Source organism: Flavobacterium hauense (assembly GCF_054457175.1).
In genome coordinates, this window is the sequence record NZ_JBTKVX010000028.1 from 1 (window position 1) to 44,357 (window position 44,357).

41 protein-coding genes and 1 pseudogene are annotated in these 44,357 nt (G+C 40.4%); 15 read left to right on the plus strand and 27 right to left on the minus strand.

Features of this window, described 5'->3' with window-relative positions; translation table 11 throughout:
• The 8 genes from ACX0HA_RS16035 to ACX0HA_RS16070 form a co-directional block, all read left to right on the plus strand.
• Positions 1-572: DUF3109 family protein (locus ACX0HA_RS16035; protein WP_458846317.1), on the plus strand; the 572-nt coding region annotated here is incomplete at its 5' end.
• A gap of 246 nt (positions 573-818) precedes the next feature.
• Positions 819-1,796 (plus strand): ribonucleotide-diphosphate reductase subunit beta, encoded by a 978-nt coding sequence (locus ACX0HA_RS16040; protein WP_458846318.1) that lies wholly within the window; start codon positions 819-821, stop codon positions 1,794-1,796.
• A gap of 81 nt (positions 1,797-1,877) precedes the next feature.
• Positions 1,878-4,307, plus strand: a complete 2,430-nt coding sequence (locus ACX0HA_RS16045; RefSeq protein WP_458846319.1) for a ribonucleoside-diphosphate reductase subunit alpha — start codon at positions 1,878-1,880, stop codon at positions 4,305-4,307.
• 76 nt (positions 4,308-4,383) lie between these two features.
• Complete coding sequence (locus ACX0HA_RS16050; protein ID WP_458846320.1) at positions 4,384-4,884, plus strand: RDD family protein; 501 nt, start codon at positions 4,384-4,386, stop codon at positions 4,882-4,884.
• A 1-nt stretch (position 4,885) separates the two neighbouring features.
• Entirely contained in the window at positions 4,886-5,398 is a 513-nt protein-coding gene (locus tag ACX0HA_RS16055) for an RDD family protein (RefSeq protein ID WP_458846321.1), read from the plus strand.
• Positions 5,391-5,615 carry a hypothetical protein gene (locus ACX0HA_RS16060; protein WP_458846322.1) on the plus strand — a complete coding sequence of 75 codons (225 nt, stop codon included), beginning with the start codon at positions 5,391-5,393 and terminating at the stop codon, positions 5,613-5,615. The genes ACX0HA_RS16055 and ACX0HA_RS16060 overlap by 8 nt, the downstream gene beginning before the upstream one ends.
• Positions 5,616-5,635: 20 nt before the next feature.
• Positions 5,636-6,346: an AAA family ATPase gene (locus tag ACX0HA_RS16065; protein WP_458846323.1), complete on the plus strand. Its 711-nt coding sequence runs from the start codon at positions 5,636-5,638 to the stop codon at positions 6,344-6,346.
• Between the two features lie 47 nt (positions 6,347-6,393).
• Positions 6,394-7,734, plus strand: coding sequence for a deoxyguanosinetriphosphate triphosphohydrolase (locus ACX0HA_RS16070; protein WP_458846357.1), 1,341 nt, complete (start codon positions 6,394-6,396; stop codon positions 7,732-7,734).
• A gap of 50 nt (positions 7,735-7,784) precedes the next feature.
• On the opposite strand, the gene ACX0HA_RS16075 is transcribed toward ACX0HA_RS16070, so the two are convergent.
• Positions 7,785-8,345, minus strand: a complete 561-nt coding sequence (locus ACX0HA_RS16075; protein ID WP_458846324.1) for a heavy-metal-associated domain-containing protein — start codon at positions 8,343-8,345, stop codon at positions 7,785-7,787.
• Positions 8,346-8,457: 112 nt separating this feature from the next.
• Here ACX0HA_RS16075 and ACX0HA_RS16080 point away from each other — a divergent pair, with 112 nt between their 5' ends.
• The gene (locus ACX0HA_RS16080) at positions 8,458-9,324 is read left to right on the plus strand and encodes a DMT family transporter (RefSeq protein ID WP_458846325.1); all 867 of its coding nucleotides are present in this window, start codon (positions 8,458-8,460) and stop codon (positions 9,322-9,324) included.
• Between the two features lie 83 nt (positions 9,325-9,407).
• On the opposite strand, the gene ACX0HA_RS16085 is transcribed toward ACX0HA_RS16080, so the two are convergent.
• Positions 9,408-11,450 (minus strand): M16 family metallopeptidase, encoded by a 2,043-nt coding sequence (locus ACX0HA_RS16085; RefSeq protein ID WP_458846326.1) that lies wholly within the window; start codon positions 11,448-11,450, stop codon positions 9,408-9,410.
• Between the two features lie 15 nt (positions 11,451-11,465).
• Complete coding sequence (locus ACX0HA_RS16090) at positions 11,466-12,791, minus strand: M16 family metallopeptidase (protein WP_458846327.1); 1,326 nt, start codon at positions 12,789-12,791, stop codon at positions 11,466-11,468.
• Positions 12,792-12,992: 201 nt separating this feature from the next.
• Here ACX0HA_RS16090 and rplU point away from each other — a divergent pair, with 201 nt between their 5' ends.
• On the plus strand, positions 12,993-13,361 hold the full coding sequence (gene rplU, locus ACX0HA_RS16095) for a 50S ribosomal protein L21 (RefSeq protein ID WP_458846328.1): 369 nt from the start codon (positions 12,993-12,995) through the stop codon (positions 13,359-13,361).
• A gap of 26 nt (positions 13,362-13,387) precedes the next feature.
• Positions 13,388-13,648: a 50S ribosomal protein L27 gene (gene rpmA / locus ACX0HA_RS16100; protein ID WP_458846329.1), complete on the plus strand. Its 261-nt coding sequence runs from the start codon at positions 13,388-13,390 to the stop codon at positions 13,646-13,648.
• A gap of 155 nt (positions 13,649-13,803) precedes the next feature.
• Here rpmA and aat read toward each other — a convergent pair whose 3' ends face one another.
• The 3 genes from aat to ACX0HA_RS16115 all read right to left on the minus strand — a co-directional run bounded on the left by aat (position 13,804) and on the right by ACX0HA_RS16115 (position 16,122).
• A complete protein-coding gene (gene aat, locus ACX0HA_RS16105) occupies positions 13,804-14,439 on the minus strand; it encodes a leucyl/phenylalanyl-tRNA--protein transferase (RefSeq protein WP_458846330.1) in 636 nt (211 codons plus the stop codon).
• 331 nt (positions 14,440-14,770) lie between these two features.
• A complete protein-coding gene (locus ACX0HA_RS16110; RefSeq protein WP_458846331.1) occupies positions 14,771-15,193 on the minus strand; it encodes a DUF3127 domain-containing protein in 423 nt (140 codons plus the stop codon).
• A 56-nt stretch (positions 15,194-15,249) separates the two neighbouring features.
• Positions 15,250-16,122 carry a flavin reductase family protein gene (locus ACX0HA_RS16115; protein WP_458846332.1) on the minus strand — a complete coding sequence of 291 codons (873 nt, stop codon included), beginning with the start codon at positions 16,120-16,122 and terminating at the stop codon, positions 15,250-15,252.
• A 148-nt stretch (positions 16,123-16,270) separates the two neighbouring features.
• Here ACX0HA_RS16115 and ACX0HA_RS16120 point away from each other — a divergent pair, with 148 nt between their 5' ends.
• Entirely contained in the window at positions 16,271-17,419 is a 1,149-nt protein-coding gene (locus ACX0HA_RS16120; RefSeq protein ID WP_458846333.1) for a sensor histidine kinase, read from the plus strand.
• Between the two features lie 38 nt (positions 17,420-17,457).
• Here ACX0HA_RS16120 and ACX0HA_RS16125 read toward each other — a convergent pair whose 3' ends face one another.
• The 3 genes from ACX0HA_RS16125 to greA form a co-directional block, all read right to left on the minus strand.
• Positions 17,458-17,874 (minus strand): hypothetical protein, encoded by a 417-nt coding sequence (locus ACX0HA_RS16125; RefSeq protein ID WP_458846334.1) that lies wholly within the window; start codon positions 17,872-17,874, stop codon positions 17,458-17,460.
• Positions 17,875-17,993: 119 nt separating this feature from the next.
• A complete protein-coding gene (locus ACX0HA_RS16130; RefSeq protein WP_458846335.1) occupies positions 17,994-18,383 on the minus strand; it encodes an HIT family protein in 390 nt (129 codons plus the stop codon).
• 11 nt (positions 18,384-18,394) lie between these two features.
• The gene (gene greA / locus ACX0HA_RS16135; RefSeq protein ID WP_458846336.1) at positions 18,395-18,877 is read right to left on the minus strand and encodes a transcription elongation factor GreA; all 483 of its coding nucleotides are present in this window, start codon (positions 18,875-18,877) and stop codon (positions 18,395-18,397) included.
• Between the two features lie 164 nt (positions 18,878-19,041).
• On the opposite strand from greA, the gene ACX0HA_RS16140 reads away from it, so the two are divergent.
• A complete protein-coding gene (locus ACX0HA_RS16140) occupies positions 19,042-19,479 on the plus strand; it encodes a Rieske (2Fe-2S) protein (RefSeq protein WP_458846337.1) in 438 nt (145 codons plus the stop codon).
• A gap of 12 nt (positions 19,480-19,491) precedes the next feature.
• On the opposite strand, the gene ACX0HA_RS16145 is transcribed toward ACX0HA_RS16140, so the two are convergent.
• From ACX0HA_RS16145 to ACX0HA_RS16170, 6 genes are all read right to left on the minus strand, one after another.
• Complete coding sequence (locus ACX0HA_RS16145; RefSeq protein ID WP_458846338.1) at positions 19,492-21,786, minus strand: GH92 family glycosyl hydrolase; 2,295 nt, start codon at positions 21,784-21,786, stop codon at positions 19,492-19,494.
• Between the two features lie 103 nt (positions 21,787-21,889).
• Positions 21,890-24,070, minus strand: coding sequence for a TonB-dependent receptor (locus ACX0HA_RS16150; RefSeq protein ID WP_458846339.1), 2,181 nt, complete (start codon positions 24,068-24,070; stop codon positions 21,890-21,892).
• A gap of 280 nt (positions 24,071-24,350) precedes the next feature.
• Positions 24,351-24,752: an alternative ribosome rescue aminoacyl-tRNA hydrolase ArfB gene (gene arfB / locus ACX0HA_RS16155; RefSeq protein ID WP_458846340.1), complete on the minus strand. Its 402-nt coding sequence runs from the start codon at positions 24,750-24,752 to the stop codon at positions 24,351-24,353.
• Position 24,753: 1 nt separating this feature from the next.
• Complete coding sequence (locus ACX0HA_RS16160; RefSeq protein ID WP_458846341.1) at positions 24,754-26,652, minus strand: DUF4301 family protein; 1,899 nt, start codon at positions 26,650-26,652, stop codon at positions 24,754-24,756.
• The gene (gene pnuC / locus ACX0HA_RS16165) at positions 26,613-27,248 is read right to left on the minus strand and encodes a nicotinamide riboside transporter PnuC (RefSeq protein WP_458846342.1); all 636 of its coding nucleotides are present in this window, start codon (positions 27,246-27,248) and stop codon (positions 26,613-26,615) included. Before pnuC ends, ACX0HA_RS16160 begins: the two co-directional genes overlap by 40 nt.
• On the minus strand, positions 27,248-27,892 hold the full coding sequence (locus tag ACX0HA_RS16170) for a 4'-phosphopantetheinyl transferase family protein (RefSeq protein WP_458846343.1): 645 nt from the start codon (positions 27,890-27,892) through the stop codon (positions 27,248-27,250). The genes pnuC and ACX0HA_RS16170 overlap by 1 nt, the downstream gene beginning before the upstream one ends.
• Before the next feature lie 150 nt (positions 27,893-28,042).
• Between ACX0HA_RS16170 and ahcY the strand changes: the two genes are divergently transcribed.
• Positions 28,043-29,359, plus strand: coding sequence for an adenosylhomocysteinase (gene ahcY, locus ACX0HA_RS16175; RefSeq protein WP_458846344.1), 1,317 nt, complete (start codon positions 28,043-28,045; stop codon positions 29,357-29,359).
• 165 nt (positions 29,360-29,524) lie between these two features.
• Here the strand turns inward: ahcY and ACX0HA_RS16180 are convergent, their stop codons facing one another.
• The 7 genes from ACX0HA_RS16180 to ACX0HA_RS16210 all read right to left on the minus strand — a co-directional run bounded on the left by ACX0HA_RS16180 (position 29,525) and on the right by ACX0HA_RS16210 (position 35,297).
• Positions 29,525-30,082, minus strand: a complete 558-nt coding sequence (locus ACX0HA_RS16180) for a DNA-3-methyladenine glycosylase I (RefSeq protein WP_458846345.1) — start codon at positions 30,080-30,082, stop codon at positions 29,525-29,527.
• Positions 30,063-30,737, minus strand: a complete 675-nt coding sequence (locus tag ACX0HA_RS16185; protein WP_458846346.1) for a queuosine precursor transporter — start codon at positions 30,735-30,737, stop codon at positions 30,063-30,065. The genes ACX0HA_RS16180 and ACX0HA_RS16185 overlap by 20 nt, the downstream gene beginning before the upstream one ends.
• A gap of 107 nt (positions 30,738-30,844) precedes the next feature.
• Positions 30,845-31,669: a translation elongation factor Ts gene (tsf, locus tag ACX0HA_RS16190; RefSeq protein WP_458846347.1), complete on the minus strand. Its 825-nt coding sequence runs from the start codon at positions 31,667-31,669 to the stop codon at positions 30,845-30,847.
• Between the two features lie 103 nt (positions 31,670-31,772).
• Entirely contained in the window at positions 31,773-32,597 is an 825-nt protein-coding gene (gene rpsB / locus ACX0HA_RS16195; RefSeq protein ID WP_458846348.1) for a 30S ribosomal protein S2, read from the minus strand.
• Positions 32,598-32,770: 173 nt separating this feature from the next.
• Positions 32,771-33,157 (minus strand): 30S ribosomal protein S9, encoded by a 387-nt coding sequence (gene rpsI / locus ACX0HA_RS16200; RefSeq protein ID WP_458846349.1) that lies wholly within the window; start codon positions 33,155-33,157, stop codon positions 32,771-32,773.
• Positions 33,158-33,160: 3 nt separating this feature from the next.
• Complete coding sequence (rplM, locus tag ACX0HA_RS16205) at positions 33,161-33,616, minus strand: 50S ribosomal protein L13 (RefSeq protein WP_458846350.1); 456 nt, start codon at positions 33,614-33,616, stop codon at positions 33,161-33,163.
• Between the two features lie 217 nt (positions 33,617-33,833).
• Positions 33,834-35,297: a serine hydrolase gene (locus tag ACX0HA_RS16210; RefSeq protein ID WP_458846351.1), complete on the minus strand. Its 1,464-nt coding sequence runs from the start codon at positions 35,295-35,297 to the stop codon at positions 33,834-33,836.
• Between the two features lie 115 nt (positions 35,298-35,412).
• Here ACX0HA_RS16210 and ACX0HA_RS16215 point away from each other — a divergent pair, with 115 nt between their 5' ends.
• Positions 35,413-37,452, plus strand: coding sequence for a M13 family metallopeptidase (locus ACX0HA_RS16215; RefSeq protein WP_458846352.1), 2,040 nt, complete (start codon positions 35,413-35,415; stop codon positions 37,450-37,452).
• Between the two features lie 51 nt (positions 37,453-37,503).
• Here the strand turns inward: ACX0HA_RS16215 and ACX0HA_RS16220 are convergent, their stop codons facing one another.
• The 5 genes and pseudogenes from ACX0HA_RS16220 to ACX0HA_RS16240 form a co-directional block, all read right to left on the minus strand.
• On the minus strand, positions 37,504-37,974 hold the full coding sequence (locus ACX0HA_RS16220; RefSeq protein ID WP_458846353.1) for a hypothetical protein: 471 nt from the start codon (positions 37,972-37,974) through the stop codon (positions 37,504-37,506).
• A 145-nt stretch (positions 37,975-38,119) separates the two neighbouring features.
• Positions 38,120-40,954, minus strand: coding sequence for an alpha-amylase family glycosyl hydrolase (locus ACX0HA_RS16225; RefSeq protein WP_458846354.1), 2,835 nt, complete (start codon positions 40,952-40,954; stop codon positions 38,120-38,122).
• A gap of 53 nt (positions 40,955-41,007) precedes the next feature.
• A complete protein-coding gene (locus ACX0HA_RS16230) occupies positions 41,008-42,093 on the minus strand; it encodes a SusE domain-containing protein (protein WP_458846355.1) in 1,086 nt (361 codons plus the stop codon).
• A 21-nt stretch (positions 42,094-42,114) separates the two neighbouring features.
• A complete protein-coding gene (locus tag ACX0HA_RS16235; RefSeq protein WP_458846356.1) occupies positions 42,115-43,713 on the minus strand; it encodes a RagB/SusD family nutrient uptake outer membrane protein in 1,599 nt (532 codons plus the stop codon).
• Between the two features lie 15 nt (positions 43,714-43,728).
• Positions 43,729-44,357: pseudogene (locus tag ACX0HA_RS16240) on the minus strand (SusC/RagA family TonB-linked outer membrane protein); the annotation flags it as partial.

Below are 44,357 nucleotides of genomic sequence, written 5' to 3' on the forward strand. Positions count from 1 at the left end.
AAACAATAGTGTCTGAAGACATACTGGAAAAGGAGTTTGTTTGCAATCTTTCGGCTTGCAAAGGGGCTTGCTGTGTAGATGGAGATGCGGGTGCACCGCTTAATGAAGAGGAAACCAGGATTCTGGAAGCCATATATCCTAAAGTAAAACCTTTTTTGAGAAAAGAGGGTGTTGCTGCAATTGAAGCTCAGGGAACATGGGTAACAGGGACTGATGGCGAACTTGAAACGCCTCTTATCGATAATAAAGATTGTGCTTACGTAATTTTTGACGGAAAAACTGCGCTTTGCGGTATCGAACAAGCCTATAATCAGGGTCTTGTTGATTGGAAAAAACCGGTTTCATGCCATTTATATCCTATACGTGTTAAAGACTTTACAGAATTTGCTGCTGTTAACTACGACAAGTGGGATATATGCAGTGATGCCTGCTCGCTTGGAAAAGAACTTGAGGTGCCGGTATACAAATTCGTAAAAGAAGCACTTGTAAGAAGGTTTGGTGCCGACTGGTACACAGAGCTTGAAAAGGTGGCTGAAGAGCTAAAGGAAAATCCGGTGCAAAAACGCCGTTAAACCCTTTAAAAACACCTGTTTTTAGACTATTTCTAAATAATTTTTCTGTATATTTATAATTGCCAATGTGTTATTAATCAATGCGTTGTGTTAAATTATTGTCTTTGTAGGAAAAAGAGCGGTTGTTAAAAACTATGTCCAATTGTGAATAAGTTTGACTTTCATTTTTTGTTTCAAATGCCAATCTTTGTACTACTTCTTACAGTAAGAATATCTATTTTATAATACCATAAAAGTCAAAGCAATATGTCTGCAATCGAACCGATACTACAGGAAAATAAAAACCGTTTTGTGATCTTCCCTATAAAGCACCACGATATATGGGATTGGTACAAAAAAATGGAGGCTAGTTTCTGGACGGCGGAAGAAATCGACCTTCACCAGGATCTTAACGACTGGAATACGAAGCTTAGTGAAGATGAGAAATATTTTATCAAGCACATTCTTGCGTTTTTTGCTGCATCTGACGGTATTGTAAACGAAAATCTTGCTGAAAACTTCGTGAATGAAGTGCAGTACGCCGAAGCTAAGTTTTTCTATGGTTTCCAGATCATGATGGAGAACATTCATAGTGAGACCTATTCGCTTCTTATCGATACGTATGTAAAGGATGAGACAGAGAAAGATCAGCTTTTCCGTGCACTTGAAGTTTTTCCTGCCATTAAGAAAAAAGCAGACTGGGCACTTAAATGGATAGAGTCGGATTCATTTGCCGAAAGGCTTATCGCTTTTGCAGCGGTAGAGGGGATCTTCTTTTCGGGAGCGTTCTGTTCTATATACTGGCTAAAAAAACGTGGTCTTATGCCGGGGCTTACCTTCTCTAACGAATTAATTTCGCGTGATGAAGGTGTTCACTGTGATTTTGCTGTGCATTTGCATAACCACCACCTTGTAAATAAGGTGCCTAAAGACAGAATAAAAGAAATTCTTATTGATGCACTTTCTATCGAAAGGGAGTTTATTACCGAGTCGCTTCCGGTGAGCCTTATAGGTATGAATGCTGTGTTGATGACGCAATACCTGGAGTTTGTGACGGACAGGCTTCTTGTTGAATTGGGTTGTGAGAGACAATATAACGTGGGTAACCCGTTTGATTTTATGGATATGATCTCACTTCAGGGTAAAACGAACTTCTTTGAAAAAAGGGTTTCAGAATATCAAAAAGCCGGAGTAATCAAAAATGAAGGTGATTCTCAGGAAATTACTTTTGATGCTGACTTTTAATAAATAACAAAAAAAAACAACCATCTATACCGAATGAGTACGCTACGGCGTGCTGATTATTAACCTAAAATTTATTGCCATATGTATGTAGTTAAAAGAGACGGAAGAAAAGAGCCGGTAATGTTTGACAAAATTACCGATCGCGTAAGGAAACTGTGCTATGAACTGAATGAACTGGTAGATCCTGTTAAGGTGGCAATGCGTGTTATTGAAGGACTGTATGATGGTGTAACCACATCAGAACTTGATAACCTTGCGGCAGAAACTGCTGCGTCTATGACAATTACTCACCCTGATTATGCGCAGCTTGCTGCCCGTATCGCGGTGTCGAACCTGCATAAGAATACTAAAAAGTCGTTCTCTGAAACGATGAACGATATGTACCACTATGTAAACCCAAGAACAGGGCAGGAGTCTCCTCTTTTGTCTGATGAGGTTTATGAGGCTATTATGGCTAATGCCGAGGTGCTTGATTCGACGATCATATATAACAGGGATTTTAATTATGATTACTTTGGGTTCAAGACCCTTGAGCGATCTTACCTGTTGAAAATTAACGGGCAAATAGTGGAAAGGCCACAGCACATGCTTATGCGTGTATCTGTTGGTATCCACCTAAACGATATTGCTTCGGCCATAGAGACCTATGAGCTGATGTCTAAAAAATTCTTTACCCACGCCACACCTACGTTGTTCAACGCGGGTACGCCTAAGCCACAAATGTCGTCGTGTTTCCTTCTTTCTATGAAAGATGACAGTATCGATGGTATTTATGATACGCTGAGAAGCACTGCTAAGATATCGCAGTCTGCCGGAGGTATCGGGCTATCTATTCACAATGTAAGGGCTACAGGTTCTTACATCCGCGGAACGAACGGAACATCTAACGGTATCGTGCCTATGCTTCGTGTATTTAACGATACTGCGCGCTATGTAGACCAGGGTGGAGGTAAACGTAAAGGAAGCTTTGCGGTTTACATCGAGCCATGGCATGCTGATATTTTTGATTTCCTTGACCTGAGAAAAAACCATGGTAAAGAGGAAATGAGAGCTCGTGACTTGTTCCTTGCTATGTGGATTCCAGATCTTTTCATGAAGCGTGTTCAGGAAAACAGCACATGGACACTGATGTGTCCTAACGAATGCCCGGGTCTTTATGACGTGCATAGTGATGAGTTCGACACAATGTACCTTAAGTATGAGGCGGAAGATAAAGGAAGAAAAACAATCAAAGCACGTGATCTTTGGGAGAAGATACTTGAATCTCAAATTGAGACAGGGCTTCCGTACATGCTTTACAAAGACGCGGCTAACAGAAAATCAAACCAGAAGAACCTTGGTACTATCCGCTCTTCAAACCTTTGTACTGAGATCATGGAGTATACATCGGCAGATGAGATTGCTGTATGTAACCTTGCTTCGATATCACTACCAATGTTTGTGGAGAACGGTAAGTTTAACCACGAGTTCTTACACCAGGTTACTAAGCGTATAACACGCAACCTTAATAAAGTTATTGACAGGAATTATTATCCTGTTCAGGAAGCAGAGAACTCTAACATGCGCCACCGTCCGGTAGGATTGGGTGTTCAGGGTCTTGCAGATGCATTTATCCTGCTACGTATGCCATTTACAAGCGATGAGGCTAAAGCGCTTAACCAGGAGATATTCGAGACAATCTACTTTGCTGCTGTTACTGCTTCTATGGAACTGGCAAAAGAAGAAGGTCCATACTCAAGCTTCCAGGGATCGCCAATTTCTCAGGGTGAATTCCAGTACAACCTTTGGGGTCTAAACGATGGCGACCTTAGCGGACGTTGGGATTGGGCTTCGCTTCGTAAAGAAGTTATGGAGCACGGTGTAAGGAACTCCCTATTGATGGCTCCAATGCCTACGGCATCTACATCGCAGATATTAGGTAACAACGAAGCGTTTGAGCCTTATACATCTAACATATACACAAGAAGGGTACTTTCAGGCGAGTTTATCGTTGTGAACAAACATCTTCTTGAAGATCTTGTAAACCTTGGCTTATGGAATGAGAACCTTAAACAGGAGATTATGAGAGCTAATGGATCTGTACAGGATATTGATATTATTCCTCAGGACATCAAAGAGCTGTACAAAACGGTTTGGGAGATGAGTATGAAAGACATTATTGACATGTCACGCCAAAGGGGTTATTTTGTAGACCAGTCACAATCGCTTAACCTGTTTATGGAAGGTGCTACCTTTTCTAAACTTACGTCAATGCACTTCTATGCATGGCAGAGCGGCCTGAAAACAGGTATGTACTACCTAAGAACGAAGAGTGCAGTTGATGCTATCAAGTTTACACTTAACAACGATAAAAAAGTTGAAGAACTTCCGACTGAAGCAGCTGCTCCAAAATCTGCTGCAATAGCAGTAGCTGCTGAAGATGTTCAGCCAATTGCAGTGAGCGAATTCCAGGCTATGCTTGAGCGCTCAAGGACTGCTGATCCTGAAGATTGCGAGATGTGCGGATCTTAATAGAAAATATTTATTACAAAAATAGGATAAGGAGCAAATTGCTCCTTATTTTTGTTTTCTAACCAATCTAACTTTTATGGAGTCAGTAACATTAACTCAGGATATGTTTGTGCCAAGGTACAAGAGGTTTTTTAATGTTGTTATAGATTTTTGTGCAGTTATAATATTAGCTGTTTTGTTCATGGTTTTTATACTGATTCTTTCTGCGCTTGGTTTTAGCGGGTTAGGGGAATGGATGGCAAATTTTACGGATGGAGATTATAATGTACTTTGGCTGGCATTTATGATGGCTTACTATATGGTAATGGAAATTACGATGCAGAGAACATTAGGTAAATTCATCACTGGTACAATTGTAGTTAGTGAAAATGGGATCAAGCCCGCTGTTAAAAGTATAATAGGCCGCTCACTTTGCCGTATTTTCTGGATTGAAGCTTTTAGTTTTTTAGGGACATACCCAAGAGGCTGGCATGATAGTGCATCTAATACTTATGTAGTAGATATTAAAAAATATAAACAAGCGTTGAATGTGCAAAATTCATTTGACCAGATAGGAATAGAGATTGAACAGGCTTAATATGCAAAAACCAGTTGAAATAACGCAAGACATGCTTGCGGCCGGAAACAAGCGGTTTATAAATTTTATCATAGACAGTATAGTAACAACACTTTTGCAGATGGCTATTGCTAAAGGCGGTGATTTTTTACATGGGGTCTATGGTAACGAGGGCTTTTTGGTAGGTCCACCTGTGTTAGGTAATATTAAATATACGCTGCTCGGGCTGGGAATAAATATTGCATACTATGGGCTTTTTGAAACATTGAGCATGCGTACATTAGGTAAGTATGTAACCAATACCATGGTGGTTAACAGGGATGGTACGCGTCCGGAGAGTAACCGGATATTTATAAGGACATTATGCAGGCTGATACCCCTGGAATTTATAACGTTTTTTGGAAGACGCCCCATAGGTTTGCATGACGGGCTCTCTAAAACATTGGTTGTGGATATAGCGCAATATAGAGATGCCAAACCGGCAAAAGATTTAAATGATATAGGAAATAACGAAGAAAATAATAGCAATGAGTAAAGATAAAAAAGGAGTTCATTCAGGACTGATAGAAAAAGACGAAAACGGTAATTACTTTTGCGGCGAATACCTGCTGGATTATCAGCATGTAGAAAAAAGCTTTAAGATTGGAGACAAGATAACGATCAAGTCGGTTATTGATAATCCAAGCGATAAGAGCTATGAACAATACCCTAAGAAGTCGCGCGATTTCTTTTTGTTCAACCTGAAGAAATAAGTAATTAAAAACATTTTCCCTTGAACGGATTATTTTTTACAGACAGGAGCGAGGTTGATATTAAAGATGTTGTCTTTAATGAGGGTGTGGCCGGCCAGATAGAACAATTTCTGAAAGAATACCAGTTTCGTGATATTCTGGATAAGTATGAGCTGCCGGTAAACAATAAGATGCTGTTGTATGGCAAGACCGGTTGTGGTAAGACCATGACGGCAAAAGCCATTGCCAAAGTATTGGACAGGAAACTTATTGTGGTTAACCTGGCATCTATTGTCTCGTCTAAGCTTGGAGAAACTGCCAAGAATGTCGCTACACTGTTCAAAGAGGTAAGTTATCACGATGCTGTGCTGTTTTTTGACGAATTTGACACCTTGGGTCAGGTGCGTGAACATGATAGCCGTGACAGCAGCGAAATGAGGCGTGTGGTAAATGCAATTCTCCAGCTGATTGATAATTTTCCGTCAAACTCGGTATTGATCGCAGCAACCAATCAGATTGAAGCTATCGATGAGGCGCTTATCCGTCGTTTTGAGCTAAGGCTCGAATTTACATCGCCTGGAAAAGAAGTCCTTGATAACTATTATGACAGGCTGCTGACGAAATACCCTTCGGAATTCACAAAAATAGAACGCAAATATGATATCTCGTTTGCCGAAGCAAAAACGGAAGTGTTTACGCAGGTGAAGCACAATATTATTCAGGCAGAACTGGCAAAATCGGGAATAAATTAAATATTTTGTTTTAGAAATCTAAAATCATAAATCTGCAATAAGATATGATGCAATGGGAACAGCTGCTGTCGCTAAAAAGACAGGGCGATACAAGCAAAAGATTGCGCAAAGAACAGGACGATACCCGTTTGGGTTTTGAGGTAGATTATGACCGTATCATATTTTCGTCGGCTTTCAGGAGCCTTCAGGATAAGACACAGGTTATTCCGCTTTCTAAAACCGACTTTGTACATACACGCCTTACGCACAGTTTGGAAGTGTCGGTTGTAGGCCGTTCGCTGGGCAGGCTTGTAGGTAAAAAGATTATAGAGAAGCATCCGTACCTGCAGGAAGTGCATGGCTACCAGATGAACGATTTTGGAGCTATTGTTGCTGCAGCGGCATTATCGCACGATATTGGTAATCCGCCATTTGGACATTCGGGAGAGAAAGCCATAGGCGAATATTTCAAGACTGGAAAAGGGCAGTTATACAAAGACCAGCTTACTGATAAAGAATGGCAGGACATTGTGGATTTTGAGGGTAATGCGAACGGATTTAGCCTGCTTACTGCAACGCGTCCGGGGATAGAAGGAGGACTTCGTCTTTCGTATGCTACCCTTGGTGCATTCATGAAATATCCTAAAGAGTCTTTGCCAAAAAAACCTACAGCAAATATTGCCGATAAGAAGTATGGCTTCTTTCAGAGTGATGCGCACTTCTTTCAGGAAGTAGCCAATGAACTTGGCCTGATCCCTAATAAAACCGGAAATGATATTGGTTATGAAAGGCATCCGTTGGCTTATCTTGTAGAGGCTGCAGATGATATTTGTTATACCATCATTGACTTTGAAGACGGTATCAATCTGGGCGTGATCTCTGAAGATTATGCGCTTGAATACCTGATAAAACTGGTGAAGGATAATGTTCATGTTGAAAAATACAAATCACTTGTTACTAAAGAAGATCGCATCAGTTACCTGCGTGCGCTGGCTATAGGCAGCCTTATAAACGATGCGGTTGAAGTATTCATCGAAAATGAGGAGGCGATATTAAAAGGCGAATACCCGTATGCACTTACCGATAAGGGCAGGTATACGGCACAGATGAATGATATAATCAAAATAAGCGTAAAGAACATTTACCAGAGCAGGGAAGTGGTAGAGAAGGAAGTAATAGGCTACCGTATTATCAATACGCTACTAGACACTTTCTGTACTGCTTATAATAACAAGTTTGATGGTTCGGCAAGCAACTATGATAATCTTGTCCTTAAATTAATGCCGGAGAAATTCATAACCGAAAAGATGAGCCTTTATGACAGGCTGCTTCATATCTGCCATTTTGTTTCGACTCTGACTGATGGTAAAGCGGTATTGCTCTATAACACCATAACCGGTGCAAAATAAAAAATCCCCTCATTGTGTGAGGGGATTTTTGTTTATTATCTAATGTAAAATTACATTGTTCCTTTTTCGGTTTTTTTGCCTGCAGCGCAGCATCCGCCTTTTTTCTCGCCAGCTCCGCATGAAGCTTTAGCGTCTGAAGAGCAAGAAGCATCTTTCGATTTTTTGTCTGCTTTCTTCGCTTTTTTATCAGCCTTTTTTTCTTTCTCCTGGTCTAGAGAGAAGTAAGCTTTGTCGCCAGAGTTCTTAACATCAGATACTTTGTAAGCACCATCAGCAATGTGCTCTACAGTCTCAACAAATTTCTCAGGAGTCTGTTTTGCATTGTCAAAAGTTACAGTAGCAGTTTTAGTGTCAAAGTCAACTGTAGCTTTATCTACACCTTCCATGCCGGCAAGTTTGCTCTCGATAACTTTTGCACATCCCTGAGGGCATGTCATACCGTCAATCTTAAATGTAGTGGTTTCGTTAGCGGCAGTTTCTTTTACCTGAGTGGTGTCAGTTACTGTTCCTTCAGCAGGAGTTTCAAGGTTACCGTCTTTAGAAGTGTCTTTGCAGCTTGCAAACAATAAAGCAGCCAGAGCGAAAAATGAAAGTTTCTTTACAAGATTCATTGTATATTATGTATTAAGTTTAAACTGTTCTTTTAAAAGAGTTTACAAATTTATGTAAAAACGGTTTGCAATGCCGATTATTATGTTGGAATTTTGAATCAAAATCATCAATATGCAATCAAAACACCTCAAATGGTACCTACTTGCCATTCTTTCGCTTATATGGGGAAGCTCTTTCATACTTATAAAACGGGGACTTGAAGGGCTCAATCCCTTTCAGTTGGGTTCACTTCGCATCATTTTCTGTGCAGTCTTCCTGCTTATCATAGGTTTCAGGACTTTAAAAAATATTCCGCAGGGACAATGGAAGTACATTGCACTAACCGCCTTAATGGGGACATTCCTGCCGGCTTTTCTGTTCTCGATTGCGCAAATGCAGATCAATAGTTCTGTGAGTGCGATATTAAACTCGCTCACGCCGCTTAACACGCTGATATTAGGTGCAACGGTATTTGGGTTAAGTTTTCAGCGCAGGCAGCTCATAGGGGTTGTAATAGGCCTTGTTGGCTGCGTGCTGCTAATCTATAACGGAGCGATTAACAATCCGAACCAAAACTATTACTATGCACTCTTTGTAATTGTGGCGTCGATATGTTATGCAACAAATGTAAACCTGATAAAAAAATACCTCTCAGACCTCACGCCGCTTACAATCAGTACCGGAAACTTTACTGTGATGCTCGTTCCTGCAATTGTGGTGTTGTGCTTTTCAGGATTTTTTGACATTGCCACGCTGCCACAAACACACCGGTCAATGATGTTTATTGGTATACTGGCGATAGTAGGTACAGGTATTGCCAATATTGTTTTCTTCAGGCTTATCCAGATGTCATCGCCTATTTTTTCTTCATCTGTTACTTACCTGATACCAATCGTAGCATTCGGCTGGGGATTGCTGGATGGAGAATCGTTGACGCTTGTTCAGGGATTGGGAGCAGCAATAATATTGGTTGGGGTTTATTTTTCGGCGAGGAAATAGGATCAGTATCCGGTGTTCATAATTATGATAAAACAAGAAAGGCTGCCCACCGGGCAGCCTTTCTCTATGAAATCAAAATAATATTATTGGAAATCAGCAGGTGTTACACCTTCATTGATTTTAACCTCTGATACTGTAAGCTCAACTTCTATACCTATGTTTAGAGAAGATTTATAAGGAACTTTAATTCCTTTGATATCACGGTAATCGCTGTATGGAGTTGTAACAACTACAGACTGTCCGCCCGGAACTTCCATAGATTCAGACTTACCTAATTTAAGGCCTGTTTTTACATCATAGTAAAAGGTATTTGTACCATCTACAAGTGCATAAGCTTCAGCTCCGTTAAATTCTTCGATACCTTTTAGTTTAAGGTCTTTATTGTCTCTTAGTTTTAACTCAGGGAAAGGGAAGCTGTATTTTTTTGCGTCAGCAATGTCGTCTGCTTCAAAATCAATTTTCTGACCTTGTCCAGATTGGTAGCCAGTCGCACCATTAAATACTCTTTTTCCTGTCTGACCCATTGCACTCATAGTTTCTGCAAGTTTGTTGTCAGAAGTTACTTTTCTTGAAACTTCAAGAGTCATGCCTTGTATACTTCCTGAAGCTTTAACTGAAAGTGATTTTACTGCACTAAGTGCTTTCTCGCCACCTACTGCTTTAATGTAGTTGTCAAGTACTGATTTAGCAGTTACACCTGCAGGAATCGGTTTGTTTACAGCCGGTTTTTCAGCTGGCTTACCATATTTGTCAAAGTAGAATACAGGGATCTTGCTTTTTTCAAGGCCAGGAAGTACATCTGCAGCTTTACCTACAATAACGATACGTGCGTTTTCAGTAAGGAAGAAACGGTTAGCCGCTTTTTTGATGTCCTCAGCAGTTACTGCATTTATGTTTTTGATATAGTTTTCGTAAAAATCTGCAGGAAGACCCTGAGTTTCTGTTGTAAGAGCATAACGGGCAATAGTTCCCGGTTTCTCCATGTTCATTACAAAGCTACCTACATATTTAGCTTTAGCATTTTTAAGGTCTTCAGCAGAAACAAGGTCAGTCCTCATTTTCTTAAGCTCATTGAATATCTCTACAACAGCACTGTCAGTAACTGTGTTCCTTACAGAAGTTGAAGAAGAGAATTCACCAACATATTTGTTACCGCGTACAGAAGAGTAAGCTCCGTAAGTCCATCCGTGAGCCTCACGAAGGTTAAGGAAAAGTCTTCCTTCTCCACCGCCACCTAAGATCTGGTTAGCAAGAAGTGTAGCGAAGTATTCTTTGTCAGTCATCTTCAGGTTAGTAACATTTACTACAGAAATCTCAGACTGTACTGCGTTTGGTACATCAACAAAGTTGATTTGAGTGTACTGAACATCTTTAGGGTCGCTGTAAGATACATTTGGAGCTTTAGCAGGTTTCCATGAACCGAATAGTTTTTCAACCTGTTTCTTAACATCTTTCAGTTTAACGTCACCTACAACAACAAGGTAACCGTTACCCGGTACAAAGTAGCTTTCGTAGTTAGCTTTAACGTCAGCAAGAGTTACATTGTTAAGTGTTTCTTCACTAAGGTATTCACCTGCAGGGTGGTCTTTACCATAAACCAATACACCACCAACTCTTCCTGCAATAGCAGAAGCGCTTTTCTCGTCAGACTTAAGATTCTCAAGAATCAGAGCTTTTTGTTTGTCAAACTCTTCCTGAGTAAATACAGGGTTAAGAGCTCCGTCAGCCATAAGTTCTAATATTCTGTTAGAATATTTAGAAAGTCCGCTTCCGTAAGCTGATTGCGATCCGAAACCGATGCTTGCGCCTAAAAAGTCTACTTCTTCGTTAAAAGCATCTTTAGACATTTTTTTAGTTCCGCTACCCATTAGGGATGCAGTCATGTCAGATACACCTTTTTTACTGCCTTCTGCATATGGAGCATTGTCAAGTGTAAGTGTGTAAGATACAGTTGGTAGTTTGTGGTTTTCTACAACAAGAACTTTAAGTCCGTTCTTAAGAGAGAAAGTTTCAGGTTTACCCACATTAACTTTAGGAGCGGGTCCCGGTTTTGGCTGGGGTATAACTTGTCCGTGCATATTAAGTGATAACAATACGCCGGCTAGAATATAAATAACTTTTTTCATGATATTTTTCAATGCTTAGTTTTGTGCTTTGTCTTTAGCGCCTACGTAGTCTAACGTTAAACGTTGATTAGGGTTAAGGTATTTTTTAGCAACTTCCCTGATATCTTCTCTAGTGATAGAACGGTAAATGTCGATCTCTGTATTGATAAGGTTAACATCGCCATACAGAAGGTAGAAAGTAGCAAGGTTTTCAGCAATTCCCTCAACGCTTGAGTTGCTGCTTACATAGTTGCTTTCGATCTCATTCTGTAGTTTTTGAAATTCTCTTTCAGAGATAAGCTCTGTCTGAAGTTTCACGATCTCAGCATCAGCTTCTTTCATGATATCAGCAGCAGTAAAGCCTTGCATTGGGATACCATAAACTATATATAATCCGTAATCTTCCTGGCTGTAGTTGAAAGCACCTATCTGAAGGGCCATTTTCTTCTCATCCACGATTTTTTTATACATCCTTGAGCTTTTTCCACCTGTAAGGATAGAAGAGATCATATCAAGAACTTTAGCATCTTTAGTTTTCATAGATGGAGTCCTGTAAGCAGTAACTACCATCGGAAGCTGTACGTTTGGATCCTCGTAAGTAGCCTTGAAAGCCTCAGTAATTGGTTTTTCTTCAAATTTCTGACGCGTTACCGGCGTTCCTTTAGGAACTTTGCTGAAGTATTGGTTTACCCATTGTTTTGCCTGAGCAGGGTCAAAATCTCCCGCTACTACAAGTACAGCATTGTTAGGAATGTAGAATTTTTTATTGAAAGCCTGGAACTCCTCAAGAGTAGCTGCATCAAGGTGATCCATAGAACCGATAGTTGCCCAACGGTAAGGATGCACTTTGAACATGTTTCTCTTAACCTCTGCGATAAGATTTCCATAAGGCTGATTGTCTATACGAAGCCTTTTCTCTTCTTTAACAACTTCATTCTGGGTGTCAACACCTATTTGGTTGATTACCGGGTGAAGCATCCTTTCAGATTCCATCCAGATAGCAAGCTCAAGGTTGTTAGAAGGGAAAACCTCATAGTAATACGTTCTGTCGTCAGACGTGTTAGCATTATTGTTACCACCGTTTGCAGTAACTATTTTAAACCAGTCACCACGTTTGATGTTTTCTGTTCCTTCAAACAGTAAGTGTTCAAAAAAGTGAGCGAAACCTGTTCTTTCAGGATTTTCATCTTTAGAACCTACGTGATACATTACCGAAGTAATGATAACCGGAGCCGATTTATCCTGGTGAAGGATAACATGAAGGCCATTGTCTAAATTGTATTCTTCGAATGCCACTTTTTGAGCTGAAGCAACTCCGCCAAGCATTAGAAGTGAACCCAAAGCCATTAAAGATTTTTTCATAAAAATTAATAATTATTTTGATTTGCTTAATTGGTGTGCAATTTCGAAATTTTGTTACAATAATTTTACAAAATTTTAAGATTTTGAGTTTTTTATGCGAAATGACTGAAATTTTCGAATAAATTATTGAGTGTATGTTGACTGATAAATAATAAGTTGTATATTTGCGACCTTAAAAAAAATTAATTAAACCATATTGTTATGTACGCAATCGTAGAGATAGCAGGGCAACAATTCAAAGTTAGCAAAGACCTAAAAGTTTATGTTCACCGTCTTGAAGCTAAAGAAGGAGATGCAATATCTTTTGCAAAAGTTCTTCTTTTAGATGATAACGGAACTGTAACTATAGGCGCCCCGGCTATAGAAGGTGCTTCAGTAGAAGCCAAAGTGCTTCAGCACTTAAAAGGTGAAAAAGTAATCGTCTTCAAAAAGAAAAGAAGAAAAGGTTACAAAAAGAAAAACGGCCACCGTCAGTCTTTAACGCAAATCCAAATCTCTGGTATTATCGGAGCTGGTGCAGCACCAAAGAAAAAAGCGGCAGCTAAAAAAGCGGAAGCTACAGAGGAATAATTAACTAACATTTAAATCAAAACATCATGGCTCACAAAAAAGGTGTCGGTAGTTCGAAGAATGGTAGGGAATCAGAATCGAAACGTCTAGGCGTTAAGATTTATGGTGGACAAGCTGCTATTGCTGGTAACATTATCATAAGACAACGTGGTTCTAAACACAACCCGGGAGAAAACGTTTACATGGGTAAAGATCATACTTTACATGCAAAAGTTGCCGGTGTAGTGAAGTTTCAGAAAAAAAGAGACAATAAATCTTATGTTTCTATTGTTCCTTTCGAAGCTTAATTAGTACCCTACATATATAGAGAACCCATCCGCTTAGCGTGATGGGTTTTTTGTTTTAAAGGGGTTTGTTGTGTCTTTTTAAGCGAAGCGCAGCGTAGTTGTAAAATCCCGGTTTTGATTTTATGAGCTAACAAACTGAAAACTGAGACTGAAAACTAAAACCTAAGTATCTCCAAAAAGTCCTCACGCTCAATTTCCCGGGCCCCAAGGCTTTCCAGATGGTCATTGTGTACCTGGCAGTCCAAAAGCCTGTAATTGGCAAGCTTAAGCTGTTTTGCGAGGGCAATAAAGCCAATCTTGCTGGCGTTACTAACTTTAGAAAACATGCTCTCCCCACAAAAGATATGGCCTAAGTCTACTCCATATAAGCCTCCAACTAATTCATCATCCTGCCATACCTCTACCGATTTGGCAAATCCCAGATCATGCAGCCTGCAATATGCATCAACCATATCAGGGGTAATCCATGTACCGGGCTGGCCGTCTCGGGTAATGTTGCGGCAATTCGATATCACTTCTTTAAAAGCAGTATTAAATGTTACCCTGAATATTTGGCGGTTAATGATATTGCGCATGCTTTTAGAAACCTTAAGTTCGTCAGGAAACAATACCATTCTTTCAGGTGGGCTCCACCATAATATAGGCTCATCGTCTTCAAACCACGGGAAAATACCGCTTCTGTAAGCCAGTATAAGCCGTTCCGGCGAAAGGTCGCCGCCTATCGCTACAATGCCTTCGGCAGAAGCGCTATCAACAGGAGGGAAGTAAAGCTCTCGTGAAAGGAAATACATTTGAATTTTTCTGCAAATTTAAAAGATTAAACTTTAGTGCCATGTAAGAAATAACATATAGGTGTTATTTTGTTATATGATGTTGTTTTAACATTTATATGAAGTTTCCTATAATAATAGTTGATAATAGATTTGTAGTTTTACAAGAGGAATGCAAATAAATGTAAGTTTATGTTTACACATGAGCTATAGACGTATAGATGCCCCAGGCATCAGAGCATAATTTGTGTTTTAGCTAAATATACGGGGAGCTGGTGGTTCGGCTCTCCTTTTTTAAAAGATTACAAGGGTGAAAATAAAAAAGCCGAAGCAATTGCTTCGGCTTTTTGTATTAGAACGGTAAATCGTCGTGCTCTTCTTCTTTAAAGCCTGTAGCCGGCTCAAAGCGGTCGTTACCGGCAGGTGGTGCCTGCTGATATCCCTGCGGTGCCTGATTGTATCCTTGTGGAGCCTGGTTATAGCCTTGCGGAGCTTCTGCTCCTGCTTTTTCTATTCTCCAGCCTTGTATAGAGTTAAAGTATTTTGTTTCTCCCTGCGGGTTAACCCATTCCCTGCCTCTAAGGTTTATGGAAACTTTTACAGGCTCTCCTACAGTATAGGTGTTAAGCAGGTCACATTTGTCCTGTGTAAACTCGATCATAATGTGCTGTGGGTATTGCTCATCTGTAGTGATTACCACTTCTCTTTTTCTGAAACCGTTTGCTCCAAAAGCTTTGGTTTCGTCAATCATCTTAATTCTTCCTGAAACTTCCATAATTGTTTACTTTTATTTTCTGCCTTGCGGCAGCTATCGTTAATAATTAAAAATCGTTATTTGGCAAGTAGCACTTTCCATGCGGTGGCTACCTGGTTGTTGTCAAGGTATTCCTTCGCTTTCAGGAATTTTTTGCTTTGGTCGTCGGCGCTTAAAACTGCCTTTATTTCAAAGCTTTCCTTTACAAATATACTAACTTCCTCATCGGTAGGCAATATTTCGGTGTTGCCTAATTTACCAAGGTCATTGCCGTCAAAAAATCCGCTTTCTTTTACAAAAGGCGGGATAGCATCTACACCTATTCCCAGTGTGGTAAGCGGTTTTTCAACCTCAAAAAGCCCTTCTGCCGAACGTGAATACCAATTACCTCCAAGACGGGATACAAGATCGATCTTGTGTTGGTCTATGCCGCCATTGGCATCCAGTATGCTTTCGTCAATATGCATTTTAAGTACTTCGCAGAGTATCAGGTTTCCTGCACCGCCTTCAGAACCCAAGGCAATAATTTCCTTTACGCGGCACTCAAATTGTACGGGTGCTTCCTTAACCCTGTATGGTTTTACATTTACAGACGGAATCATGGTGAAGCCTGCTTTTTCAAACTCGTTTACCCCGGCAGCATATTCGGTGCTTGACAGCGATACCTGTTCTACCATCGCATAGTTTACTACATTTATAACCACCTCACGGGTAAGTTCTGCGTTCAGCAATGTATGTTTTACAGTGTTGTCACGTACTCTTCGCGAAGGCGAAAAAATAAGTATAGGTGGGTTTGAACTGAAAATATTGAAAAAGCTGAAAGGCGACAGGTTAGGAACATTGTTTCCGTCTAATGTGCTTGCCAGTGCTATTGGCCTGGGGCCTACGGCACTTTGTAAATAGCCGTGAAGTTTTGGTGTTGTAAGTTCTTTTGGGTCTATAGTGAGCATGGTTGCTTTTTTGTTTTTACAAAGATACTTTTTCTGTCTTATCGGCATAGTGTTTTAACGGCGGTGTTAATAAAATAAATGGGAGGGGTAGCCGTTATTATGAACCAACTGCCAACTTTTACTATCTTTAAGCCACAAATATACTTGTATGCAATTTTCAGATAAAAGGAATATTAGTCGTTGGCTCATTATAGCTGCTTCTTTTTTCATAGTGCTTTCAATTCTTTGGAATACCTATAACTTTTTTAATATTTTTAAAAGCGACGAAAGAAAAAAAGTAGAATTGCTGGCACAGGCCTACACTATGATCAATAATAATGATACGAATGCCGATATCGAACTTCCCTTTCAGATCATAACAAGCAACAGTACAGTTCCTATAATTATCATCAATAGTGATGGTAGTATTCATAGCTCTAAAAATCTTCCGGATGTCATAGAGACAGACTCCATTAAAAAACTTTCCTATGTAGAGGGGTTAAAGCAGGAAGGAACTTTTATTAAGCTGAAAATCGGGAAAAATAATAATCAGGTATTGTATTATGGAAGTTCACAGCTGCTCAATAATCTTAAGTATTACCCAATTACATTAGTGATTATTGTGTTTCTTTTTGCTGCGATAGTGTTTATTTTTTACCGTGCGAGCAAAATGTCAACCCAAAACAGGCTTTGGGCAGGTATGGCAAAAGAGACTGCACACCAGATAGGGACGCCTTTGTCATCACTTATGGGGTGGATTGAGATTATGAGGGCTGATGATGTTGATGAAACCACCGTAACAGAAATCGAAAAAGACGTTAATCGCTTACAGGTAATTGCAGAACGTTTCTCTAAGGTAGGGTCAGAGCCTGTGCTCGAAGAGAGGGACATAGTTGAAGAAACTGAAAAATCTTTTGAATACCTCAGGTCGAGGACATCAAAACAGGTGGAGTTCTTTTTTATGGCGCCAAATCATCCTGTGAATGTAATGCTTAACCATGAGTTGCATAGCTGGACGGTAGAAAATCTTGTGAAAAACGCGATCGATGCCATGAAAGGTAAAGGGAGGCTGGAAATAGTGCTTTCTGAAACAGATAAGCATGTGCGCATAAAAATAAGTGATACCGGAAAAGGGATTCCTAAAAGCCAGTTCAAAAAAGTTTTTGAGCCCGGCTTTACCACGAAACAACGCGGATGGGGATTAGGACTTTCTCTAACAAAAAGAATTGTGGAGGAATACCATAAAGGCAGGATTAGGGTGCTTTCGTCAGAACTTGGAAAAGGAACAACAATGCAGGCAACCTATAAAAAGATATAAAGCGGCCTTACAGTCTCGACTGTAAGGCCGCTTCGTTATTATGGTACGCTTGTAAATATAAAGGTTACTTTTGCGTTTGCTATTGATGTTTCAGCTTCAAGCTCTTTTGAGTTTAGTTTTTTTATGGTATACGTTATCGTCTCCGTATCAAATATTGTTGTAAACTCATTAGATTTTGCATTTACAGTATATGTTCCGGTAACTGTTTCAGGATCCTGCTGGCAATCTATCCAATGCAATTCTTTAGCAGCATTTGGTAGCTGTAGTTCAATATAATCTTTGCCGCAGGGCTTGTGTTGGTAATTTTCTGAGGCGTTCCCTATTTTTGTAGCTTTATAAAACCATCTTTTATTCAGCTGGTCAAGGCTTACAGAAGATTTGGGTGAATCGTCGTTTGAGCAGGCAGTAAGGCAAAGCAATACTAATGTTAACGCTAATCCCAATGCTTTTTTCATGATTATTTGTTGTTTTGTTTCCGAATTCAGAAACAGATTTATATTAATTTGGTTTTCGTATTAAATAAAAAACCACGTGTTGCGTGGTTTTATTGTATGCCTTTGACAAAAAAGACAAGCTATATATTAGAAGCAATAGCTTTTGCCAGTGCTTCAAACTCTTCTTTTTCGGGTTTTACTTTATTTACAAAACGCATTTCGTCCATTTCGTTAAGCGGTATAAGGTGAACATGCGTGTGAGGTACCTCAAGGCCAATTACAGCTACACCTACACGTTTGCAGGGAACTGTTTTTTCTATTGCTTTGGCCACTTTTCTTGAGAATTTCATTAGCCCAAGGTAATGTTCCTCTTCCATATCAAAGATCTTGTCGATCTCCTGTTTCGGAATACACAATGTATGCCCTTTAGCATTTGGATTTACGTCCAGGAATGCCAGGTAATTGTCATCTTCAGCTATTTTATAAGCCGGGATTTCACCATTTATGATTTTTGTGAATATTGAGCTCATGGGAATTGATATTAATGTTCGTCCCTTGATATTTCAAGAACCTCAAACTTGAGCGTGCCGTTAGGTACGTTTATTTCAGCCGTTTCACCAACCGATTTTCCAAGAAGTCCTTTTCCGATAGGTGATGTAACAGAAATTTTTCCGGTCTTAAGGTCTGCTTCGCTTTCGGCAACAAGGGTATATTTCATCTCCATGCCGTTAGCCTGGTTCTTAATTTTCACGGTGCTAAGCACAAGCGCTTTAGATGTGTCAAGTTGTGACTCATCTATAAGGCGTGCGTTAGATACCAGCTCTTCCATTTTAGATATTTTCAGCTCAAGAAGTCCCTGTGCCTCTTTAGCGGCATCATATTCTGCGTTTTCAGAAAGATCACCTTTATCTCTTGCCTCTGCGATAGCGGCAGAAGCCTTAGGCCTTTCAATGCTTTTCAGCTGATCAAGCTCGTCTCTTAATTTTTTTAATCCTTCAGCTGTATAATAAGATACTGTACTCATAATTTCGTCGTTTATATAAATAGAAAAAATCCCATCGGGACGGGATTTCTTTTGCGCAAAGATAATATTTTTTTAGTATTTCAATTTTTAATTGTGCAATAGCATACGTCAAAGTTAATTAAATTAAATTTGTTTCATAATTATTAAGCTTAAAATTTCATCAAATGAAAAAATATATTTTGTTAGTTGTTTTAGTGGTAGTTGCATTTATGTCGAGCTGTGATAGCGATAGTTTGAATAACAACAACAGGTACCTCCCTAATTATAATTTTCAGGTAAAGATAGATATGGAGCTGGCATTGTATAACAAGCTTAAGTTTACAGGAAACAGCGTATTGGTTTCTACTGCCGGTGTAGGTATCAATGGGGTGATCGTGACTAATACAGGGACAGGATATACTGCTTTTGAGGCCAGTTGCCCCAATCAGGAACTTACCGCTTGTTCTATGCTTTCTTTAAACGGTGTAATGGCAAAATGCCCTTGCGATAATGTAGAATACTTTTTGTATACAGGCGCTGCTGATAAAACTAAAGTACAGTACGGGCTTAAACCTTATAGGATACAGCAAATATCTGAGAATGAATTGTTGGTTTCTAACTAGCTTTCGGTAAATCTATTTCTTAGGTTTTTTGCTCATATAAAACACCAGCTGCCCGTCATCTGTAATCTCTTTATGAGTAAGGTAGGGTCGGTCTAAAAGTTTTCCATTAAGTTCAATTTTGTCGACATAAACATTTGTTGCTGACTGGTTTTTTGCCATAATGGTAAATGTTTTGCCATTTTCAAGGCTTAATATTGCCTGTTTTACTTTTGGCGAACCTATTGCATATTGGTCACTTCCCGGGGCTACAGGATAAAACCCGAGTGATGAGAAAAGATACCATGCACTCATCTGTCCGCAATCGTCATTGCCTCCAAGGCCGTCGGGTTTTGGCTTATACATAGCATCCAGTATCATTCGTACTCTTTTTTGAGTCTGTTCAGGATGTCCTGTCCAGTTGTACAAATAAGCCACATGATGCGATGGCTCATTTCCGTGAACATAATTGCCAATGATGCCATCGCGGGTAATATCTTCGGTATTGGCAAAATATTTATCGGGCAATGTCATAGTAAACAGCGAGTCCAGATGTTGTGTGAATTTTTCCTTTCCTCCGTTCATGGTTACAAGATCATCAGGGTTATGAGGTACATAGAGGCTGTAGTTCCATGCATTACCTTCTATAAAGCCCTGTCCATGCGTGTCAAGAGGGTCGAATTCCTTTTTGAAGCTGCCATCGTTGAGTTTAGGGCGCATAAAACCCGTAGAAGCGTCAAATACGTTTTTGTAGTTCTGGGAACGTTTGGTGTATTCTTCGGCTAGGGCCTTATTGCCAAGCATAGATGCTATTTGTGCAATGCACCAGTCGTCATAAGCATATTCTAATGTTTTAGAAACAGATGAACCGTTTTTATCCTCGGGTACGTAACCTTTGGCGATATAATATTCCAAACCGTCAAAATAACTAAGGTTCGATGAGCTGATACAGGCTTTAAGCGCCTTTTCTTTGTCAAAATCATCATTGCCCTTAGCAATTGCATCGGCAATTACCGAAACCGAATGATAGCCTATCATACACCAGTTTTCATTGGCATAATGTGACCATACCGGTAACGCATGGTGCGCACTCTGGTCATAATGCGCCAGCATGCTTTTTATCATGTCGGCATTGCGCTTTGGCTGAACGATATTAAAGAAAGGATGCAGTGCCCGATAGGTGTCCCAAAGTGAGAAGGTAGTGTAATTAGTAAAGCCGTCGGCTTTATGAATATTCTGGTCAAGGCCTTTATAACTGCCATCGGCATCCATGTAAATGGTTGGGTTTATAAAAGCATGATACATGGCAGTATAAAAGTTAGTCTTATCATCTTCGGTAAGTGTTTCAATCTTTATTTTGTTGAGTTCCTGTTCCCAAAGCAATTCGCCTTCACGGCGTGTTTTATCAAAGTCCCAATGTGGGATTTCGACTTTCATGTTGGCCAGTGCGCCGGCAGTGCTTACAGGCGATAAAGCCATTTTTACCATAACCTGCTCTCCTGCTTTTACGTCAAAATCAAAATACATCCTGATGTTTTTGCCTGCTGCCTCCGGAAAGTTCTTCGATTCGTCAAACTTTCGCCAAAAGCCCTTGTAGATGTTGTTCTCGTCATACTTTTTAGCACCATATTGTTTTATGGGCTTCGAGAACGACATGGCAAAATAAACGGTGCGGGTGCGTGCCCAGCCCTGTGTTTGCCTGTAGCCTGTTACAAGGGTATCATTTTCAATGCGTACAAATGTCCATACGTTCTTTTCGTTGTGGTTGTAGATGCCATGCATCAGGTCAAGGATAATATGTGCCTGCTCTGCCGACGGGAAAGTATAGCGATGAAAGCCCGTGCGCTGGCTTGTGGTGAGCTCGGCTGTAATGTTTTGGTCGTCCAGCTTTACTTTATAGTAATTGGCAGATGCCGTTTCGTTAGCGTGAGAATATACCGATCGATATCCAGATCCGGGCTTGTCTGCTGTGCCTGGGTTCAATTGTAATGTTCCTGTAGTGGGCATGATAAGAAAATCGCCAAGGTCACTGTGGCCCGTGCCGCTAAAGTGGGTATGGCTAAAACCCACAATGGTCTTGTCTTCATACTGGTAGCCGGCGCAATATTCGTATGCTTTGCCGTTATACTTTTTGTTGAACTCATAAGCGATGGTATCCGTGTCGGGGCTTAACTGTACCGAACCAAACGGAACTGTGGCTCCCGGATAGGTATGGCCCATGCGCTGGGTGCCGATCAAAGGGTTGATGTACTGGTAGTTTTTCTTTTCTGTTTTTTGGGCAAATGCCAGTGCTGAAAAGAGCAGGGACAGGAGTAGCGTTGTTACTTTCATTTCAGATAGTTGAAGGGTAAAAGTAACAGTTTTTGATAAATAAAAAAGCAGGAAGTTTTTAGGCTTCCTGCTTCATCAATATAAAAATCTGTTAGTTGGATTCTTAGAATTTAAGGGTAGCGCCTGCCAGGAAGTTTATTCCTGCCTGAGGATAGTAGTATGGGCCACCATACATATAACCATTAGAGGCATACTCCTTGTCGAAAATGTTATTTACAAGCCCAGTAAATACGATTGATTTTAACACTGATTTTGTTTTCCATTCGTAGTTAATGTTCAGATCGGTAGTGAAATAGCTTTTTAGTTTTGCATTAGCCGATTCATAGTTGTCCATAAACTGCTCACCTACAAATTTAGAAAGCAATGCAACCTGTAAATTTTTCACAGGCAATACAATTAGCTGATTCCCTGCAATCACGCTTGGTGAAAATGCAATTTCGGTATTGCCCAGGTTTTGGGTGCCTGTTTCAGTTTCATTAAAGAAATCAACATTCTTGTTGTCACTAACCGAGATGTTAGGCCTTAAAATTATTATATCGGTAAGGTAAAGTGTTGCATCTGCTTCAATACCCATACGGTAGCTGTCGCCACTGTTGGTGTATATTCTTCCGCCTACATCGTCAAGCTGGCCGGTAAGCACCAATTGGTCTTTATACCTCATGTAATAACCATTTACTGTAAGTGTGCTTTTTCCGGATTTAAATCTCCATCCAAGCTCAAAGTCGTTAAGGCTTTCCGGTTTAGAACTTCCATTCTCATAATCGCTGCGGCGTGGCTCTTTGTTGGCACGGCCATAAGAGAAATAAATATCGTTCTTAGCACTTAAGGTATAGGTAAGGCCTGCTTTAGGGTTAAAGAAGTTAAAGTTGTCGTCAACCGGCTGCGGAGTGTCGTTGCTTTCAAGAACATTATTTGCTTTGTAAACTACACGGCGGTACTGCAGGTCTCCAAAAAGGTTTAGCTTTTCAGTGATCTGATAATTGGCTTTACTGTAAACATTAAAGTCATTTTTGGTAGCAGAATTGTCATAGTACTTATCGCCCGGACGTGTATTTCCTGAATACTGTGCCCAGATTACATTGCCATAATGCGCTCCTTCATACCTGTTCCATCCACCACCTGCTACTATATTCAAATCCTCTTTCCTATAGTTCGCAGAGAAGGTAGTTCCGTAAAAATCGTTGTCAAGCCACTTTTGGTTTATAAGGTCAGTAGTTGTTTGCGGAATCCCGTCAACAGATACCGGCGTAAGGCCATACACTGCAAAATCGGCATTGTCCTGATAGTTTTCATAGTAGCCTTTACCTTTAGTATAATGAAGAGCAACGTTGGTGCTCCATGTATCGCTAAGCCTTTCGTTCCAGTGCAATTGATAATTGTCCTGTCGGTAGTTATCCGTTTGGTTGTCATAGTACTGTGTTTTCCCATTTTCGTCAGTATAAATTCCTGACGGGTTAAAACGCCTGTTGGTACGCAATGAATCCGCGCTGATACCACCCCATGCCTGGTAGGTTTTTTCTTTGCCTCCAAAAACAATAGCTTTTATCAATGTGGTGTTGCCTACATAGGTACCCTGTAAAAAGTACGATTTAAGGTCAGATGAAGCCCTGTCTATATAACCGTCAGAGGCAAGGGACGAAAGCCTTCCGGCGATTTCCACCTTGTTGTTCATAAGTCCTGTGCTGAATTTCACAGTGTTTTTGCGGGAGTTATAGCTTCCGTAAGAACCCGAAATCTCTCCGCTAGCATCGTGCTTGTAGGTATCGGTAAGTACGTTAAGGCTGGCTCCAAAAGCACCTGCTCCATTAGTAGATGTACCTACTCCGCGCTGTAGCTGAATGCTTTCGGCAGATGACGCGATATCAGGCATGTTAACCCAAAACGAGCCATGCGATTCGGCATCATTAAAAGGTATACCGTTAAGGGTTACATTTACGCGTGTCGCATCGGCACCCCTCACCCTGATTCCGGTATAGCCAAAGCCGTTTCCGGCATCGGTAGTGGTAACAACCGATGGCAGGTAATTTAATAATACAGGTACGTCTTGTCCTAAATTGCGAAGGGCAATCTCTTCTTTGGTTACGTTAGTAAAGGTTACAGGTGTCGTGCTGCCAGCGCGAACAGATTGTACCAGTACTTCGTCAAGTTTGTAGTCTTTCGGTTTTACGGTGTCCTGTGCTACAGGTTCCTGTGCCGTGGCGGTGAAGGCTGTAAGACCCAACGCCAGTAATGAAAGTGTTTTAAAAACGTTGCCGTTTTTAGAGAAAATGAATAAAGTTTTCATTCGTAAAAAATTACGAATAAAAGGGGCAATTATTCTTTGTTAGTTAAAAATATGATTTGTTTTGGCATATAGCATGGCGTGCACTCCTTGCTTTTTTGCCTTTCCCTTGGCAGCATTACCTGCCCAGGTTCTTTGGGTATAATCTCAGCTCGTTATTTAGAGCACCCCTTTGAGACGCGGCAAAAGTACGAAAAGAATTGAGATTGTAGTATTGAGATGTGAGATTTTACTGTTGACGGTGAAATCACATGTCTCAATACTCAATACTAACATCTGAAATCTAAAAATCCGGTCTCCTGCGCGATTGTTTTTTCTCTGCTTGCCTGCGTTTGCCTTCTATGCGTTTTTTGATTACAGAGCGTGGAATCTTTGTGACTTTACGTGGCTTGTCTTCTTTGACAGCGTTTTCCATTACCGCCAAAAAGCGTTTTGTAACAATGTCTTTGTTGCGTAACTGGCTGCGGTCTTCGTCGCATTGCAGTATAAGTATGCCTTCGTTGGTTAACCTCGGGGCAAGCCTGGTTTCTGCAAGCAATTTTTCTTCGTCAGTTAGCGCATTGCTGGCTTGCACATTAAAGCTCAGTACGACCTTAGACGAAACTTTGTTTACGTTTTGTCCTCCCGCACCGCTGCTCCTCACTGCCTTGTAATCCAGTTCCTGTATGATGGTCTCTTTGTTCATTCTATTGCGGCTGGTGTGCCGGCTTTAATAAGTCATTTACGGTTTTAACCGGATTAAAAGTTTCAAGAGGCACTTCGGCAAAAATAGTTATCCACCCTGCCATGGCACCATTCCACAAGCCTGGAAGCTCATACGATTTAACATCTTTGCCAAACCTGTTTTTATGAACTATAAAGCCGGATTTGTCGTCAACAAAGTTGTGTAAACTGAATAGTTCACCTTTATAATTTCTAAGTCCGCATACCAGGTCTACCGGATTAAAATGAGTAGCTTTTGCGAAAATTTCTTTTTGCACCTTATTATCCAGGTCTATTTGAGAACTCTCAACGATCTGTAAAGAGAGCTCACCTCTGCTGCATTCTATCCAGAATGGTCCACCGCCGGGCTCGCCTTCATTTTTTACCATGCCGCATATTCGGATGGGCCTGTTTAGCAATGTATGTGCAAATTCTTTTTTATTTTCAAGGGTGTATTTTGAAATATCAGCAGGAATGTACAACGATAATTTTTCTTTGGCGAAAGCAAATATCATTTCAATATCCTGTTCATTTATTTCTTTTGTCTCAATTTTTTTCAAACATGAAAAAACTTCTTCCTGAAGTGCTAAGAGAATACCTGCCAATGCTTTTTTATAAAGAGCAATAGTGTGTATGTTGTTATGGCTAACGTTGTCAATATTCTTTATAAAAACAATATCAGCATCTAGCTGCCCAAGGTTCTCGATTAATGCCCCATGCCCTCCCGGCCTGAAGAACAAATGTCCGTTGTTTTCCCTAAATGGAGTATTGTCCATATTTACCGCTAGGGTGTCGGTGCTCTTTTGCTGATAAGAAAAAGTAACATTAATTGGTGTGCCCGATTCTTTTTCAATAGCGGCCTTTACGGACTGTATCTCATCAAGAAAACCATCTATGTGCTCTTCAGATATTGTAAACTGAATATTGGCACCACCTTTAGAACTTGCGTAGGCAACGGTTTCTTTAAGGTGTTCATAGATAGGAGTAGCTGTAAAGCCATTATAGTTGTGAAAGGGGAGTATGCCTTTTGGTTTATTGGCAAAATCAAAATGTTTGCTGCTCAGCATTGTCCGGATAAAGATATATATCTTTTTGTCTTTGGGCATGGCTGCAAAGCCTTCGTCATGCTTTAGCAGGTCAATGATTTCTTTATAAAAAGGCAGTTTCTCTATGCCCACAAGAAAAAGACGCAGATGGTTGTCTTTCTTCCTGTTTATGTATGCATTTATTGTTTCCTTATCGGGATTGAATTCGCTTACAAACTCATTAAGGAATTTGAACATCCTGGTTGCCGCTCCTGATGCAGGTACAAATTTCGTTAATTTAAAGGACTCTTTTTTTTCGTCAAAAAGAGCAGCATATTTTTTGGCTTTATCTTCTTCAAGGTTTAAAATTCCATCATTTAGGGTAGCAGGTTTTTTTAGTACTGCTTTTGTGATGCCTTTAGTGAATATAAGCAATTGCTTTTCTATGTTCTCCAGGGTAATATCCCTGTTGCTGATGTCGGCAAAATCGGCGGGGCTAAATCCCAGCTCGAGTGCTTTTTCCAGTTGTCCCAGTGCATTTTTACCGGTTTCGGTAAGAGCAGGGGGTGTTGCGTTAATCATTATGAAGGGTTGGTTGTTGGATGTTAGTTTGTTTGCCAGTCTTTTTACAGATGCATCATTTACGTTGTTGGTTGCGTTATGAATTATAAAAAGATGGGTTGTTTTGTCATTTTCGTTCAGAGCCTTATCTATGCTTACCGTACGAAAAATAAATTCGGTTTGCTTTTGCGCTGTAAAATTTCCAAACTGTTCAGAAATTTCCCTGCCATTAAGCCCATCGCCATAGATGGTGATGTTTATTGTATTGTTGGTTCGTTTTGCAATGTTCTCTTCCATGACCGGTAGCCAAAAACGGCAATTGTGGTTAGCACTATATAAAAGAAACCTGTAAACATGAGTCCTTTATAAAAAAACAGGGGAATTGCTATAATATTACCCGCTATCAAATACAGCCAATTCTCTATTTTGCGTTTGGCAAGCAGCCACATGCCTATAAAGAACAAGCCTGTTGTAAACGTATCTACATAGGCCCATTTTTGGTTGAACTTATTAAAGAAGTGATATACAACGGATACAAATATAACCGAAACTATAAAAATCGCTAAACATTTGTAATTATCTTTAGCTGTGGCTGTCGTTATTTTTAATAAATCGTGATGCTGCCTGTCTTTCCTGCTCCATAAATACCAGCCATATACACTCATGTAAAAGTAATAGGTGTTAATGATGATTTCGCCATAGAGGTGAGCTGTAAGGGCAACATAAACAAATATTAGTGTACCTATAATTCCGGTTGGGTATACCAGTATGCTGTTCTTTGCAGAATAAATTACGCTTAGTAATCCAAAAAAGATCGCTATAAGCTCAATGGTAATAGAAAAGGGGGTGTAGTCGTTAAACTGTGCAAAAAAGAAATCAAAAAAATCGGTCATTATAGTTTGGTTTTGCTGCCCAGGCAGTATACTAAAGTAAAGTTTTCAACCTGTTCAAAATAGAAAGGATAACTCTCATTTATCTCTTCATATTTCACCGAAGTCATTCCCTGCCTGTCTTCCATTCCAAAAGGGAAAACATAAATGTTTTGTTTAAAGCTAAGTCCATTTCGGGAAATCATTTTATATACGGCTTCTTTAACACCCCATATAACGATCAGCTTTTGCATATACTCTGTCAGGTGTGTAGGATCAAGGTAGGAGAATTCGGGTTCTAAAAATTTATTAGCGATGGTAATTACCTTTTCACGTTGCAGCTCCATATCGATGCCAATGTCGTTCTTACTGATGATAATTGCCGAAAATGCATAGGAATGGGTAATAGAAATATTCATTCCGTCTGTAAGATGCGGTTTGCCGTTGACATCATAAAAAAGGTCAAAGTCGGTATAGCCTGTTTCCTGTAGCAGCATGCGCACACCAAGAAAACCTTTCCGGTGCAGTTCGCTTTTCATTCCCTCTACCCTTGATACACAGATGTCTTTAAGCTTTACATGCTGTAAAAACTCTTCTACGCTTTCGGTATTTTTCCATATAAGAAGACGTGTGTCTCCGTTAATGATAACAGATTTATATAAAGGCATGGGTTGCTGTCAGGGCCGTGTATCATAGTGTTGTTTACCAAACGGTTATGATTGCGGCATAAATTTTTATTTTGTTGTTAAAACGGGCTAATTACAAATGCATTCACTAAATTTGCAAAAATTTTTTGCTAATACAAATATACAATATTCATGAGTACTACAACGCTGCCATATGTGGCATACAAAGTAAAGGATATTTCGCTTGCGGAATGGGGAAGAAAAGAGATTCAGCTTGCTGAAGCTGAAATGCCGGGTCTAATGGCGCTTCGTGCTGAATATGGCGCTTCTCAGCCGCTTAAAGGTGCGCGTATCGCAGGCTGTCTTCACATGACGATCCAGACAGCTGTTCTTATTGAGACTTTAGTTGCTCTTGGTGCTGAAGTTACATGGAGCTCATGCAACATTTTTTCTACTCAGGATCACGCTGCTGCTGCTATTGCTGCTGCCGGTATCCAGGTATATGCATGGAAAGGTCTTAACGAAGAAGAATTTGACTGGTGTATCGAGCAGACTCTTTTCTTTGGAGAAGACCGCCAGCCACTTAACATGATCCTTGATGATGGTGGAGATCTTACCAATATGGTATTCGATCGTTTCCCAGAGCTTACAGCTGCAATCAAAGGTCTTTCTGAAGAAACTACGACAGGTGTTCACCGTCTATACGAAAGAATGAAGAATGGTACGCTTGTTATGCCGGCTATCAACGTTAACGACTCGGTTACTAAATCGAAATTTGATAACAAATACGGCTGTAAAGAAAGTGCTGTTGATGCTGTGCGTCGTGCAACCGACCTTATGCTTGCCGGTAAAAGAGTAATTGTTTGTGGTTATGGTGACGTTGGTAAAGGTACTGCGGCTTCTTTCCGTGGAGCTGGTTCTATCGTTACGGTTACTGAAATTGACCCTATCTGTGCGCTTCAGGCTGCAATGGATGGTTATGAAGTTAAAAAACTTGACACTGTCATCGCTAATGCTGATATCATTATCACGACTACAGGTAACAAAGATATCGTTGTGGGCCGCCACTTCGAAAGTATGAAAGACAAGACTGTTGTTTGTAACATCGGTCACTTCGATAACGAGATTGACATGGCCTGGTTAAACAAAAACCACGGTGCGTCTAAAATCGAGATCAAACCACAGGTTGACAAATACACGATCAACGGTAAAGATATCCTTATCCTTGCTGAAGGCCGTCTTGTAAATCTTGGATGTGCTACAGGTCACCCAAGCTTTGTAATGAGTAACTCATTCACAAACCAAACTCTTGCTCAACTTGAGCTTTGGACTAACAGTGCAGCTTATAAAAACGAAGTATACATGCTTCCTAAGCACCTTGATGAAAAAGTGGCTTCACTTCACCTTGCTAAACTTGGTGTAGAGCTTGAAGTTCTTAACGAAGAGCAGGCTGCTTATATTGGTGTTGAGGTACAAGGTCCGTTTAAACCGGAGTACTACCGTTACTAATCTATAGTATTGAGAAGTGAGTATTGAGATTTTAGATTTCAGGCTTGCTAAAAATAATAAACCCTTGCCATTGGCGAGGGTTTATTATTTAATAACAGTATCTCTATGGTATAACTTTTAGGTAGGAATGAAGCTATCTCACTTCTCAATACTAATGTCTCAAATCTATTCTCTCGTCCAGCATTCCATGATATGATCGTTTACCATTCCGGTGGCCTGCATATTGGCATAAATAACGGTTGAGCCTACAAATTTGAATCCGCGCTTTTTCATGTCCTTGCTTATCTTGTCTGATAGTGGGGTAGTAGCGGGAACTTGAGACGTAAGTTCAAATTTATTGTCTACGGGCTTATTATCACTAAATGCCCAGTAGTAGCTGGAAAAGCTGCCAAACTCTTTCTGGATGGCTATAAATGCCTGTGCGTTGCTAACTGCTGCCAACACCTTTAATCGGTTGCGAATGATACCTGTGTCCTGAAGCAATTCTTCAATTTTGGTGTCATCATATTTAGCGATTTTCTTATAGTCGAAATTATCAAAGGCTTTACGGAAGTTCTCTCGCTTGCGAAGAATGGTTATCCAGCTCAATCCTGCCTGAAAGGTCTCCAGGAGCAGGAACTCAAACAGTTTGTGGTCGTCATGAACAGGTTTGCCCCATTCATTATCGTGGTAGTCTTCGTAAAGCGCATCACCTACGCACCATCTACAGCGTTTCTTGTCCATTGGTACTTTTTTTATCGTTATGGATGTATTTCTCGATCAGCGAATGCCCAAGGTAAATAACAGGGGTAAGCAATACTGCCTGTCCCAGTTTAACGAGGTAGCCAGTTAGTCCTGATGATATGTAGGTTTGGGTATCCATAATGCCGGTTGCATAAAAGGCAATGCCCAAAACGATGAAGCTGTCAAAAAGCTGCGATATAACGGTAGAGCCGGTGCTGCGAAGCCATATCATTCGTTTTCCCGTCTTTTTCTTTACAAAATGAAACAGGGTAACGTCTATCAGCTGCGAGACCATGAAGGCGGTAATACTGCCTACAATTATCCAAAGGCTTTGTCCAAATACCCCGTTGAATTGCGCGTCGGTTGTGCCCATGTCTTTTACGGCTGGTATCTGCATTGCTAAAAACAGCAATACGAAACAATAGGCAATAAGGCAGGCGGTGATTACCGAGAGCCTGCGTACTCCTTTTTCGCCAAAATATTCATTGATGAGGTCGGTAGTGATAAACACGATAGGCCAGGGTAAAATACCCACACTCATTACGTACGGGCCAACATGGATAAGCTTACCGCCAATAAGTTCGGCAACTACGGCATTGGTTATAAAAATACCTGCAAGGATAACGTATACGGTGTCTTTTCGAGTCTGGAACATAGCTTTTGGGTAAACATCAAAAGTAATGAATTTGTTTGATTGTTTTTTGCCCATAAAAAAACCCCAAATTCAAAAATTTGGGGTTCTGATAGTATAAAGAGGTTTACTTATGCAAGTGCAACCCTTTTGAAACCTGTAACTACAAGACCAGCATCAACCGACTTAATGTACTCGCTTACGCTAAGTTTACTGTCTTTGATGTAATCCTGGTTAACAAGTGTATTGTCTTTGAAGAAACGGCCAAGTTTACCTTTAGCGATGTTCTCAAGCATAGCCTCAGGCTTGCCTTCCTGACGAAGTAAGTCTTTAGCGATCTCGATTTCTTTTTCGATAGTTGCAGCATCAACACCTTCCTCGTTAAGAGCGATAGGAGCCATAGCGGCAGCTTGCATAGCAACGTTACGTGAAGCTTCTTCAGCACCAGCTACGTTAGCAGAAAGGCTAACAAGCGTAGCGATTCTGTTACCAGCGTGGATGTAAGAACCAACGAACGCACCTTCAAGTCTTTCGAAAGAACCGATCTCGATTTTCTCACCGATAACACCAGTCTGCTCGATAAGTTTGTCAGCAACAGTCATACCGTTGAAGTCAGTCGCAAGGAATTCTTCTTTAGTGTTGAAGTTAAGAGCAAGATTAGCAAGGTCGTTAGCAAGCTTAACGAAAGTTTCGTTTTTAGCAACGAAGTCAGTCTCACAGTTAAGAGAGATAACTACACCAGCTGTTTTATCAGCGTTAACTACAGCGATAACAGCGCCTTCAGTAGACTCACGGTCAGCTCTGTTAGCAGCTACTTTCTGACCTTTCTTACGAAGGTTTTCGATAGCTTTGTCAAAATCTCCATCAGCTTCTACAAGTGCTTTTTTGCAGTCCATCATACCAGCACCTGTAATTGTTCTTAGTTTATTTACGTCAGCAGCAGTAATATTTGCCATTTTGAATATTGTTTTTGAGTTAAAAAAAGTAAAGCCGTTATGATGATAATATGCTACAAAAGTAAACATCTACCAGCACAACGGCTTTATTGTAATGTTATCTTTACTCTTCAGTAGCAGCAGTTGGAGCTTCTGTAGCCGGAGCTTCAGCAGCAACTGGCGCAGCCTCTGCAGCCGGAGCGGCAGCAACTGGAGCAGCTTCTACAGCAGCGTCATCCTGAAAGTCATCTTTGTCTGATTTTCTATCAGAAAGACCTTCAACAACAGCACCTGTAACAAGAGATAAGATTTTGTCTATTGATTTAGAAGCATCATCATTTGCAGGGATAACATAATCAACCTGACGTGGGTCAGAGTTGGTATCTACCATTGCGAAAACCGGAATGTTTAATTTTTGAGCTTCTTTTACTGCGATGTGTTCAGCTTTGATATCTACCACGAATAACGCAGCCGGAAGCCTTGTCATGTCAGCGATAGAGCCTAAGTTTTTCTCAAGTTTTGCACGTAGACGATCAACTTGCAGACGCTCTTTCTTAGAAAGTGTCATGAATGTACCGTCTTTCTTCATTTTATCAATAGAAGCCATTTTTTTAACAGCTTTACGGATAGTAACGAAGTTTGTTAGCATACCACCAGGCCACCTTTCAGTGATGTACGGCATGTTTGCAGCAGCTGCTTTTTCAGCAACGATGTCCTTAGCTTGCTTTTTAGTAGCAACGAAAAGAATTTTTCTGCCTGATGCAGCGATTTTTTTAAGGGCTTCGTTAGCCTCTTCAATCTTAGCTGCAGTTTTATACAGGTTGATAATGTGTATGCCATTACGCTCCATGTATATGTAAGGGGCCATGTTCGGATCCCATTTTCTGGTCATGTGTCCAAAGTGTACACCTGCTTCCAGTAAGTCTTTAACTTCTACTTTATTTGCCATTTTTGTAATAGTTTACGTTCTGTTGAGTAAGCAATGGGTAAGTGGCGAAAATTCGGCCTTGCCCATTTAGATGCTAAACTAACCCTTCACCTCAGTGGGGCAACAACAACATTGTTTTTAAATTCAATAATAAAACTGAACAGTATTGGATAATGAAATCCAATAGTGACATATTAACGTTTCGAGAACTGGAATCTCTTACGAGCTTTCTTCTGACCGAATTTCTTACGTTCAACCATTCTTGGATCCCTTGTTAATAGTCCTTCTGGTTTAAGGATAAGTCTGTTTTCAGCATCAACTTCGCACATTGCGCGAGCGATTGCCATTCTTACAGCTTCAGCCTGACCAGTAGATCCACCACCATAAACGTTGATTTTTACGTCAAAATTCTCAACATTACTAGTCATAGTAAGTGGTTGTAGTACTTTGTACTGTAATGTTGGTGTTGGGAAATAAGTTGCAAATTCTCTTTTGTTAACCGTGATTTTACCTGTTCCTTCAGAAAGATAAATACGGGCAACAGCAGTTTTTCTCCTGCCGATTTTGTGAATTGTTGCCATTTTTTACTTTAAATCGTTTAAATTAACGGTTTTAGGAGTCTGTGCAGCATGTTTGTGCTCAGCGCCTACATATACATTCAGGTTGCGGAAAAGTTCAGCTCCTAGTTTGTTCTTAGGAAGCATACCTTTTACTGCTTTCTCTACTAAGATTGCAGGGTTTTTTGCCTGTAATACTTTAGCAGTTAATGTTCTTTGTCCACCCGGGTAACCTGTGTGACGGATGTACGTTTTGTCATCCAGTTTGTTACCTGTTAGGTTGATCTTTTCTGCATTGATAACGATTACGTTATCTCCACAGTCCACGTGCGGTGTATAATTTGTTTTGTATTTACCTCTTAAAAGCATCGCAACTTTAGAAGCAAAACGGCCCAAATTATGACCCTCAGCGTCAACAACGATCCACTGTTTGTCAGCGGTAGCTTTGTTAGCCGAAACTGTCTTGTAGCTTAATGTGTTCACAATAAATTATTTTAATTAAACATTCCATCCCCAATAAAGGGGTTGCAAAAGTACAACTATTTCTTAGAAATTCAAATAGATAGAAAAAATTATTCCCAGAGGATAATTTTTTGAAGATGAGAGCGGTAAAGATACATCAATTAATCAATGTGACAATATGGATAATGTAACAATGCGTTAATTGATAATGTAACAGGTTACAAATGAAAATAATGGGTTATTTAACTTTAGGGGTAAAAAAAGTTTCGCTAAACTGTATCCCGCTTACTTTTCCCTGTACATCTTTTATAAACCTTGGGGTGTTCTTGTTTTCGTACCTGAAAAACTCATCGTTAGATGTAAAGTACATCTTTTGTGTTGCCCATGGAAATTTCATCCATAGCGCTCCGTTTTCTTTTACAATGCTGAAGCTGGTTTCTTCGTTTTGGTAATCACCTATATAAGTGTCCAGTATAGTTTCGGGTACTTTGATAACTGTTTTTACAACAGGCTTGTAAAAGTCTTTCCAGTTATATACGGTTGCAACACTGTTAATGATCTCTTCCATAATGCCGCCATTGTCACTGTTGAGCATTACTACCACACCATTGCCACCTTCAATGCTTCCAAGGTACTGACATCTGAAGCCTTCGTTTGATCCGCCATGTAAAAAATACTCTTCGCTGCCTTCTTTTGAGATGAATACGCCTAATGCTGCTTCATCTTTAGGTAGGTAAGGTGTAAGCATAGTGCGGGCTGTATTCCTGTTTAATACTTTATTCGATTTTCCTATATAGGACAATTGTAGTTCTATAATGTATTTGCAAAGATCAGTAGGATTGGTCCACAAGCCGGCAGCCGCCTGTTCGGGATATATATGGTATTTGCCTTCAATTTCAATACCCTCGGCAGTATAGCCTGTTGCCAGTAGTTTCTTTTTTGATGCCAATGGAGGCTGGGTATAGGAGCTATTCATCATACCTATGGGTTTGAGTACAGTTTTCCACATATAATCATCATACGCCTGTCCTGTGATGTCTGCTACTATTTGTTGGGTGATGGTTGTGCCTCCGCCTGAATAGTTGAATTTTATCCCCGGAGCAGTTTCAGAACGTACCGCTTCAGTATTAGCCGGTTTTTTCCCATTCAGGATATCAGTGGTTTTTGGCAGTAGTTCTTTATTTGTGTAACCTGGAAATCCATGTACTGTGGTTCCTCCGGTATGGCTAAGCAGGTTTGCTACAGTTATTTTTTTACCTTTTGAAACTGAATCGTAAGGAAATTTCCAGCTTTTGAGAAAATTGTTAATGTCAGTATCCAGGTCAATTTTTTTATCCTGTACCAGTTTTAAGACTCCAACCGCGTTTAATGACTTGCTTATGGAAGCCGCCTGAAAAAGTGTATTCTCGTCTACAATACGTTTTTCTGCGGCATCGGCAAAGCCATATCCTTTTGCCCAGACCATTTTATAGTCTTTAATCACAGCGATACTCAATCCGTTTACACCATAGAATTTCATCCTTTCCTCAAGGGTCATCGGGAGGCTGTCTTTAAGGAGTACCCAAGGCAAAATGTTTTCTTCAATTTGTTTTATCTGTGTTTCTGTTGCTTTGGGATAGGGAGTTTTATTCTGGCTAAAAGCTGTAAATACTGTGCCTATGCTCAATAACAGAATTAATATGGTAGTATCGAGTTTTTTCATTGGATTGTAATAAAATGTAAATGTATGAATTTCATTACTTTTAAATTTATGTTTTGCATATTTCTTAATAATTAAAGATATCTTTGATTATCTTAATAAGAAACGCAATAAAGATATGATTACAGCAAAAAAAATAATGTTTCCGTTCTTGATGGCGGCTGTGCTGACGGGCTGTTCAAAAAAAGAAGAACTGGCCTTTAACGATCCTTTGTTAGTAAACAGGGATACAACTGTGAGTCCGAATCAGGATTTTTTCAATTATGTTAATGGTGGCTGGTTCAAGAAGAACCCAATTCCGGATAACGAGCGCGGTAATGGTATTTTCATGACCATCCGTGATACCATCAATGCGCAGGTAAAAGACATTTGCGAAAAATCTGCAGCCAATAAAAATGCAGCTAAAGGCAGTAACGAACAAAAGATAGGCGATTTCTACAGTTCAGGTATGGATACCATTGCTGTAGATAAACAAGGGTTAAAACCTCTTGATGCGATGATGAGCCGTATTGATGCAATTGCCGATGTGCCTTCGCTTTCAACCGCAATAGGATACCTGCACACCATGGGAAGTAATCCCGCTTATGATTTTTATGTGAGCCAGGACGATAAAATAAGTTCTAAGTATGCCCTTTCGTTTAGCCAGGGTGGCCTGGGCCTTGGGAACCGTGATTACTATTTTAATACGGATGCTGAAACAACGAAGATTCGTGCCGAATATGTTAAGCACCTTGAAGCTATGTTTTTATTAACCGGTAATGATGCTGCAACAGCTAAGGCAAATGCAACACTGGTTATGAAAATGGAAACGGAAATGGCAAAATCATCGAGAAAGCTGGAAGCACTTCGTGATCCGGTTAAGAATTATAATAAAATGACAGTTGCCCAGTTTAAGGCACTGACTCCAAATGCCGACTGGCAGGCCATACTTCCTTCTCTTGGAATTACAAAAGCTGATACGCTGATCGTAAGGCAGCCTGAGTTTTTTACTGCGTTAAATAAAATCCTGAAAAGCTATAGCTTACCGGAATGGAAAACCTACCTGAAATGGAATGTGATAAATTCTTATGCAGCCTATTTGGGGAACGATATAGAAAAACAGAATTTTCATTTCTACGGAACTGTAGTAAGCGGTGTTGCAAAGCAAAAACCACGCTGGAAAAGGGTAGTAGAGCAAACCAATAGTTCGCTTGGCGAACTTATAGGACAGGTCTATGTTAAGGATTACCTGCCTGAAGGCTCAAAAGAAAAACTCCTTGAAATAGGTAATAATATTAAGGATGTTTATGCCGACCATATTAAAAAGCTGGACTGGATGAGTGAGCCTACCAAGAAAAAGGCATTGCAAAAACTTGATAAGATCATAATGAAAGTGGGCTATCCTGATAAATGGAAGGATATGAGCAGCGTGTCTATCGGGCGTGCTTCTTACTGTACCAATGTTTTGGTAGTAAACAAATGGAGGTACAATTTTATGGTTACTAAATTTGGCAAGCCTGTTGATCGAAATGAATGGAGCATGTATCCACAAACCTATAATGCATATTATGACCCAAGCAATAATGAGATCGTAGTTCCTGCATGTAACATACTCGTTCCTGGATTTACAGGTATGCCGGATGATGCTGTTTTGTACGGAATCATTGGCGGCTCAACCTTTGGGCATGAAATTACGCATGGCTTTGATGACCAGGGCAGCCAATTTGACGAAAAAGGTAATCTTAATGACTGGTGGACTGCAGAAGATAAAGCTAAGTTTGTAGAAAAAACGAAACGCATTGTAGCGCAGTTCAATACGTTTGAAGCACTGCCCGGTAAATTTGTAAATGGCGACGCCACACAGGGCGAGAATATTGCCGACCTTGGTGGTGTAGTTATGGGAATAGAGGCTTTCAAAAAGACTCCTCAATACAAGAACAATCAAAAGATAAGCGGCTTTACACCAATGCAGCGTTATTTTATGGCATACGGTTATGCCTGGATGCTTAATATGAAGAAAGAATCGCTGATGCAGCAAATAATGACCGATGTACATTCACCGGCTCAATTCCGTGTTAACGGACCACTAGCCAATGTGCCTGAGTTCTATGAAGCCTTTGGTGTTAAACCGGGAGACAAGATGTACCAGCCTGAAAACTTAAGGGTTGTGATCTGGTAATACTAATGATAAGGTAATGCAAAAGGCGCGAAGTTTAAAATTCGCGCCTTTTTATTTTAATGGACGCAATGTATTACTGTATGTAATCCTGAAAGGACTGTCGCCGCCCGGAGGATTCTTCATCAGGTAGATGAATTTGTGCTTCTGTGCCTCTTTGGCTGAGATAACAGCTTCTTTTTTACTGAAGGTGTCATATACTTTTGTATCAGTAGTGTTATCTATGCGCAGCTCATCTGCGATTCCCGTTTTCTTGTTAGAGATGGGATATTCCTTGTAGAATGTCTTTTGCTCGTTGGACACGATTATCTGCTCACCTTTATAATTTTGGGTAAGTATCAGTACCGAATGATTTGCTCCTGTGGCGTTGAGTTTTTTGAGCAAGGCCGATTTTTCTTTTTCGGTTGCCGACCTGAAGTCGTCTTTGTATTGCACCTCGGGTTTAGTACTGCCTTTGGCAGATTTAGAAGTCCCACACATGGTGAACAGCGATGCTGTGAATATAATCAGGATTATCTTTTTCATACTTATGATTTTGCTGATTGGTATTTATAAAAATAACGCTCAGAAAATCACTTTCATATATCTTTAAGATATATATAACAAAAGAGCTCCCGTAATAAAACGGAAGCCCTTCGCAAAATTTGAATATTTAAAGAACTAACTCAACTTAATTTCTGATAAGTTTTAATGTACTCTGGCGGTTATCAGTATCTGTAACCTTAACAAGGTAAATTCCGGTTTTAAGGTTGCTTACATCATATGTGCTGAAAGCAGTTGCCTGGCCAAATGTCTTTACCAGCTGCCCGGTAAGCGAGTATATCTCTACTTTAGAAGACGGAATGTTCAAGGCAAATACATCTGATGTAGGGTTAGGATATAAAGCAGCCTGTTGTACAGTGTATTCATCGTTTCCTAAAACAACAGTTTTGTTTCCATAAATCCTGAATTCGCCCGGCTGCAGGCTAATCGCTGCAGTAGTGCTTGTTACTTCAAATGGAGCATTATCCATAAGGTTGTACCATGTTCCTGTGGTTGGGAAATCCGGTGTGATGGATTTTGCAGTTACGTCAAAGTTTGAAAGTACCACTACGCTATTCAGCTCTGTAGAAGGCAGTGCTGTATCTGAAATATAAACTTTTGGCGTAAGTGTATTAGCCGAAGCTAAAGTATAGTTGCCTTCAAATACAGCTTCATCTTTCTTAAGCTGTATCATCCTTTTCCAATCGTAGTATATTTTATTCCTGTTTGCATTTTCCAGCCAGTTGCCCGTCCATTGTGGCTGTGGCTTGGTGTCAAGCTTACAGTCTCCATCGGTGCCTCCTGTTGGGTTTACGGTGCCGTTGTTGCAGGTAAAGATGGAAAGATCCCATCCAAGTTCACCAAACTGCCATATCATCTTTGGCCCCGGAACCATGAAAAATACCGCTCCCTGAGCACTCATTCTTGAAAGCGCCGTGTTAAGGTCTTTTACATTATAGGATGCATTACTGTTACCATGCTGAATGTTTTTATACATGACCCTTTCTTCATCATGGCTTTCGGCATAGCCTACAACCCTTTTGCCTTCAAAACCTGAGTGTGCCATGTGTCCTACACGTGCAATGTTAGACTGGTCAGCATAGCCCATGGTCAGCTGGTTGTAAGCGTGGTTCAGATTGCCCCAAAGCATGATCCCTTTACCTTCGGCATATTTATAATTAGCCCATTCTTTTTCTTCGGCATCAGTGCCCAGATGTTCAAAAATAGTGTAATGTGTTGGGTCAAGACTCCACGAATAATCGGCATATTCTTTCAGTACATCAACCCTGTCCTGTTGGTACATATTGGTACAGGTTTCATCTGACGCTGTACAGTTTTGTGTAAATCCTTTGGTCAAATCCCAACGGAAACCATCAATATGGTACTCTTCTATCCAATGCCTAACTACTCTTTTTACATAGTTTTTAGTTCTTGGCTGTTGGTGGTTAAAGTCATTGCCTACATTGTAACTGTGTTTTGCAACAGTATTAAAATAAGGGTTTTCGGTAGTAGGATTTCCAAATCCATCGCTGTCAGCATCATCCATCCACATACGTACCATTGGGTTGCGTCCAAAGGCATGGTTCAGGGCAACGTCAAGTATCACAGCAATACCATTTTGGTGGCAAAGGTCTATCAGTTCTTTTAGCTTGTCAGACGGCCCGTAGAATTTATCATTCGCCATGTGAAATGAGGTGTTGTAACCCCAGCTTTCATTGCCTTCAAATTCCATTACCGGCATAAGCTCAAGTGCGTTTATGCCCAGACTGGTAAAATAGCCTATTTTATCAATAAGATCCTGATAGTTCCTGTCGGCATCAAAGTCTCTTACCAAAGCCTCATAAATAACAAGGTCTTCTTTTTTAGGTTTTGTAAAGTTGGTAACCTGCCAGTCATAAGCAGCTTGTCCTGTCTGTAATACCGTTACTTCTCTTTCCTGCCCCAAAGGATATGCAGGCAGGTTAGGGTAGGTGCTTTGTGATATTCCAGAATCATCATAAGGCGATAATACAAGAGTAGAATATGGGTCGGCAGTTTTTACTACTTTAGGCGAGTTAGCAAGCGGAGTTTCGTCAACTACCCAGTATTGATAAGTGTTGATATCTCCCGAAGTAAGTCCTGTAAGTTCAAGCCAGAATTTTCCGCTTACAGGATCTTTTTTCATGGCATCGGCCAATGTTGGTGTCCAGTTATTGAAGCTTCCTGCTACATACACATAGTCTTTTCCCGGAGCATCAAGTACAAGGGTAGCTTTTGTGTTATCAATATCGCTATACGTAATACCGTCTTCAACACCCTCAGGCATTGCGGCAGAAACCGTATTTGGATTTACGATAACAGAGAAGTTTTTCACAACCGAGTTTGAACCCTTAGAAACAGTAAGCTCATAATTTTGGTTGGTTGTTATATTGGTGTGATTGTATGCAAAGTTAGTAGTGGCAGCATTAGTATTAATTACTGTGCCATTAGCTTTTAAGCTATAAGATGCATTACCGTCGGTGTTCGATGCGGTAATATTAAGGCTTCCGCCTGAATTTAACAAGGTAACGCTGTTTTGTACAGGCGTGTTAAGGCTAACCTGAAATGCGCCTACATTTAAAAAGATGTTTGATGTTTGAGGACTGCCTGTAGCTGCCCTGAATACAACACATATTTTAGTAATGGTACTTGTTGTAGGTACTCCAAAGTAAGTATATAAATTAGGGGTCAGGTCCAGTTTATAGGTTGTTCCTGATACAAGGCTAAGAGCCGGTTGTACTGTATTGTCTCCCCATGCTCCTTTTACAAATTGCCAGTCCTGACCGTCTACCGTAAGGCCAATGTGGGCATAAATTGTTCCGGTATAGGTCGCCATTGGCGTACCGGCTTTGTCAAAATTTACTGTAACAGGCCCGCTTGCAATTGCAGGAGATGGGGTGGTGGTAGCCTGCCCAAATCCGAGGATGCCTATCAGTAAAAATAGAATTGTAGTGATGTTTTTCATAGATGTTTTTAAAATAAAAGGGTTGTAACATTGTTACAACCCTTTGTAATTTATTATTGTGGAGTAAGCGTATAAGTGTAATGTCTAGGATTACTGAAATCAAGTTTGATTTCATAAGTTCCAGCAGTTACAGGGATATTGGTACCATCATTAAAATCAAGCACACCGTCAGTTCCTGCATCACCATAGTTTATAGCCCACGCATCGTTTGCACGGAATTTGATCTCACCAGCTGATAATGTAAGCGTAATTTTCCAAACTTTTGTTGCAGGATCGTATGTCATATCATGATCCACAGCGCCATTGTCCGGCCATCCGTTAGGCGTACCTGAACCTGTAACGCCCCATTGTGTAGCAGTCATGGAATAGGTTGGTGGAGTTGAGCCTGTGCTCACTTTTACCCAGTAATATCCTGCATTGGCAATCAGGTTACCACCATCTGTAGATAGCTCTCCATCATTTGCACCTTTACCATAGTTTGTACCTGTCCATCCTTCCTGAGCGCTAAATTTGAATCCGTTGTCTGGATTAGTGATATCGTTAGCGATATACATGTATCCTTCAAAGTCTTTCTTGCCAAAAGATTCTGCACTTAGTTTTGGAGCTGTAGCATGAGTCCAGTCGTTTCCGTAACCGCTTGCAGCCTGATAGCCTCCCGGGATCCAAAGCATAGGGATATCTGTGCTGAATGAAGTTGCGGTTATTTCCACTGCATTACTGTAAAGTACGCTGTCTCCTACATAAGCTTTTACCCTTACCTGAAAAGTAGAAGGCTCAAATGGAGTTACATCAAGTCGTTGTATTGCTGAATTAAGAACATTGGTTGATACCGCAAGTTGCGTTACACCATTTGTCGTTCCTATTACCGAAGGTGTATCAAATTCATCACCGGCAACGTCAATTTCAAGATCATAGTTAGGGATTATGCCCTGACCAAAGTTGGCTGTAGACCATACGAATCTTTCAGCAAGCAGGTCAAGCGTTTCCGGATTAAGAACATAAGTATTTCCTTCTTCAGGAGCCTCAAGTACCGGGGCATCTGTGCCTGCTACTACCGGCCTGTTCTCAACATCGTCTGTATTACAAGATACTGCAAACATTGCAAGCATCGATAGGATTGTATATTTAAGTGTTTTCATTGTCTTTTTTGCTATAGGTTATTAATATCCTGTGTTTTGAGTTAAAAGAGGGTTAGCTGCTATTGCATTCGATGGGATTGGGAATACGTTCCTGAAACTTGGCGTAGGGCTTCCGTTTGCAGTATTTCCTTTCCATGGCCATATATAAGATCCTCCGGTGAATTTACCAAAACGAACAAGGTCTGTTCTTCTGTGGCCTTCCCAGTGTAGTTCACGTGCTCTTTCATCAAGTATAAATTGCAGGTCGTAGCTGCTTACATTGCCCGAAGTGTTGCCATAAGCCCTTTCACGAAGCTGATTGATAAGGTTAAGTCCAAGACCTGTGTCCCCACCGCCTCTTAATGCACATTCAGCATACATCAGGTAAGCGTCAGCAAGCCTGAACATAGGGAAATCAACATCAACAAAGTCACCCGAAGCATCTGACCCCTGATTACCGCTTACAGTAACGTTTTTGAACTTTTTAACAGCATAGCCGTCTGCAAAATTTCCTATATCGTTAATTACTAACGATTGTCCAGCAGTATGGAAGTTAGAACGCTGATCTGCAGTGCCTGTGTCAAATTTTGAGACAAAAGCAGATGTTGTACGGATACCGCCCCATCCACCATTGATACCAAATTCAGTATTTGACATTGATCCACCTACCGGTGCGTGCGTTAAGAAAGTAGTACCTCCAAATGTTTTAGTGTTCAAACCGTCAAATGCAACAGCCATGATAACTTCATTTTGTGAACCGTTCTTATCGTTGTCAGCATAGAACAGTTCTCTCCAGTTAGAATGCAACTGATATCCTGAACCAATAATGTTTGTAAGTACCGGGATAGCATCAGTATACTTTTCTGAACCGGTGTATGCTTTAGCGTTCATGTATAATTTCGCTTTAAGCATCCAGCCAGCAACCTGATCTATTCGAGGATATACATTTGTTCTTGGAGCTTTTAGCTCATCGTTTATCGCTGTAAGCTCAGCATCGATGAAATCAAACATTTCCTGTGCTGTAGCCTGTTCAGGAAGGAAGTAATCTGTTGGGTCTTCTTCAGTAACCAAACCTACTCTTCCTCCAAAAAGGTCAAGGAAATGCCAGTAGCTCAACGCTCTTAAAAAACGTGCTTCTGCTCTGTAAGTAGCTATTTCAGCTTTTAATTCTGCCGAAACACCTCTTCCGTTAAGTTTTTCTTCAGTAGTCTGGCGAAGGAACTCGTTACAGTTTTTTACCTGGAAATCAAGACGGCTAAAGGTTGCATTGATAAAAGCATCGCCCGCTCCCCATGTCTGGTAATGAAAGTCTTTTATGGTCTGGTCATTCCAGGCAATAACAGCTTCATCTGTAGTAAGTTCGTTCATAAGCCACATACCTCTGATATATTGGCTTGCTCCTTCGTCAATACCCGAAATATCCGGACTACCTGCAGGGCCATTCTGTCCTGTAGTGGCAAGGCCTGCATATAGTTTAGCAAGCGTTTGCTTATAAGCTGTCGGGTTTTTATAAAATTCTTCTACCCCAACATTCGCTGCATTAGCCGGATCTGTCTGATTTAGATCATCAGTACAAGATGTCAGGGAAAAAGCCATAAGCAGAATCCCGAATCCGGTTAATCTCAGATTAAATTTTTTCATGTTCATAATCATTTTTTAGAAGTTTATGTTTAGGCCCAGCGTATAGGTTCTTGGCCTTGGGTAAATGTTATTGTCTATACCGCTTGACATCTCAGGGTCAATTCCGTCGTAATCTGTAATAACCAGTACATTCTGAACGCCTCCGGTAATTCTCATTTGACTTCCGTCGTTAAACAGGTTCTTGAAAGTATAACCCACAGTCACGTTATCCCATCTTAAGAAAGAAGCATCCTGTACGTAATAATCTGAAAGGTATTGCGGAGATGTAAATCCTGTTTGTTGCACATTGTTATGTACATTGTTCAGGTAGTTACCGTTAGATGGTAATCCTACAGATTGGTTACCATAGTTAGAGAATACGTTGTTGTAGTTGTAGTTTCCGTAGCTACCTCTCCATGACATAGATAACCACCAGTTTTTATAGGTAAAGTCGGTGTTAAAGCCATAGTAGAAATCGGCTGCAGGTTTGTGGAATCTGTATTTGTCATCAGCGTTGATGATACCGTCTTCATTTCTGTCTACATAAACACCATCTAATGGGTGTCCGCTGGCATCATACGCCTGTTCCAGTACATAGAAAGCGTTTGGAGCAAAACCCACCTGGTTGTTTTGTATTAATGTACCTGTACCACCGGTAATACCCC

What these genes read in the sequence shown, in the direction of transcription:
- ACX0HA_RS16040 (WP_458846318.1), top strand. Translation starts at nt 819, where the DNA reads ATGTCTGCAATCGAACCGATACTACAGGAAAATAAAAACCGTTTTGTG.
- ACX0HA_RS16045 (WP_458846319.1), top strand. Translation starts at nt 1,878, where the DNA reads ATGTATGTAGTTAAAAGAGACGGAAGAAAAGAGCCGGTAATGTTTGAC.
- ACX0HA_RS16050 (WP_458846320.1), top strand. Translation starts at nt 4,384, where the DNA reads ATGGAGTCAGTAACATTAACTCAGGATATGTTTGTGCCAAGGTACAAG.
- ACX0HA_RS16055 (WP_458846321.1), top strand. Translation starts at nt 4,886, where the DNA reads ATGCAAAAACCAGTTGAAATAACGCAAGACATGCTTGCGGCCGGAAAC.
- ACX0HA_RS16060 (WP_458846322.1), top strand. Translation starts at nt 5,391, where the DNA reads ATGAGTAAAGATAAAAAAGGAGTTCATTCAGGACTGATAGAAAAAGAC.
- ACX0HA_RS16070 (WP_458846357.1), top strand. Translation starts at nt 6,394, where the DNA reads ATGCAATGGGAACAGCTGCTGTCGCTAAAAAGACAGGGCGATACAAGC.
- ACX0HA_RS16075 (WP_458846324.1), bottom strand. Translation starts at nt 8,345, where the DNA reads ATGAATCTTGTAAAGAAACTTTCATTTTTCGCTCTGGCTGCTTTATTG.
- ACX0HA_RS16080 (WP_458846325.1), top strand. Translation starts at nt 8,458, where the DNA reads ATGCAATCAAAACACCTCAAATGGTACCTACTTGCCATTCTTTCGCTT.
- ACX0HA_RS16085 (WP_458846326.1), bottom strand. Translation starts at nt 11,450, where the DNA reads ATGAAAAAAGTTATTTATATTCTAGCCGGCGTATTGTTATCACTTAAT.
- ACX0HA_RS16090 (WP_458846327.1), bottom strand. Translation starts at nt 12,791, where the DNA reads ATGAAAAAATCTTTAATGGCTTTGGGTTCACTTCTAATGCTTGGCGGA.
- rplU (WP_458846328.1), top strand. Translation starts at nt 12,993, where the DNA reads ATGTACGCAATCGTAGAGATAGCAGGGCAACAATTCAAAGTTAGCAAA.
- rpmA (WP_458846329.1), top strand. Translation starts at nt 13,388, where the DNA reads ATGGCTCACAAAAAAGGTGTCGGTAGTTCGAAGAATGGTAGGGAATCA.
- aat (WP_458846330.1), bottom strand. Translation starts at nt 14,439, where the DNA reads ATGTATTTCCTTTCACGAGAGCTTTACTTCCCTCCTGTTGATAGCGCT.
- ACX0HA_RS16110 (WP_458846331.1), bottom strand. Translation starts at nt 15,193, where the DNA reads ATGGAAGTTTCAGGAAGAATTAAGATGATTGACGAAACCAAAGCTTTT.
- ACX0HA_RS16115 (WP_458846332.1), bottom strand. Translation starts at nt 16,122, where the DNA reads ATGCTCACTATAGACCCAAAAGAACTTACAACACCAAAACTTCACGGC.
- ACX0HA_RS16120 (WP_458846333.1), top strand. Translation starts at nt 16,271, where the DNA reads ATGCAATTTTCAGATAAAAGGAATATTAGTCGTTGGCTCATTATAGCT.
- ACX0HA_RS16125 (WP_458846334.1), bottom strand. Translation starts at nt 17,874, where the DNA reads ATGAAAAAAGCATTGGGATTAGCGTTAACATTAGTATTGCTTTGCCTT.
- ACX0HA_RS16130 (WP_458846335.1), bottom strand. Translation starts at nt 18,383, where the DNA reads ATGAGCTCAATATTCACAAAAATCATAAATGGTGAAATCCCGGCTTAT.
- greA (WP_458846336.1), bottom strand. Translation starts at nt 18,877, where the DNA reads ATGAGTACAGTATCTTATTATACAGCTGAAGGATTAAAAAAATTAAGA.
- ACX0HA_RS16140 (WP_458846337.1), top strand. Translation starts at nt 19,042, where the DNA reads ATGAAAAAATATATTTTGTTAGTTGTTTTAGTGGTAGTTGCATTTATG.
- ACX0HA_RS16145 (WP_458846338.1), bottom strand. Translation starts at nt 21,786, where the DNA reads ATGAAAGTAACAACGCTACTCCTGTCCCTGCTCTTTTCAGCACTGGCA.
- ACX0HA_RS16150 (WP_458846339.1), bottom strand. Translation starts at nt 24,070, where the DNA reads ATGAAAACTTTATTCATTTTCTCTAAAAACGGCAACGTTTTTAAAACA.
- arfB (WP_458846340.1), bottom strand. Translation starts at nt 24,752, where the DNA reads ATGAACAAAGAGACCATCATACAGGAACTGGATTACAAGGCAGTGAGG.
- ACX0HA_RS16160 (WP_458846341.1), bottom strand. Translation starts at nt 26,652, where the DNA reads ATGGAAGAGAACATTGCAAAACGAACCAACAATACAATAAACATCACC.
- pnuC (WP_458846342.1), bottom strand. Translation starts at nt 27,248, where the DNA reads ATGACCGATTTTTTTGATTTCTTTTTTGCACAGTTTAACGACTACACC.
- ACX0HA_RS16170 (WP_458846343.1), bottom strand. Translation starts at nt 27,892, where the DNA reads ATGCCTTTATATAAATCTGTTATCATTAACGGAGACACACGTCTTCTT.
- ahcY (WP_458846344.1), top strand. Translation starts at nt 28,043, where the DNA reads ATGAGTACTACAACGCTGCCATATGTGGCATACAAAGTAAAGGATATT.
- ACX0HA_RS16180 (WP_458846345.1), bottom strand. Translation starts at nt 30,082, where the DNA reads ATGGACAAGAAACGCTGTAGATGGTGCGTAGGTGATGCGCTTTACGAA.
- ACX0HA_RS16185 (WP_458846346.1), bottom strand. Translation starts at nt 30,737, where the DNA reads ATGTTCCAGACTCGAAAAGACACCGTATACGTTATCCTTGCAGGTATT.
- tsf (WP_458846347.1), bottom strand. Translation starts at nt 31,669, where the DNA reads ATGGCAAATATTACTGCTGCTGACGTAAATAAACTAAGAACAATTACA.
- rpsB (WP_458846348.1), bottom strand. Translation starts at nt 32,597, where the DNA reads ATGGCAAATAAAGTAGAAGTTAAAGACTTACTGGAAGCAGGTGTACAC.
- rpsI (WP_458846349.1), bottom strand. Translation starts at nt 33,157, where the DNA reads ATGGCAACAATTCACAAAATCGGCAGGAGAAAAACTGCTGTTGCCCGT.
- ACX0HA_RS16210 (WP_458846351.1), bottom strand. Translation starts at nt 35,297, where the DNA reads ATGAAAAAACTCGATACTACCATATTAATTCTGTTATTGAGCATAGGC.
- ACX0HA_RS16215 (WP_458846352.1), top strand. Translation starts at nt 35,413, where the DNA reads ATGATTACAGCAAAAAAAATAATGTTTCCGTTCTTGATGGCGGCTGTG.
- ACX0HA_RS16220 (WP_458846353.1), bottom strand. Translation starts at nt 37,974, where the DNA reads ATGAAAAAGATAATCCTGATTATATTCACAGCATCGCTGTTCACCATG.
- ACX0HA_RS16225 (WP_458846354.1), bottom strand. Translation starts at nt 40,954, where the DNA reads ATGAAAAACATCACTACAATTCTATTTTTACTGATAGGCATCCTCGGA.
- ACX0HA_RS16230 (WP_458846355.1), bottom strand. Translation starts at nt 42,093, where the DNA reads ATGAAAACACTTAAATATACAATCCTATCGATGCTTGCAATGTTTGCA.
- ACX0HA_RS16235 (WP_458846356.1), bottom strand. Translation starts at nt 43,713, where the DNA reads ATGAAAAAATTTAATCTGAGATTAACCGGATTCGGGATTCTGCTTATG.